Annotated in this window: 57 protein-coding genes, 1 tRNA gene and 3 pseudogenes (1 of these 61 only partly in view); 27 read left to right on the top strand and 34 right to left on the bottom strand. The window is 35.7% G+C overall.

Annotated elements, in window-relative coordinates; all coding sequences use genetic code 11:
• Positions 1-346: 346 nt before the first annotated feature.
• From BW932_RS00810 to glyA, 21 genes are all read right to left on the bottom strand, one after another.
• Positions 347-1,480, bottom strand: a complete 1,134-nt coding sequence (locus BW932_RS00810) for a glycosyltransferase (protein WP_076384394.1) — start codon at positions 1,478-1,480, stop codon at positions 347-349.
• 7 nt (positions 1,481-1,487) lie between these two features.
• Positions 1,488-2,459: a glycosyltransferase family 2 protein gene (locus BW932_RS00805; RefSeq protein ID WP_076384392.1), complete on the bottom strand. Its 972-nt coding sequence runs from the start codon at positions 2,457-2,459 to the stop codon at positions 1,488-1,490.
• Complete coding sequence (locus BW932_RS00800) at positions 2,459-3,553, bottom strand: EpsG family protein (RefSeq protein ID WP_076384390.1); 1,095 nt, start codon at positions 3,551-3,553, stop codon at positions 2,459-2,461. Before BW932_RS00800 ends, BW932_RS00805 begins: the two co-directional genes overlap by 1 nt.
• Before the next feature lie 2 nt (positions 3,554-3,555).
• Positions 3,556-4,464, bottom strand: a complete 909-nt coding sequence (locus tag BW932_RS00795; RefSeq protein ID WP_076384388.1) for a hypothetical protein — start codon at positions 4,462-4,464, stop codon at positions 3,556-3,558.
• Entirely contained in the window at positions 4,464-5,894 is a 1,431-nt protein-coding gene (locus BW932_RS00790) for an MBOAT family O-acyltransferase (RefSeq protein ID WP_076384386.1), read from the bottom strand. Before BW932_RS00790 ends, BW932_RS00795 begins: the two co-directional genes overlap by 1 nt.
• 3 nt (positions 5,895-5,897) lie before the next feature.
• A complete protein-coding gene (locus tag BW932_RS00785; protein WP_076384384.1) occupies positions 5,898-7,004 on the bottom strand; it encodes a glycosyltransferase family 4 protein in 1,107 nt (368 codons plus the stop codon).
• A gap of 219 nt (positions 7,005-7,223) precedes the next feature.
• Complete coding sequence (locus tag BW932_RS00780) at positions 7,224-8,297, bottom strand: glycosyltransferase family 4 protein (protein WP_076384382.1); 1,074 nt, start codon at positions 8,295-8,297, stop codon at positions 7,224-7,226.
• A gap of 43 nt (positions 8,298-8,340) precedes the next feature.
• Entirely contained in the window at positions 8,341-9,378 is a 1,038-nt protein-coding gene (locus BW932_RS00775) for a glycosyltransferase family 2 protein (protein WP_076384380.1), read from the bottom strand.
• A gap of 24 nt (positions 9,379-9,402) precedes the next feature.
• A complete protein-coding gene (locus BW932_RS00770) occupies positions 9,403-10,497 on the bottom strand; it encodes a hypothetical protein (RefSeq protein WP_076384378.1) in 1,095 nt (364 codons plus the stop codon).
• An 84-nt stretch (positions 10,498-10,581) separates the two neighbouring features.
• A complete protein-coding gene (locus BW932_RS00765; protein ID WP_076384376.1) occupies positions 10,582-11,574 on the bottom strand; it encodes a glycosyltransferase family 2 protein in 993 nt (330 codons plus the stop codon).
• Between the two features lie 169 nt (positions 11,575-11,743).
• A complete protein-coding gene (locus BW932_RS00760; RefSeq protein ID WP_076384374.1) occupies positions 11,744-12,514 on the bottom strand; it encodes a hypothetical protein in 771 nt (256 codons plus the stop codon).
• A 93-nt stretch (positions 12,515-12,607) separates the two neighbouring features.
• Entirely contained in the window at positions 12,608-13,255 is a 648-nt protein-coding gene (locus tag BW932_RS00755) for an acyltransferase (protein WP_076384372.1), read from the bottom strand.
• Between the two features lie 35 nt (positions 13,256-13,290).
• On the bottom strand, positions 13,291-14,136 hold the full coding sequence (locus BW932_RS00750) for a glycosyltransferase family 2 protein (protein ID WP_076384370.1): 846 nt from the start codon (positions 14,134-14,136) through the stop codon (positions 13,291-13,293).
• 113 nt (positions 14,137-14,249) lie between these two features.
• The gene (locus BW932_RS00745; protein WP_076384368.1) at positions 14,250-15,254 is read right to left on the bottom strand and encodes a glycosyltransferase family 2 protein; all 1,005 of its coding nucleotides are present in this window, start codon (positions 15,252-15,254) and stop codon (positions 14,250-14,252) included.
• A gap of 126 nt (positions 15,255-15,380) precedes the next feature.
• Positions 15,381-16,532, bottom strand: a complete 1,152-nt coding sequence (locus BW932_RS00740) for a glycosyltransferase family 4 protein (RefSeq protein WP_076384366.1) — start codon at positions 16,530-16,532, stop codon at positions 15,381-15,383.
• 41 nt (positions 16,533-16,573) lie between these two features.
• Complete coding sequence (locus tag BW932_RS00735; protein ID WP_076384364.1) at positions 16,574-17,356, bottom strand: glycosyltransferase family 2 protein; 783 nt, start codon at positions 17,354-17,356, stop codon at positions 16,574-16,576.
• A 333-nt stretch (positions 17,357-17,689) separates the two neighbouring features.
• The gene (locus BW932_RS00730) at positions 17,690-20,005 is read right to left on the bottom strand and encodes a GumC family protein (protein WP_076384363.1); all 2,316 of its coding nucleotides are present in this window, start codon (positions 20,003-20,005) and stop codon (positions 17,690-17,692) included.
• A gap of 6 nt (positions 20,006-20,011) precedes the next feature.
• Positions 20,012-20,815 carry a polysaccharide biosynthesis/export family protein gene (locus BW932_RS00725; RefSeq protein WP_076384361.1) on the bottom strand — a complete coding sequence of 268 codons (804 nt, stop codon included), beginning with the start codon at positions 20,813-20,815 and terminating at the stop codon, positions 20,012-20,014.
• Between the two features lie 66 nt (positions 20,816-20,881).
• Positions 20,882-21,526, bottom strand: coding sequence for an outer membrane beta-barrel protein (locus tag BW932_RS00720; RefSeq protein WP_076384359.1), 645 nt, complete (start codon positions 21,524-21,526; stop codon positions 20,882-20,884).
• A gap of 80 nt (positions 21,527-21,606) precedes the next feature.
• Positions 21,607-22,038: a regulatory protein RecX gene (locus BW932_RS00715; RefSeq protein ID WP_076384847.1), complete on the bottom strand. Its 432-nt coding sequence runs from the start codon at positions 22,036-22,038 to the stop codon at positions 21,607-21,609.
• Between the two features lie 116 nt (positions 22,039-22,154).
• The gene (gene glyA / locus BW932_RS00710; protein ID WP_076384357.1) at positions 22,155-23,420 is read right to left on the bottom strand and encodes a serine hydroxymethyltransferase; all 1,266 of its coding nucleotides are present in this window, start codon (positions 23,418-23,420) and stop codon (positions 22,155-22,157) included.
• Between the two features lie 298 nt (positions 23,421-23,718).
• On the opposite strand from glyA, the gene BW932_RS00705 reads away from it, so the two are divergent.
• The gene (locus BW932_RS00705) at positions 23,719-24,213 is read left to right on the top strand and encodes a Smr/MutS family protein (protein ID WP_076384355.1); all 495 of its coding nucleotides are present in this window, start codon (positions 23,719-23,721) and stop codon (positions 24,211-24,213) included.
• Between the two features lie 64 nt (positions 24,214-24,277).
• Here the strand turns inward: BW932_RS00705 and BW932_RS00700 are convergent, their stop codons facing one another.
• Positions 24,278-24,583 carry a DUF6370 family protein gene (locus BW932_RS00700; protein WP_076384353.1) on the bottom strand — a complete coding sequence of 102 codons (306 nt, stop codon included), beginning with the start codon at positions 24,581-24,583 and terminating at the stop codon, positions 24,278-24,280.
• Positions 24,584-24,742: 159 nt separating this feature from the next.
• On the opposite strand from BW932_RS00700, the gene BW932_RS00695 reads away from it, so the two are divergent.
• From BW932_RS00695 to BW932_RS00685, 3 genes and pseudogenes are all read left to right on the top strand, one after another.
• Complete coding sequence (locus BW932_RS00695) at positions 24,743-25,465, top strand: DUF3822 family protein (RefSeq protein WP_076384351.1); 723 nt, start codon at positions 24,743-24,745, stop codon at positions 25,463-25,465.
• 111 nt (positions 25,466-25,576) lie between these two features.
• A pseudogene (locus tag BW932_RS00690) lies at positions 25,577-25,930 on the top strand (four helix bundle protein).
• A 138-nt stretch (positions 25,931-26,068) separates the two neighbouring features.
• Entirely contained in the window at positions 26,069-26,677 is a 609-nt protein-coding gene (locus BW932_RS00685; protein WP_076384349.1) for an RsmD family RNA methyltransferase, read from the top strand.
• Positions 26,678-26,691: 14 nt separating this feature from the next.
• On the opposite strand, the gene murI is transcribed toward BW932_RS00685, so the two are convergent.
• Positions 26,692-27,522, bottom strand: a complete 831-nt coding sequence (murI, locus tag BW932_RS00680) for a glutamate racemase (RefSeq protein ID WP_076384347.1) — start codon at positions 27,520-27,522, stop codon at positions 26,692-26,694.
• Between the two features lie 146 nt (positions 27,523-27,668).
• The gene (gene hemW / locus BW932_RS00675) at positions 27,669-28,793 is read right to left on the bottom strand and encodes a radical SAM family heme chaperone HemW (protein ID WP_076384345.1); all 1,125 of its coding nucleotides are present in this window, start codon (positions 28,791-28,793) and stop codon (positions 27,669-27,671) included.
• A gap of 235 nt (positions 28,794-29,028) precedes the next feature.
• Between hemW and BW932_RS00670 the strand changes: the two genes are divergently transcribed.
• Both BW932_RS00670 and BW932_RS14280 read left to right on the top strand, forming a co-directional pair.
• Positions 29,029-29,256 carry a hypothetical protein gene (locus BW932_RS00670; RefSeq protein WP_076384343.1) on the top strand — a complete coding sequence of 76 codons (228 nt, stop codon included), beginning with the start codon at positions 29,029-29,031 and terminating at the stop codon, positions 29,254-29,256.
• Positions 29,246-29,410, top strand: coding sequence for a hypothetical protein (locus BW932_RS14280; protein WP_159436408.1), 165 nt, complete (start codon positions 29,246-29,248; stop codon positions 29,408-29,410). The genes BW932_RS00670 and BW932_RS14280 overlap by 11 nt, the downstream gene beginning before the upstream one ends.
• 319 nt (positions 29,411-29,729) lie before the next feature.
• Here the strand turns inward: BW932_RS14280 and BW932_RS00660 are convergent.
• The 3 genes and pseudogenes from BW932_RS00660 to BW932_RS00650 all read right to left on the bottom strand — a co-directional run bounded on the left by BW932_RS00660 (position 29,730) and on the right by BW932_RS00650 (position 32,935).
• Positions 29,730-30,679, bottom strand: a pseudogene (locus BW932_RS00660) (PorP/SprF family type IX secretion system membrane protein).
• A 49-nt stretch (positions 30,680-30,728) separates the two neighbouring features.
• Positions 30,729-31,787: an RluA family pseudouridine synthase gene (locus BW932_RS00655; RefSeq protein WP_076384341.1), complete on the bottom strand. Its 1,059-nt coding sequence runs from the start codon at positions 31,785-31,787 to the stop codon at positions 30,729-30,731.
• A 68-nt stretch (positions 31,788-31,855) separates the two neighbouring features.
• Positions 31,856-32,935 carry a PASTA domain-containing protein gene (locus BW932_RS00650; RefSeq protein WP_076384339.1) on the bottom strand — a complete coding sequence of 360 codons (1,080 nt, stop codon included), beginning with the start codon at positions 32,933-32,935 and terminating at the stop codon, positions 31,856-31,858.
• 130 nt (positions 32,936-33,065) lie between these two features.
• Here BW932_RS00650 and BW932_RS00645 point away from each other — a divergent pair, with 130 nt between their 5' ends.
• The 6 genes from BW932_RS00645 to lnt all read left to right on the top strand — a co-directional run bounded on the left by BW932_RS00645 (position 33,066) and on the right by lnt (position 38,562).
• Positions 33,066-33,923 (top strand): YicC family protein, encoded by an 858-nt coding sequence (locus BW932_RS00645; protein ID WP_076384337.1) that lies wholly within the window; start codon positions 33,066-33,068, stop codon positions 33,921-33,923.
• A gap of 70 nt (positions 33,924-33,993) precedes the next feature.
• Positions 33,994-34,557 (top strand): guanylate kinase, encoded by a 564-nt coding sequence (gmk, locus tag BW932_RS00640; protein ID WP_076384335.1) that lies wholly within the window; start codon positions 33,994-33,996, stop codon positions 34,555-34,557.
• Positions 34,554-35,285, top strand: a complete 732-nt coding sequence (locus BW932_RS00635) for an NAD(P)-binding domain-containing protein (protein ID WP_076384333.1) — start codon at positions 34,554-34,556, stop codon at positions 35,283-35,285. The genes gmk and BW932_RS00635 overlap by 4 nt, the downstream gene beginning before the upstream one ends.
• 3 nt (positions 35,286-35,288) lie before the next feature.
• On the top strand, positions 35,289-36,308 hold the full coding sequence (gene nadA / locus BW932_RS00630) for a quinolinate synthase NadA (RefSeq protein WP_076384331.1): 1,020 nt from the start codon (positions 35,289-35,291) through the stop codon (positions 36,306-36,308).
• A 62-nt stretch (positions 36,309-36,370) separates the two neighbouring features.
• Positions 36,371-36,730 (top strand): dihydroneopterin aldolase, encoded by a 360-nt coding sequence (folB, locus tag BW932_RS00625; protein WP_076384329.1) that lies wholly within the window; start codon positions 36,371-36,373, stop codon positions 36,728-36,730.
• A 194-nt stretch (positions 36,731-36,924) separates the two neighbouring features.
• The gene (gene lnt / locus BW932_RS00620) at positions 36,925-38,562 is read left to right on the top strand and encodes an apolipoprotein N-acyltransferase (protein ID WP_076384327.1); all 1,638 of its coding nucleotides are present in this window, start codon (positions 36,925-36,927) and stop codon (positions 38,560-38,562) included.
• Positions 38,563-38,830: 268 nt separating this feature from the next.
• On the opposite strand, the gene ribB is transcribed toward lnt, so the two are convergent.
• On the bottom strand, positions 38,831-39,952 hold the full coding sequence (gene ribB, locus BW932_RS00615) for a 3,4-dihydroxy-2-butanone-4-phosphate synthase (RefSeq protein WP_076384325.1): 1,122 nt from the start codon (positions 39,950-39,952) through the stop codon (positions 38,831-38,833).
• A gap of 163 nt (positions 39,953-40,115) precedes the next feature.
• A complete protein-coding gene (locus BW932_RS00610) occupies positions 40,116-41,129 on the bottom strand; it encodes an LLM class flavin-dependent oxidoreductase (protein ID WP_076384323.1) in 1,014 nt (337 codons plus the stop codon).
• 153 nt (positions 41,130-41,282) lie between these two features.
• Between BW932_RS00610 and BW932_RS00605 the strand changes: the two genes are divergently transcribed.
• From BW932_RS00605 to BW932_RS00555, 11 genes are all read left to right on the top strand, one after another.
• The gene (locus tag BW932_RS00605) at positions 41,283-42,662 is read left to right on the top strand and encodes a DUF4403 family protein (RefSeq protein WP_245820613.1); all 1,380 of its coding nucleotides are present in this window, start codon (positions 41,283-41,285) and stop codon (positions 42,660-42,662) included.
• 31 nt (positions 42,663-42,693) lie between these two features.
• Positions 42,694-43,203: an RDD family protein gene (locus BW932_RS00600; RefSeq protein WP_076384321.1), complete on the top strand. Its 510-nt coding sequence runs from the start codon at positions 42,694-42,696 to the stop codon at positions 43,201-43,203.
• A 48-nt stretch (positions 43,204-43,251) separates the two neighbouring features.
• Positions 43,252-43,322, top strand: a tRNA-Cys gene (locus BW932_RS00595).
• Positions 43,323-43,462: 140 nt separating this feature from the next.
• Positions 43,463-44,053: a YMGG-like glycine zipper-containing protein gene (locus BW932_RS00590; RefSeq protein WP_076384319.1), complete on the top strand. Its 591-nt coding sequence runs from the start codon at positions 43,463-43,465 to the stop codon at positions 44,051-44,053.
• A gap of 53 nt (positions 44,054-44,106) precedes the next feature.
• Complete coding sequence (locus tag BW932_RS00585) at positions 44,107-45,747, top strand: LIC_10190 family membrane protein (protein ID WP_076384317.1); 1,641 nt, start codon at positions 44,107-44,109, stop codon at positions 45,745-45,747.
• A 47-nt stretch (positions 45,748-45,794) separates the two neighbouring features.
• Positions 45,795-46,856 (top strand): chorismate synthase, encoded by a 1,062-nt coding sequence (aroC, locus tag BW932_RS00580; RefSeq protein ID WP_076384315.1) that lies wholly within the window; start codon positions 45,795-45,797, stop codon positions 46,854-46,856.
• Positions 46,857-46,917: 61 nt separating this feature from the next.
• A complete protein-coding gene (locus tag BW932_RS00575; protein WP_076384313.1) occupies positions 46,918-47,529 on the top strand; it encodes a thioredoxin family protein in 612 nt (203 codons plus the stop codon).
• Complete coding sequence (locus BW932_RS00570; RefSeq protein ID WP_076384311.1) at positions 47,530-48,081, top strand: TlpA family protein disulfide reductase; 552 nt, start codon at positions 47,530-47,532, stop codon at positions 48,079-48,081.
• A gap of 70 nt (positions 48,082-48,151) precedes the next feature.
• Positions 48,152-48,490: a YkvA family protein gene (locus tag BW932_RS00565; RefSeq protein WP_076384309.1), complete on the top strand. Its 339-nt coding sequence runs from the start codon at positions 48,152-48,154 to the stop codon at positions 48,488-48,490.
• A 376-nt stretch (positions 48,491-48,866) separates the two neighbouring features.
• Complete coding sequence (miaA, locus tag BW932_RS00560) at positions 48,867-49,769, top strand: tRNA (adenosine(37)-N6)-dimethylallyltransferase MiaA (protein ID WP_076384307.1); 903 nt, start codon at positions 48,867-48,869, stop codon at positions 49,767-49,769.
• Positions 49,770-49,994: 225 nt separating this feature from the next.
• A complete protein-coding gene (locus BW932_RS00555; protein ID WP_076384305.1) occupies positions 49,995-50,552 on the top strand; it encodes a thioredoxin family protein in 558 nt (185 codons plus the stop codon).
• Positions 50,553-50,609: 57 nt separating this feature from the next.
• On the opposite strand, the gene BW932_RS00550 is transcribed toward BW932_RS00555, so the two are convergent.
• Entirely contained in the window at positions 50,610-51,248 is a 639-nt protein-coding gene (locus BW932_RS00550) for an MBL fold metallo-hydrolase (RefSeq protein WP_076384303.1), read from the bottom strand.
• 136 nt (positions 51,249-51,384) lie between these two features.
• On the opposite strand from BW932_RS00550, the gene BW932_RS00545 reads away from it, so the two are divergent.
• Positions 51,385-52,596: a type IX secretion system plug protein gene (locus BW932_RS00545; protein WP_076384301.1), complete on the top strand. Its 1,212-nt coding sequence runs from the start codon at positions 51,385-51,387 to the stop codon at positions 52,594-52,596.
• Positions 52,597-52,691: 95 nt separating this feature from the next.
• On the opposite strand, the gene hemH is transcribed toward BW932_RS00545, so the two are convergent.
• The 3 genes and pseudogenes from hemH to BW932_RS00530 all read right to left on the bottom strand — a co-directional run bounded on the left by hemH (position 52,692) and on the right by BW932_RS00530 (position 55,172).
• On the bottom strand, positions 52,692-53,720 hold the full coding sequence (gene hemH, locus BW932_RS00540; protein ID WP_076384299.1) for a ferrochelatase: 1,029 nt from the start codon (positions 53,718-53,720) through the stop codon (positions 52,692-52,694).
• 77 nt (positions 53,721-53,797) lie between these two features.
• Positions 53,798-54,205, bottom strand: a pseudogene (locus BW932_RS00535) (GxxExxY protein).
• Positions 54,206-54,293: 88 nt separating this feature from the next.
• Entirely contained in the window at positions 54,294-55,172 is an 879-nt protein-coding gene (locus tag BW932_RS00530; protein ID WP_076384297.1) for a NifU family protein, read from the bottom strand.
• 215 nt (positions 55,173-55,387) lie between these two features.
• Here BW932_RS00530 and BW932_RS00525 point away from each other — a divergent pair, with 215 nt between their 5' ends.
• A complete protein-coding gene (locus BW932_RS00525; RefSeq protein WP_076384295.1) occupies positions 55,388-55,900 on the top strand; it encodes a gamma carbonic anhydrase family protein in 513 nt (170 codons plus the stop codon).
• Positions 55,901-55,913: 13 nt separating this feature from the next.
• Positions 55,914-56,459, top strand: a complete 546-nt coding sequence (locus BW932_RS00520; RefSeq protein ID WP_076384293.1) for a GNAT family N-acetyltransferase — start codon at positions 55,914-55,916, stop codon at positions 56,457-56,459.
• A gap of 18 nt (positions 56,460-56,477) precedes the next feature.
• Here the strand turns inward: BW932_RS00520 and BW932_RS00515 are convergent, their stop codons facing one another.
• On the bottom strand, positions 56,478-56,936 hold the full coding sequence (locus tag BW932_RS00515; protein ID WP_143745475.1) for a hypothetical protein: 459 nt from the start codon (positions 56,934-56,936) through the stop codon (positions 56,478-56,480).
• A 123-nt stretch (positions 56,937-57,059) separates the two neighbouring features.
• On the opposite strand from BW932_RS00515, the gene BW932_RS00510 reads away from it, so the two are divergent.
• Positions 57,060-57,671: the 5' portion of a helix-turn-helix domain-containing protein gene (locus tag BW932_RS00510; protein ID WP_076384289.1), read on the top strand. It continues 1,515 nt past the right edge of the window; 612 of the gene's 2,127 nt are visible here — the first part of the coding sequence; the start codon lies at positions 57,060-57,062; its stop codon lies beyond the right edge, outside the window.

Genomic DNA, 57,671 nt, shown 5'->3' with positions numbered 1-57,671 from the left:
GAAATTTTGAGGTTCTTCAACAGGATTATGGCATAAAGCACGAAACCTAGGGGAAAAGCCAAAACTTTCAGAAACCTGCGTGGTGACTCTGTAATAAAATTACTGTTACTTGATAACTGACTCCAGCATCGTGAATGAAATCAGTAAGACGCTTAATAGGTGATTTAGACAGGATTATACTTTTTTTCAAACCTGTGGCTTAACAGCACGCGAGTGATACCTCTTACCTCTTGTATGAAGTTGCGTTCTTCATAGTAATATCTCCTGTGTCATTTGCATTACCAGATATAACTGTAGATAGGTTGCAAAAAAAAAAGTCCGAAGGCAGATGACATCGGGGCGCAAATCATTGAAGCTCCTGGATATAATAATCCAGCCATTTTTGTGAAATTTCTGCTGCTTTAAAATTTTCTAATACATATTTTCGCCCTGCTTCACCCATTTTTTTACGCTGAATTGGATTTGAAGCGAGCTTTTTCATTGCATGATAAATGGCTTCTATGTCTTTTACTGGGTGGCGTATTCCTGAAACGTCATCAATAATCGTTTCCTTCAAACCGTACGTATCACTGCAAATCACAGGTAAAGTAAGTAGAGAGCCCTCTATTACTGTTGTGCCAAAACCTTCTCTATAACTTGGTAAACATAAAACGTCGCCAACTTGTAAAACCAATTCTGGATGATTGGTTGATCCATAAAATTTAAAATTTATATCTCCTAGAATGTCAATTATTTGCGGAACAAGGTTCTCTTCATCGAAGCCAATAATCAGTAATTTCACATGGTTTGCTTCATTTTGTAATTTTGAAAAAGCATGCGCTAAATCCAAAACGCCTTTGTCCATTTTTAGCCGTCCTAAAAAAAGAAAAACAACATCTTGGTCTTCATATTGAAGTTCATTTCTATATTGTTTCCTCATGTTTTCATCTGGTAAAAAACGGTTCACATCTACTCCACTAATTGAACCTTTTCCTAAAACCTGAGAATTTCTTTCCCGCACAATATGATGGGCTATTAAATATTGCCGCTGCGATTCGCCATCGACCAATACATTTGTGGTTAATGAAACGATCAATCGATCAATTGCCATGAGCATTAATTTTGGTAAACCTCGCTTAGTATGCCAAACTTGCCCAGTAAAAACGTGGGTTCGTAATTTTACTTGGGACAATTTACCCGAAATCATTCCTATTAATCCAGCTTTTGGAGTAACAGAATGTACTGCATCAAAAGACTCTCTTTTTAAAACTTTTGTTAATGATTTTACCGCCTTTAAATCATTCAAAATATTGATTTCACGATATATTTTAACGTCAAAAGTGCCCTTTAAAAAGGGTGAGATATTTTCTTGTTCTTCGTTTTCGAAATTCGCAATTAAATACACATCAAACGTACTAGAAAGCACCTTAAAATGTTCTAAAAGAAAGGCTTTCGCGGTAAGCGGCGAAGAAACGATGAAGCAAATTTTCTTTTTATTCATTCAATGTTTATTTAAAAAATAACTTGATGAGCGGATAAGTCCACAAATTCTTCAAAAGAATAATCCGCAATACATTTTTTCCAAAATCGAAAATCCTGTGATGAATAAAGAAAATTTCTTTTTTTTGTAATTCTTCCTTTAGAGACTTTAGTTCTTTATAGTTCGCTTTGTTTTTTATCAATTGATAAAATAGCGTGGCAACAAGAAAATTTAGCCGTTCTAAATAAAAGAATTCTGACTGTTCAGTTCTTGTTTGGCTTTGGTAAAGGGTTTTCGTTTTTTCTAAGACGAATATAATGTCTGAAACCATTTTCTTTTTTTTTCCCTCGTCTGTATTTCTGGTAATTGAATTTTGCGACTGCAAAAAATGAGCAACCAACAAATCGGTCGCCTGTATTCTTTGAACTTTAGCAAAACAGCGGGTATTGAATTCAAAATCTTCAATGTAAATTTTCTCTAAAAAAAGAAGGTCATTGTCTATTAAAAAATTTCTTTTGTAGAGTTTATTACAGGCTGAATTCATGTACCGAATAGAATTGTAATAGTCGAAACCTGAAAAAAAGACAGGGCTTTTATTGGAAACACGATAAAGAATTTGCTCTTTCTCATTGATTCCTTGAGCAGAAAACTCTAAAATATCTAAATTTTCGTGTTGCGCAATATTCAATAAGTCTTCTATTACCATTGGAAAAAGGCGATCATCAGCATCTAAAAAAAGCAAATAATCACCAGTAGCATTTTTGATCCCCGTATTTCTTGCACCACCAAGACCTTTATTCTGTTGGGATATAATTTTTACATTGCTTTTATTTTTCGAAAGTTCTTCGGCGACTTTTTGGGATTGATCAGTTGAACCATCATTAATGATAAGCACTTCAAAATCTTGCTCCTGCATATTTTGATCAAACACTGAAGCGAGACATTCTGCAATATATTGCTCTACATTATAACACGGAATGATGATGCTTATTTTTTTCATTATCCTCGTAAAAACATAAAGTAAGTGAATAAATAATAAAAAGCCAAAACGAGTCCGACAATCCGGTATTGATTCGGGAATAATTTATAACGCAACATTGGATAAGCAATTACTGGTGCCATCAAAAACCAGGATAAATAGGCGAAACGGTTAGAGAAATTTGCCCGAATAATCAATATCCAAAAAGCATTGGCGATCATGTATGTTCCCCAAAGATGAATGTAAAATTTATCCGTAATTTCTTTCTTGAAAATAAAATACCATCCAGCAAAAGCTGCAAAGGAGGAGTAAAATAAAAAATCCCAGCGAAAACCGGTATAAGCAAATGCATCATTATTTACATTTCCTTTCGTCAAATAATCTGAAGCCCGCGTGTCTTCACCAAAACCGAGGCCACCAAAAAAACTTTCCCAAAATCCACCCCCAATTAAAGAAAGTGGAATGGCAGCCAACCAAATATAAAGATAAACTTTCGGATTTTTATAAATTCCAGATATAAAAAGAGCCACAATTGGAATGACTAAGGAATTGTGCATTCCAAAAGCCAGTCCCATTAATGGATACATTACAATCTTTCGATCATAATAACACAATGCCAAAATAAAAAGAGAGGTTCCTAAACCATTTCGGATTCCATTGGTAGCAAAAGGCCAAAACATATAAGAACCCACAAAAATAAAAAACACATAGTACCAGTAAGACCCCCCATATTTTTTAGAAAAAAGATAACAGGGGGTAATATAAATTAAAGAACAAATAAAGAAAAACCAGCGGTCACTCATTATTTTACTACAAAATACCATGAAATAATTAAAGAGGTAATCGCTCTTAACGATGGGGATTTCGCCCGCTTGAATTCTTAAAAAAATTATACCATAATTTGCCATATCAACAAAAACACCACTAACAGGACGAGTACCAATATATAGTGCAATGAACAGAAGTAGAATAAAACCCATGCTTGCTGAAAACTTTTTAGAAGCAGGTTGGAATAAATCACCCTGATATGAATGGAACAAAGTAATAAGCATGACCATCATCATGATATTATAATAGATCGCAGTATAGCTGTTTATGGGAATCCAGTCGAACATCTTTATTTAACGATTTTTATGGAATCACATAGTTCCTTGGTAAAAACAACGCCGCCATATTTATCAATATGGTTGCCATCATAAGTTTTGTATTTATTATCTTTTGAAAAATTGATATATTTAACGTTCAACTGTTTTGATACGATATTTATTTCTTCATCGAAATTCTGCCAGAAATTGTTCTCAATATTTAAAATTTTAGCATCAACCGGCATCCGTACAAGAATCACTTTCCCATTTTTTTGTAAAAATTCGACCATTTTGATAAAATCATTTTTTCGAATTGTACTTTTTCTCCATTTCTTGGCAAAACTTTTATATAGTAATATTTGGTTATTCTTCCAAGTTTGTAAAGTCTCCTTGTCTTTGGGAAGATTACTTTCTTCCAGCCAGCCATCCTTGTGTAATTCCGCTGTCTGTTTAATGATGGACCGAAAATGAAAATACTTGAAATTTCTGACAAAATATTCAAAGTTAGGACTGATGTTTGTAAAAACCATATTATGAGGTGGGTTACTCCTTTCCGAATATATTCCATTTTTCAGGTCATCTCCTTCTCTTTCCGTAAGAAGCCAAGGATGAACACTTATTATAAATAATCCATTATTGGATGATTGCAGTTTTTTCTTTATGCTTTCGGTGTATGGTTTTCCGTAATTTATTTGAGAGATCGTGAAACTGTAGTTGAACATTGGTAAATGATAGCCATCATTTTTTAATTCCTGATTGATTATTCGCGGTTGAATCCCCTGCATGCTTCTGGAATCGCCTAATATTAAAGAGGTCTGCTTTGGAGTAGTGAATTTTTCGTAAAAATAATCGACAAAATAACCATATTTCAATAACAGGAAAGCCAAACCACCCATCGTTAGAATGAAAAACACAATTGCTTTAGTTAAAAAATCTTTCATTAGAACTGAAAATATATAAAGGAATCAGAATTAGCCCCAAAAATTAAAATAATTAAAATCAAAACTGCATATATTGACCATCTTACAACAACATTCTTAATATCATCAATTTGCAGCCCGTGATCTTTGTTTCGTCGAAACCATTCAACAATCACTAAAACAGCAATAAATATAAAGGGTTTACTATCGGTTTGTGGCCAAGCATAATTATTGAACGTGAAAATCCGTCCCACATAATCGAAGGCATCTGCAACTGTTCTTGACCGAAAAAAAACCCACGCAATTACTGTTATGGCAAAAGTAAAGATAATTTGGCAGAACTCTTTCAAATTGGGTAAAAGGCGGCCTTCCGCAACGGTATTGGTGTTTTTTCGATTTAAATTAAAGATCACTAAAGGCATAATATACAACGCATTAAGAAAACCCCAGATTATAAAAGTCCAGTTTGCACCATGCCAAAAACCACTCACTACAAATATGATCAGCGTATTTCTTATCTGCATCCATTTACCGTCTTTGCTGCCGCCTAATGGAATGTACAAATAATCCTTGAACCAACTTGAAAGTGAAATATGCCATCTTCGCCAAAATTCTGCAATATCACGCGAAAAATAAGGAAATGCAAAATTCTTTAATAAATCAATTCCAAACAATTTGGCACTTCCCAATGCAATATTGGAATACCCTGAAAAATCACCATAAATTTGAAAAGCAAATAAAACCGCTCCAATAATAAGCGAAGGCGCATTATAATGACTTTGGTCTTTGAATACTTCATTTACGACAATTGCACAATTATCGGCCACGACAATTTTCATAAATAATCCCCACAAAATTTGCCGTAAACCATCCACCGCTTTCGAATAATTAAAAGTTCTTTTAGATTTAATCTGGGGCAAAAGATGGGTGGCTCTTTCGATAGGACCGGCAACAAGAAGTGGAAAAAAACAAACAAAAACGGCGTAATCTAAAAAGTTTTTCTCGGGCTCAATTCTGTTTTTATAAATATCAATAACGTATGACAAGCCGTGAAAAGTGTAAAAGGAAATACCGACAGGTAAAATAATCTGGAGGGTGGAAAGATGCGCTTCTAAACCAAAGCGTCCCAATGCTTCTGAAAAAGAAGTGATAAAAAAGTTATAGTATTTAAAAATTCCAAGGAAACCTAAATTTACCAATATACTCAGCCAGAACCAAAACCGTTTATTTTGATGCGTCCTTGATTTTGCCATTTTAAGTCCGGTGAAATAATCAAGTAAAGTAGAAAAGATGAGCAAGAACAGAAACTTCCAGTTCCACGTTGCATAGAACAAATAACTGGAAAGCAGTAATAAAATATTTTGAAGTTTAATATTTTTCCTGGTAAAAAACCAGTACAAGACAAAAACTACGGGCAGAAAAAAGAGATAGGCAAAGGAATTAAAAATCATGTTTTATGATGTCAAATTTTTAAACAAATCTTTCCATTGTTGCATCACTACAGAAATTTCAAAGCGCGCTGCATTCTTTTTAGCTTGTAAACCCATGGTTTTTCTTAACTGTTCATCACCCATCAATCGTTTTAGTTGTTCAGTAAAATTAATCGGATTTTTATTAGGAATTATAAAACCATCTTCATTATTTTGAATTATCCTACTAGGTCCCGTGGGACAATCATAAGAAATAATTGGTAAACCAACCGATAAGGCTTCTAATAAAACCATTGGGAAAGTTTCGTGAATTGAGGTCATCGCATAAATACTGTAATTCAAAAATGTATTTTTCAAATCTGAAGTAACTCCTTTGAAGATGAAATTTTTCTCTAATGAAAGTTCTTTTATTCTTTTTTCAATTTCAACTCTTCTTCCCAAATAATCATCACCATAGATATGAACTTCCCAACCCGGAAAATCCTGTATTACGTTGTTGAAAATCTCCAGTAATTCCTCAAAATTCTTCTGCCTTGAAATTCGACCCGCTGCAATGATTTTATTCGTAGACAATTCACAAGATCGTTCATGCACTTCTGTAGGATTAGGGATGATTATATAATTATTCGATTTATAAAAAGGTATTTCATCATCATTTAAAAGAACCAATGCTTTATAGCTCCTTTCTATTTTTTCAGTAAAGGTTTTTAAAATTTTATCTTTGATCGAAATCGGCTTATTTGAAAAATGTCTTGTTGCATGAAACTCCTTGATTTTTGGAATCTGTTTTTCTACAGAAGGAATAAAATAAAAATCCGGTCCGAAACTGCTGCTAATTACAACGTCGGGCTGAAGGTCACGAAGAACATTTTGTAAAGCGAATCGGTGCTGTGGAATTTTTCTAAGATTAAAAGGATGAAAATAACTTCTGCTAATCTCGTAGTTAATGCCTAAGTCAATCATCCTTATTTTTTCACTGAAAGGATAAACAGGAATTTTACCTTGCTGATTATATGTTACAATGGTTACCTCATCACCGGAAATATCAGCAAAATAATTGGCTTTTTGGGAAAGCACTTTTTCGATGCCGCCGTGAAGATAAGTTTGATCGGTGAGGTAGAGGATTTTCAATGGATGTTGGATGCTTGATGTTAGATGTTAGATGTTAGATGTTAGATGTTAGATGTTAGACAGCAAAAATAAAGATTTTTTAATTACTAAAATTGCCATTTAAGCAGTCAGTCAGATTTACCTAAACCAACGTGAAAAGGTGAGAATTTCCTGAGCAAAAGATGGTGAATCTACATCGCTCGATCTGGGACTGGTATATTAATACAGACTTCATTTATCTTATAGAGATTTAAACAACTCATCCCATTCTTTGACAATACGCCCGGCAGAAAAACGCTGTACATTTTGTTTGGCTTTTTCACCCATCTCTTGTCGTAAACTTTCGCTCAATAATAGAGATTTCAGTTTCTCTCCGAATTCCTGAATATTTCCATTTTCGATAAGGAAGCCATCCTCATTATTGGAAATGATATCTTTCGGACTATTAGGACAATCAAAACTTATCACGGGAAGTCCAAAAGACATGGCTTCAATGAGCACCATGCCGAACCCTTCGGAACGGGAGGGCAATACCATAATCGAGGAATCCAAATACTTTGCTCCGATATCGGTCACTGGCTCATGAAAATGGATATTTTTCAAATTCAAATTTTCTGCACACTGCTTTAAATTTTTTTTAGTGTCCCTCCCATAAATATTGAGTTCCCACTCAGGGAAATCTTTTTCTATACTCTCCCAAATCCTGAGCAATAAATCATATCCTTTATTAAAACTGTAGCTTCCTACCGCAATTATTTTTCGATTTTTAAGAGAAGAATACTGGTTTGTTTCAAAAGGTACAGGATTTGGAATGACGACCAAATTATTCAATTCCCATTCTTTTCGGTTTCCTTCGGTGAGGAGCACTATTTTTGAGAATCGCTTTCCTAAAAACTGTTTTAACTCATGTTGGACTTTTTTATGGAATGGAAGACCTTTATCTGTGCTACCAAGCAACACGGAAGCGTGACTTTCATAAATCCATTTCGCCTTTGTAGAAATAATCCAGGGCAGAAAAAAACCCTTTATCGCATCATCGCAAACTGAAATTACATCGGGTTGGATTTCTTCCACCAGTATTTGGACTCCCTTTTTATATTGTGAAAAATAGGACATGGGATTACCCGATACTACGATGGAACGTTTCCGAACCTTATCTGAAAAAGAAAAGAAAGCTTCTTTTCCGATTTCATTTAAACTTACGATATGAACTTCATAGCCAAACAGTTCGGTCAATAACGAAGCTTTTACAGACAAGACTCTTTCGAGGCCACCCGCACCGGTAATGCCGTTCGTAATGTAGAGTAGTTTCATTTTTTTCTATGTTGATTTTTATAATAAATGGAAATCTATTATTTTATTTCGAATGTCCCAACTTTTTAATTTTTGAAATAACATTTCTATATATCAAGTAACCGCTACCCATCCCGTGTTTTATCATATAAAGGATAATCTGCGATGGAAAAGATTGCTTATTGAATCTCAGGTTCGCAAAGACGGCTTTTAATTCCTTTTCATTAAATATTTCTTTCAGAAGCGCTGCCTTTTGTCTGTGGGGAATGTTTTGATTGTAAAATATAGTGGTACTTAAGAAAAGGGCAGAATGAATGAGCTGTAATTTTAACTGTCGGGTAAAATCAAATTCGGGAGAGTTTCCAAGAAGTTGTTTCAGTCTCTTATTTAAAGTTTTCAAAGTACTCCACCATTCGGGCTGGTATTTTTTTGAGCGGGATTCTTCACACTGCCGGTAGTTGTATCCATAGCAATCTTTAAGGTAATAGTAGGATTCGGATTTTGTCATCACCTCAGCCATAAACAGATAATCCTCCGAATAGCGAAGACTAACATCGAAGTGAATATCATAATTTACAAAAAGGGATTTTTTGAAAAGACACGTGCAGGCAGAGATTATAGGCAACCTTCCGAAATCTTCAGTAACCAGAAGCGTAGGATAAATATCGCGGATGATGTCTTTTTTTGAGTATAATCCCGCCGCAAGATAGGAGGAAACATTAACCTCAACCACATTAGTTACTGTAGTAAAATCACACATGACTACCTCTACGTTGGGGTTCGATTGAATAGCTTCTGCCATCAATTGGTATATGTCTATGTTTAGCCAGTCGTCGCTGTCCACAAAAGTAATATAATCGCCCGAGGAAATTTTAATTCCTGTATTTCGTGCAGCTGATACGCCCGCATTTTCCTGTGTGATCGCGATAATCCGTGAATCGTTGTCTGATGCTTCCTTACAGATCTGAAACGAGTTATCCGTAGATCCATCATCCACTAAAATTATTTCCAGGTCGGCGTACGATTGATTAACAATCGAATTGATACACTGTCGCAGGTATCTTTCAACATTAAAAATGGGGACAATGACCGAAATTTTCATAAGCGGAATTTAAGACTTTATTTTTTAAAGACTTACAAACAGACACTGAAGTTCTTTAGCTGTTTTTTGGGTTACCGTTACAAACATATCCCCTTCTCCCGCAAAAAATAATATAGCATCGTTCACCTTCAGAATGGAGGAAATATATCGGATTCCGGGCGTTCTGCCTCTTGCACCCATCCCGGAAAAAAGAGGTTTGGACGTGATTTTAACAGGTAAAAAAGTAGTTCTATCTAATAATACCGCCCAATGAAAATAACACCTTCCTGCAAATTGATGTTTAATCTGATGAATCATAATCAACCAGTGTTTTTCATCAAAATCAATCGGATTAGTGCTGAAAGAAACCCTGGTCCCATATCCTCCCGGATCATTAATTTTGGAGGACGTTTGGTGATTAATTATCGTTTTAAAATAAAAACTTTTTTCATCATCCAAAGCCAAAACTTTAAAAGGACTTACCGAATAAAACAAAAGGAGTTGGTTTTCGGTTTCTTTGTACACCCAATTTTTTTCGAAATCCTGCAAAGGAAAATCTACTTGAGGGATTGCACAAAAAGTAAAGGTCTTTTCTATTTCATCTAAAATGGACAAAGCCGAAAATGATCCGGACTGATTGATAAAGCCATCTATTTTATTTCGGATGACCAAGCTGTGATTGATCATTTTTTGATCTTTCCACTGGAAAAGCCGGAAATCTTCAATCGCGTAATCCTGATCCTGCGGAAGATCTATAATTTTTGTAATGATATTCTGATCAATTATTTTTTGCGATTTTTGATTCAGGCGCATCAGTAGTGGATTTCCCTGCATATACAAATCTTTATTTTTGCCTTTTGCCTTAAACCAGGGAACTTTTTGCGCATTTGCCAGCAGTAGTATTTCACCATTCGCCAGTAATGCACCAGGATTAAAAATGGCGCCATAAGAAAAGAGACCGGGTTTTGCAATGACTTTGGAATTGAGTACATGCTTTATGTAAGCAGGATTCCTCCTAAAATACCCCACAAAAACTGGAGCATATTGGTAAAAAAGATCCATCAACTGCAACAGCTTATTTTTTAAAGTTGCACTTTTGTTGAGTCGGAAAATTAACGCATTTTGAATTTTTTTTAACATGTAACCTGTTGCAATTAAAAAGAAGGATTCTTCCAAAAGTATTGTAAATAAATAATACGAGTGATCATCAAGCAGCTGATTATTTTAAACCTTTTTATTTTTAAATTTAATTCTGATTTCATTCAAATTTCTGAGTTTTGCATAAATACCAGGAGTCTTTATAAATAGTTGATACCAAAAAACGGCTTTCCAGTCAGAATTTTCTAGGATAAAAGTTTGATCATACTTCTTAACGCTTGCTACTACTTTTTCACGAAAGATTTTCTGCGGATCAATCTCTGGATGCTGCCCAATCTTTATATAGTGGTCCATAGAAGCCATACAAAAAATCTGTACTGCTAAATGTTCCAATTTTGGAAAATTTTCCCTCATGTACCCTATTCTCTCTTCCAATGCCTGCAAACCATCCAGTCGTTTTAGGGAATATTGTTTTCCCATAATACTTGCTGCTTGCTGTCGATAAAAGTACAAAACATCTGTGATTTTAACCAGTTTTTTTGAATTTCCAAAAACTTTGTAGGTCCAGAATTCATCTTCATTTATTTTCCCGACGGGGAATTCAAAATGTCCTAGAACTTCCCGACGATACAATTTGTTCCACACGGTTTGTTTAAAATACTCTTTCATCAACAATTCCACAGCTGCTTCTGTTTCAAAAACTTCGATTTTTTCTTTGGTATCAGTTGAAAACTTTTCTAAGTCTTGATCATTATCAAAAGCAAGAAAATCACATTCTGCAACGTCTGCAGTATTTTCTAATAAAGCTTTTAATAACTTTTCACAAAAATCAACGGCAACAAAATCATCACTGTCTATGAATGAAATAAAATCACCGGTGGCTCTTTTCAATCCTGCATTTCTGGCATCAGATAAACCGCCGTTTTTTTTATGAATCAGTTTTATTCTGTTATCTTTCAAAGCAAAATCCTCACAAATTTGCGGACAGAAATCAGAAGAACCATCATTGACCAAAATGATCTCTAAATTCTGGTAGGTTTGATTTATGACACTGTCCAAACATTGCGGAAGAAATTGCGCTACATTGTAAATGGGAAGGATGATGCTTATTTTGTTCATTGAATAGAGGAAAATTCAAATAATGAAATCTTGCTAAAGTTATTGATTTCAAATACGGTAGGTTCTGCAAAGACTGATTTTCAAATATACTATTAAAATTAATTAGCGACACTTTGGAAACTACTGAAACGTCGATCTTAAAAAATAATTTAAATTTCACAATTTATAATTAAATCCGCAATTTGGTCATAATTCTTGATTTCAAAGGATGAAATTTAGTTCCAAACTGATCATTTTTTTCTATTATTTTATCCAAGAACGTCCAATGCGTGGGTACTTCCTGATCTGTTGCTTCCCTATACAAATTATTAATTCTTTCGGTATGAAAAATGTCTTTTGAATAAAATCGGCTGTACCATGAATGCAATAAAAAAGAATTTCCATTTTGATCAAGAACTTTGTTGGACAGACCATCTTCATGTTCCACTGCATCTAAATAGAGCGTTTTAAAATTGGTTGCAAGCCAAAGAAAAAATGGAACATAGGGCTCAAAAAAATCATACTCATATTTACTTTTAAGAAGATGATTAGGAGTGAAATTTTCGTATTGGGGATGGTGCACTGTATAATTTTTATTTATATTTTCAATGCTAAATTGTTCCCTGATTTTCTTCACATTCATTATATTAAAAAAAGGATTTGTAACAAGAGGATTGTGTTTTCTAATATCCATTACGCCTCCATCCGGAACCCCACAATTTACATAGTCATTATCAATAAAGAATTCCAAAAGATCTTTAAGTCTTTTATTATCAGTTACAAATGCATCCTCATCTATATTCAAGATGATATCTGCAGAACTTTTCATTATATTTTGATAAAAATATCCATCAGCACTTGTAAATCTGCACCTATTTTTTTTAAAAGGAAGCGTAACTGTTTTCGAGGAAAGTTTATAAAGTTTCCAATTCATTGAACGGGTATAAATTTCAATTTTCATATTATATATTTAAACAATGCGGAAATTAATAATTTTGGAGATCTTTCAAGAAAAGAAACTCTGATCTTCCATTATAAGGAGTACAATTTCTTATCACTTCCATTCAATTTTTTCTTTGATAACTTTTGCAGGTACACCACCTGCTAAAACTCCGGCAGGAATGTTTCGGGTAACAACTGCGCCGGCTGCAATCATGGCTCCATCACCTATTGTGACACCTTTAAGAACAGTTACATTAATACCGATCCAAACGTTATTTCCAATTACGGTTGTTTGGGTAGTTTCATTTTCTTTTCCTTTAATAATATGAGAATCTGAATCCCAGATTGTAAAATCTTCCCCGATCGCAACGTTATTGCCTATATTAATTTCTTTAAGACATCTGATTTTCGCATTTCTATTGATGTATCCACTGCCTAATTTCAGGTGGGCGTTATGATTGATTACAATGTGAAATGGAGCATGGATAACAAAGCCATTTTCTACATTCAATTCAGAGTTATCATACATCTTCAAAACACCCATAAAAGGATTTGGTTTACTAAAATCCGAATTTAGAATTAAGGAACCTTTATGGATATTGATTGCGCTCGAACTCTTTAATCCATAGAAAAAGTTTCCATAAGTTAAAATCACACTCTCTTTACTCCTTTTGCCGGGCGCAAAAAGCATAAAATAAATATTCCTAAATTTTATTTTTTGAATATTCGCAATAATTGTTTTTACCTGCAAAAGATTCATGAAGTGTTTTTTTTTGATTTCAAACTTGATTATCGTTATTGATTTTTTACCTTGAATATTCCAAATTTTCGCAAAATCTTAAAAATTACAGATCTATTATAAGAATCAATTTCCTTTTGCAGGGAAATCTCTTTTCTGCTTTTCGATTTTTCAATATAAATATTTTCTACGTTGACATTTCTTCTTTTGGCCGCATCGATGATCGCAACCCAGAACCAAAAATAAGCCTTATCGTGATTAGTATTGGTGGAAATACCAGTGTTGTGCAACCTGTATTTATACATGGCTTTATCCACTAACAAACAAGGCCCTGTTTCATAAAGTTTTAGCACCAGATCTTTGTCTATCGCGCGCTGCAAATAAGTGCTGATTCCTTCGGTGCTATTATAGGATTCCTTTTTATAGGAAAGAAAAGCAAAAATTTTTCCTTCAAAATCAAAAAAGTAGGGATTGCTATTTTCAATTTGGTAAGAAGTTGATTCAGATTGAATTTTTAAAAATTCATCACAAATGTAGGGTTTAGAATAAATTGCAGAAGCTTCCGGATGTTTTTCATGTTCTGCAATCATTACAGAAATTGCTTCTTCTGTGATCGCATCATCTGGATCTAAAAAAGCGCAGATTTCACCAGAAGCTAGTTCTGCACATCTTCTTTTGGTAAAACCGCACCCTCTATTTTTATCGTTTATTTCGATTTTAAAACGGGAATCACCTCCAATAATCCTTTTCATTACTGCCACCGAATCATCTGTAGAGCAATCATCAACAATGATGACTTCCCAATTTTGGTAGGTTTGCGCCATGATGCTGTTATAACAGTCTTCGAAATATTTTCCGTTGTTATACTGGGCGATGAGGAGGGAAAAAAGCGGCGTATTCATTTGATGATGTGGTGATGTGATAATTTGATGATGTGGTAATGTGGTGATGTGGTGATGTGGTGATGTGGTGATGTGGTAATGTGGTGATTTTAAAATAGATGGTTTTGATCAAATTATTTTTGCATCAATAAAATTCTGTAATAAATACCTTTCAGAATTTTTGATTTGAGATCAACTCTTTTAAATAAAAACAAATTAAACCAAACCAACTGATAAAAACGAGTCCGGATCTCCTTTCTTTCTTTCAATTTTCTCAGCAACGTTATATTATCCTGATATTCTCCGTAATGAATGAAAGACAAATAATTGGTTTTATAAAATGCAACGATGTTTTCTCTATTGGAAGTGTAATTATCCATATCGTTAAAATAATAATTTAAAACCCGCAATCGGTCTTTGTGAATATTGCCGTTTTCAAAACTCTTTTTAGTGGTGTTATGTTCATGAGAACGCATAAAGTTCAAAGCTTTTGGTATATATCTAACTTGAGCGTTTAAGGCGATTCCTACATAAGCAAAGCGATCACCTGTATTGATGTATTTTTCAAGTTCTAAAAAATTAAGGGACAAAAGACTTTTTTTTCGAAAGAGAACGCATCCCGCATTTTCGATGATCATTTCTGAAATCAGAAACGAAGAAACATTATGTCGATCAATGATATTCCCATCAGTTGCCAATTTTGCGTATGTTCCATTCTTAGATTCCGCGGTCGTGGTGAGAAAAGCTCCCTTGTTGGTGACTGTATTAGAATTGGTAAAAACCATTCCAAGCGCTGGATCATTTTTGAGTACTTTCAGCGTTTCCTCTAAAAAAGTGTCGGCAGAATAATCGTCACTTTCAGCAATCCAGACATATTCTCCTTTTGCCTTTTCTATGCCTTTGATCCATTGCTTAAAGACCCCACCGGAGTTTTTTTTATTGTATATGATCTGGAGGATCTTTGGATTTCCGCGGTACAATTCAATAATTTCCCGGCTGGAATCTGTGGAACAATCGTCTAAAATAATCAGTTCAAAATCTTGAAAAGTTTGATTAAGCACAGAATCGATCCTCTGCTTTAGATATAAAGCGTGGTTGTAGTTTGGGATGATGATGGAAATTAATGGAGTACTGTGCATTATTTTTAATCTACAATTAAGAAGTAAATTGGTTACCAAATACTTTATGCATTTTTAATAAGATAGAAAGCAAAAGTCTGTCTAAAATGATCTGCAAAAAATAAACAATCAGAATCACTTTTCGCATCAAATTTTATCAGATAAAGTAATTTCCATCAATTTTTGACACGAAAGTAGAGCATTGAATTTATTAGAAACCTGAATCTTCGCAAGACTAGTTTTTAATTTGGTTATTTCAGGATTTTTCAGAATGTAATCAATATTAAAAACAATGTCCTCAATGCTTAGGTAATCTGCAAAAAAGGCGGCATCTTCTGTCACTATTTCTGTAGGACCACCACAATCTCGAAAACATACAATAGGAATTTCCAATTCTGCTGCGTTTAGAGTTGCCAATGAGAACGATTCTTCTCTTGATAAAGATAGAAAAATATCAAAAATATTATAATAATCTTGAGGTGTCTTCGTGTTTTCAATAAACATCAATTTATCACTAATCCCTAATTTATATGAATCCATTTCAGCCATTATACGAAAATAATTTTTTCGTGTCCCACCTATTATTAGTATTTTAAAATTAAATTCAGGTTTTTTTTCCACAATATTTTTACATAATTGTGGCAACATATCAGTGCCCTTTATTAAACTAGGATACCCTACACAACCAATAATTGTTGCGTTCTCTAAGCCAAGAGAACGCTTTAACATTAATTTATCAATAGTAGGATGTACTCTATCAACAACAAATGGAAAAATTTTTTCTATTTTTCCCTCTTGTACATTATGGTCCATTGTAAGAGTGTCTACAACATTATCAGAAACCGCAATAAAATGATCGATATCATCTAACTTTACGGTTTCATCACTATTACGAAGAGTAAGAAGGTATTTTGACTCATGAACGTGCAATACTGTTTTCAAGTTATTCTTTTTAAAAAGCAGTAGAAAACTTGAAGTAAGTATGGTATTTCCATAAACCACATTGTAATTATTTTTAATTAGCGTGTTCACAATCGATTCTTTTATATCAAACCTAAGCAAACCAAGTTTAATTTTAATACGGTTTACTAAATCTTTCTTCACTAAAGAATTGAATAAAAAACACTCGCAATACTGCCCAAATTCTGATAGTAAGACACCTCCATCTAAGAATAAAACATGAATTTGAATTTCGGGATGCTCCAATTTTATAAATTTTATCAGTGCTAATAATAACTTAGGAGCGCCAGTGTTAGAAGCGTCATGCGATATAAAAAGAATCTTTTTCTCTGTCTTCATTTAAAAATTATTGTAAAGTTTACTCTAATAATAGCATCATCTTATAAACCCTTTAAAAAGCCAATTTTCTTTAAAAAGGAAACTGCCCTCGAAGACTCGTAACCTTCTATTTTATTCTCTGCTTTTATTCTGTTTTCATATTCGAAAAGTAAAAATGGCACTGAATTTTCTAAAATTTCCCGTCTTTCTTTTTTTATAATCGGACGTGATTTTTCATCTGCACTTATTCCATCTAGATAATAAATCGATATAATTTCTTCAACGTTTCTAAATTTTAAATTATAGTTACAAACTGCTACTAAAAACCATTTCCAATCTGCAACAATTGATATTTTCTCATCGTACTTCCCTACTATTTTAAATGTCTCAGTTTTCATGAAAGTACTTTGATGGGGCAGAGTACCTTTATATAAGAATTCAAAATCTAATTGTTGTGGGCATTTCTTCACAAATTCTCTGTTTTCACCGACAACTTGTATATTAAAATAAATAATATCTTCTGTATGCAATTCTTTAGATACAGTTTCTAAAGAGTTTGAATTGAGAAAAATATCTCCTGAGTTTAAAAAAAAGACATAATCACCATTTACTTGATCAATTCCTTTATTCATCGCGTTGTAAATTCCCTTATCGGGTTCGCTTACCCAAAATGTAATTTTATCTGAGAATTGGTCAATCAGTTCCTTGCTCCCATCATTGGATGCTCCATCAATGACGATGTATTCAAAATTGGTATAATTTTGAGAAAAAACACTGTCAAAGGTTCTTTCTAAACCTTCTCTGTTGTTATAATTAATGGTAATGATTGATATTTTTGGACTCATTAAAAAGGTATTACAAATATATTCAATAGTAAAGTCAAAAATCTATTTCTAAAATGTCAAAAATTCAATATTTTAAGAGGAAAGACTGCCTTTAATCATGGGGCATCATCATTTTCTAAATTTCTTTTACATCGTAAATAATTCCTTTCTTTCCAAGTAGGTAGCAAATAATCCTGTTATAGGAAGACCTGCATAACTAAGAATGGATGATGCCTATTTTTTGTTTCATATTGGGTGAATCTGTGAATTTATTAAGTTATCAAGGCCTATTACCATTTTTAATATTTATTGAATCGTTGTATTCCCTTCTTTCTTACCTTCTCACTTGTTCTCTTAAACAAATCTCTTCCACCAAACCGGTTTTTCATCATGGGTATAAGAATAGTAACCATATCCGTATTTTTTACCGTAGCGGGTGTTTTCTGGTTTTACACTGTTGAGCACGAAAGCCATATTTTTGATTCCGTTTTCACGTTGAAAGCCCGCTGCAAAATCAATCATTTCTTTCTCTGTAAAATCAGATTTTACGACATATAAGACGACATCAGAATTTTCTACAAGATGCAAAGTATCACTTACAAGCATTACTGGTGCAGAATCTAAGACTACAAAATCATATTTAGATTTCAGATCTATGATTAGATCATCGAATTTTTGCATATCAAGCAAATCATTCGGATTCGGTGCAATTTGTCCGCTGAAGAGAACATCTAAGTTTTCATTGACCAAAGAATTGATGATATAAGAATCTGCATTGGTCTTATCAGAAACCAAATAATCGGTTAAGCCTATATTTTTTCCTTTTACAAAACGATGGATTTGTGGATTACGAATATCTGCACCAACAATAATCACTTTGCTTTTTCCAGCCAAAGTTAATGCTGTATTCATTGAAATCGTGGTTTTACCTTCCCCTTTGATAGAGGAAGTTACCAAAATAACTCCACCATTTATCACATTTTTGGCTTTGAGCAGGTATTTTAAATTGGATCCCAGAATTCTGAAAGATTCGGCAAAAACAGAAAAATCATTGGGATGAACCATGTCATTTTCCAGAACATTTACAGGAATCTCTGCGATAACAGAAGCTTCGGGGATTTCGGATAGAATTTGCTGTTTTGTATGAACTTTGGTATCTAAAGTTTCCCAGCCAATAAAAAAGATAAGAGGCAATAAAAAACCGACGGCTAAAGCGCCATACATGATTTGATCTTTGTTGGGTTTTACAATCCCTATGGTATACGCGGGATTTACTACTTTAGCTTTGGGCGCAGTTACCGCCAAAGTAATGGCATTTTCTTCCCTTTTTTGCAACAAATAAAGGTAAAGCTGTTCTTTCAGAGTTTGTTGACGATCGATGCTTCGGAACATTTTTTCCTGTGTAGGATATTTGCTGATATTTCCTTTTGCCAGATTGAGTTGTGCATTGGCTTGTGCAATCTGAAGCTCTAAAGTTTCCCGAGATTCTATTAAGTTCTTACGAAGTAAATTTTTAATGGCCGAAATCTGCTTATTCATTTCAATTACTGCCGGATTTTCCCCCGTTGCTTGTTTTAGAACTCGATTTCGAGTTAATAAGAGCTTGTTATATTCGGCGATATTGCTTTCTGCACCAGAAGACAAACCCATTCCGGAAGGCAACAACTGTTCGCTTGCGCTGGCTGAAAGAACCGAATTAATGAGATCTAACTGCATAGACTGCGACAGAATGATTTTGGTGTTTTCGTCGGCTTTGCTTAAAGCCATGCTTCCTTGCGCTTCGAGATTGGTGATTTGGTTGGTCTGTTTGAAGCGTTCTTTTTCGCCCTCGATGCCAGAAAGATCATCCGTAATTACAGCCAATCGTTCATTGATAAAATCCCGAGTATTATTTGCTTCTTGATTTTTATCATTCACCCCATCAATAATATATTGCCGGGAAAGTTCATTTAGAATATCTTCTGATTTTTTCGGAACTGGACCAACCATAAAAACTTCCATGAGAAGCCCTTTATTTTCGGGCAAAGTTACGTTGATACTTCCTTCCATAGAAGCTACAGCAGCATTCACACTTCTGAAGACGACTTTTATAGGATAAGCTAAAGCGCCACCTTCCGCATTGATCACCACGACTCCAAAAGGAAATTTCGCACGTGAACCAAAGCGGTATTCGGTATTAGAACCTTCAATTTTATATGAATTTTTACCAACAGGATTAATGGTATACGTAGCAGAAGAAAATAGTTCAGGTTGATCTATGCTAATGATTTTTGCACTTAAAGGCGAGTCTTGATAAAGTTCGACTTCTTTGATGGTGCCTAAACTAAAAAAACTGACTTCTAAATTAAGGTTTTTTGCCACTGCCGCCAAAATAGGTTTAGACACAATAATGGTGGTTTCTCCTTGTAGTTCATTATCGCCACTCACTCCCATTCCCAAATTTTTCAGATCACTCAATGTGCTGCTGTTTCCTTTGGATTCTCGAAGTTTAAGTGAGGTTTTAGAACTGTATTGCGGCTGCGTGTAGCGAAGATAAATTCTGGCAGTAGTATAAAAAAGCGCAAGACTCAGTAAAAACCAAGGCCACTTTTTAAGGTATTTACCAATCTCTTTTTTAAGATTAACCTTCTTTGTCCGTTTCGGAGAGGCAGAATTTTCCAGCAGTTCCATGAATACTTATTTTCGGGTTAAGGTAAAGATTAAAGTAAGAATACCCAATCCTACTCCACCATATTTAATCCATTGGTCTACACTGGAATTATTATTGACACTGACTTGTTTATTGCGGTCGGGTTCCACATAGATGATATCATTTTGCTGCAGATAATAGTAAGGCGAATTGACAATAGAAGCTTCTGAAAGATCGAGAGAAATTACTTTATCTTTCGCTTCTTCCTCGGAATAACGAATTAATTTTACATTGGTTTTGTTCCCTTCATATTTAATGTCTCCAGACAAAGCCATGGCTTGTAAAATATTGATTTTCTCGGTAGGACTGGATTTTTGACCTGGACTTCCCACTTCTCCTAAAACGCTGAAATTGAAATTTGCCAGGGTCACATTAACCATCGGATCGGTTAAATATCTTTTCAGGCGACTTTCTAAATCAGCTTTCAGTTGCTGTTTGGTCATGCCTTTGCAGTAAATCGCTCCTAAAACGGGGAAAATAATTTGACCTTCTGAAGTAACAACATATTCTGATGGTGCGGCGGAAGAACCTCCGGAATCCTTTCCCGAAGCTGAACTTGCAGTACTTGGCATGGATGATAAATTAAAGGGACGAACCGCAATATCATCAAACGCAGAAACAAGAATCTGCAGTTTATCGCCTTCTTGAATGTGCAGCCCTGAATATTTGGCCTGAGAAATTTCCTGTTCAAAATTATTATTCGACAGGTAAACAATATTTTTCTTCGGCTTACAGGAACTCAGGAAAAAGAAGGTAAGGATCACCGTAAATACCGGAAAGTATTTTTTCATTGATTAATTTTAAGACTACAAAAGTAAAGATAATGGAGGTGGCGTAATCTTAACTCTATTTCATTTTTACCACCAGTTTTCGTTCAGATAATAATTAATACCCACCGCTAAAAGTCGGTTGTAGGTGAAATTATTGTTATTGTTCGGATACACTTTGCTAAAACCATGGTCGTAACGGATAAAGGTTTCCATTTTTAGATTCAGTTTTAAACCTACTCCGACGGAGACGCCGTAGCCAAACTTATTTAGTTGATCATCTTGGTTAAATTTATAATACACAAGATCATACGCAGGATCTACTTTTCTTTTCTCTCTTACCAAATATTCAATTCTGGGTCCAGCGAAAAGATAGACATCTCTTTTCATATTTCCTTGGTGGAAAAAGTATCTGAGGTAAACCTGCATGGCCACATAATCGTGATCAAACTGCTGAATTCCAAATTTGTCTTCCTCTGCTTTTGCAATTTCGCCCTGCATGCTGTACTCGATTTGCGGCATCAGGTAAAGCCACGCGGAGTCATACACATCATTTTCTACGAGAGACCATTGTGCGAAAATCCCTAAACTTCCACCAAAAGCTCCTTTCGAAACATCATGTACTCCAACAATAGAGCCTTTGTGGAAATTGCCAGTAATTCCGTACTTAAAAGTTTCCTGGCCGTTCACCATCATCATTAGAAAAACGGCAATGATCATATTAAGTTTCTTCATCGATTAATCGGTATGTTTATTAGTTGGATAAAATATCGGTGCAAATTAATTAAAATTATTCAATTAAAAGTCTACTAATTTTAATCAAAACTCACATTTTCGAGAATTTGAATAATAGATTCATACTCAAACCCTCTTCCGAGCATATATTTTATAGTACGCGACTTTTTTTCATAAGGTTTAAAACCATTCTGTTTGGCATAATAATTTTCATAAATTTTTTGCAAAACATGATCATAGGCTGCCTCCTCAATTTCATCAAAGCAACTGTTGATTAGCTTCTCTGATATTCCTTTAAATTTAAGATGGTTTCGAATTTTATTGCGTCCCCAGGATTTGATATAAAATTTTCCGCGGATATAACTTCGTGTAAACCGTTCCTCATTCAGATAATTTTCCTTCATCAAATACAGAAGAATTTCTTCTTTCGCTTCGGGAATGAGGAGAAAGTCCCTCATCTTCTGTTCCACTTCCTGATGACAACGATCCTGGTAAACGCAGTAGTTCGCCATTTTCTGTTTGATTTCGAGGAAGGTGTAGGATTTGTGGTTCAAGGTGCAGGTTGAGGTTCAGGTTGAGATTGAGGTTGAGGTTGAGCAATTGGACTCAACCTGAACCTTATTCCTTTTTAGTAATTAAACAAGGCTTTACCTTCCATCATCTGATTGACTTTTTTGCGGACTTCGCCAATTTTGTGGTCATCATTGATGTTCATCACTACCTCATTGATGAAGCCAGCAAGAACTTCCATATCGGCTTCTGTTAAACCTCTGGTAGTGATTGCAGCCGTTCCGAGACGAATTCCCGAGGTGGTAAAGGCAGATTTATCATCAAACGGCACCATGTTTTTGTTGCAGGTGATATCGGCTTTTACAAGGGCTTTTTCAGTTTCTTTACCATTCACATTTTTATTGCGCAAATCGACGAGCATGAGGTGGTTATCTGTTCCACCACTTACAATATCAAATCCGTTTGCGATCATGGCTTTTACTAAAGCGCGCGCGTTGGCAACGACTTGTTTCGCATAGATCATAAATTTTTCATCGATGGCTTCAGCAAATGCAATGGCTTTTCCAGCGATAACGTGTTCTAATGGACCGCCTTGAATTCCCGGGAATACAGAACTGTCGAGTACCTGACTCATCATTTTTGTTTCTCCTTTTGGCGTTTTATGTCCGTAAGTATTTTCAAAATCTTTCCCCATCATGATCATTCCTCCTCGTGGTCCACGCAATGTTTTATGCGTCGTGGTGGTCACAACATGGCAATGTTCAAAAGGGGAACTCAATAATCCTTTCGCAATTAATCCCGCAGGATGCGCGATATCGGCCCAAAGCGTAGCTCCTACTTCATCGGCAACTTCACGGAATTTTTTAAAATCTATATCTCGGGAATAGGCAGAATACCCCGCGATCAGCATTTTTGGCTGTACTTCTAAAGCTTTTTGTCGCATCGCCTCGTAATCAATCAAACCACTTTCGCGGTTTACCCCATAAAAATTGGCATGATACTGAATTCCAGAAAAATTCACAAATGAACCATGAGTGAGATGACCACCCATGGATAAATCGAGTCCTAAAATTTTGTCACCTGGTTTCAGAATGGAAAGATAGATCGCTGCATTGGCTTGTGAACCGGAATGAGGCTGAACATTTGCATAATCAACACCAAAGAGTTGCTTTGCTCTTTCTATGGCTAAAGTTTCTACTTCATCCACCACTTCGCAACCACCATAGTATCTTTTCCCAGGATATCCTTCAGCATATTTATTGGTCAAAACACTTCCGACTGCTTTCATCACGTTTTCCGAAACAAAATTTTCGGAGGCGATTAATTCGATGCCGTGAGTTTGTCTTTGTCTTTCCTGTTCGATAAGGTCAAAAATTGGATCCATATTTTTTAATTGATGTTTTTTTTATACTGTTTGATAAGGATTCAAATTTATGGAATTTTTTGAGAAGATTTTCAGTCAGGTGAAAAATTGTGGTTTTGGAGGAGCGTCTATCGATAAAAGATGATAGAAGATGAGGAGCGATCATCATTTAAAGAAGCAGATTAAAGAAATCCGGTTTAACGAAATAGAAAAGTATAAGAAATTTAGAAGATCTGAAAGAAGCAGAAGTTAAAAAGCTTTTGTGCAGTATAACGAAAACGTCTCTCAAATTTCTTACTTTCGCCAAATAAGTCAGATTATGAAAACAGGCGATTTAGTTTCTGTTATCGATGATAACCTCCGCGGAACCATCACCAATATCAAAGAAAAAAAAGTGACCATTGTTGATGAGCACGGGTTTGAATATGTGTACAACGCCTCGGAACTGGTGGTGCAAGAAGCAACAATTTACGACGAGATGCAAACTGTTATGAAAAAAGAGCGGTCTAAACCGACCTCTAAAAAACATGATAAGAAACCATTTATTCTCGATCTGCATTTTGAAACGCTCGTCAAAAAAACAACGGATTACGATTCTTTTGAAAGACTTTTCCTCCAAAAACAAAAACTTCTGCAAACCCTAGATTACTGCCGCAAAAACAATTTGAAAAAACTCGAAATCATTCACGGAATTGGTGACGGCGTTTTGCAGAGCATGGTCTTTGAAGTTTTAGAAAGCCAAACTCACTTGGAGTTCCATAACAAAGAAATACTGCACCATCAATCAGGTACAGTATTGGTTTATTTACGGTAAATTAAGGTTAAGGTTGAGGTTGAGATTTAGTATCTTCAAAACCTCGCTTCAGACTTTTAATGTTCTAGCTTTCTACAAATTTAAAAGCTGTTGCATAGAATTTTCCTCTTTTAATTTCGCCGCTTACGACTGCTTTTCTAATCATTTTGCAATAACCGTCCTCGGCGTGAGCATCGCCAAAAACTTTTTTGTCCATTCCTTCGACCGGATAAAGATTTCCAGAGATTTTTACAAAAACTGCGCAACCTTTTTCAGATTTCACTTTAAACTGACACATTCCACAAGCAGCATCAACTGTTTGATTATTGATTTTCTGCCCAAAAACAGTCATCGAGAACAAGAGTACAAAAACAAAAAATATTTTTTTCATCTTCAATAATTTTTAGATTAATTTAAAATAACAATTTCTTTTAATTCATGGTAAAGGTACTCAATACTCCGTAAAACTCATGATATTTTTGCTCCTATTTGCTAAAAATAAGAAAATTTCAAAAGCCGATTAATTTTAATAAATTTGCGCTTGTAAAGCATGGAACAACTCAAATTACTTTTTACCAAAGACGGTATTCAAATTCAAATTTCAAGAAACAAAACGGTTTCTGCGGAAAAGTCATTTTTTCGTGAGGAAGATTCGCCTCTTCATTTCCTGACTGAAAAGCTGGAGGAAGTTTTGGCGCAACAAAATTTCAAAGAAATCAGCGTGATTTCTGCCCTCAATCATTTTACGTTGATGCCCGAAGGTTTTTCAAATCATGATTTAGGTTTCGATTTGATCGCTCTCAATGCGCCAGTTGATCGGGAAAAAGAAGAATTAATGCTTTCGGTAAATAAAAAATTTGGCGTACAGTTTTACTATACTTTACCGAAATCTTTTTATGATCAAATTAAAAGTCGGGCGATTCCTACGAAGTTTAATTTTTCAGGCGAACAGTTTCTCAATACCATTTCGGTAAAAAACAAAAAGGAAATCCATATTAATCTCTACCATCATCAGTGTGAGTTTTTTGCTTTTGACCAGAAAAAAGTGATTCTTTATAATAACCTAGACGTGACTTCAGAAGTTGATTTTCTCTATTTCATCATGTTTACCTTAAGTAAAATCGGTTTCGGAATTGAAGAAACGCAGTTTTTTGTTTATGGTGAAACTACAGAAAATGAAACTTTTATTTCAGAATTAAAGAAATTCGTGAAGCATCTGAAAATCGTATATGATAATATTCCGACGAAGAATTTTGTATTGAATGCTGGGTGATGGATGTGGGGTGATGGATGTGGGATGTGGGATGTGGGATGTGGGATGATGGATGTGGGATGATGGAGATTAGTAGATTTGATTTCCTGATCGTATTTTAAAATTTAAAAGATGAGTTTCAAATTTGAAAAATTAATTATTTGGCAAGATTCCATGACTTTTGCAGAAAAGATTTATAAATACTCTTCCCAATTTCCAAAAGACGAAATCTACAATCTTACCTCCCAAATTAGAAGAGCCTCCGACTCTATTGCTTTGAATATTGCAGAAGGAAGCATATTACAAAGTAATCCTGAGTATAGACGATTTTTAGGATAGTCAATCCGCTCCATCGCAGAAGTAGTAACCTGTCTTTACAAAGCAAAATACAGAAATTATATCACAGAAGAAACATTTACAGAACTGTATAATGAATCATATAAAATTATCAATCATATCATCTCCTTTAGAAATAAATTGATTTAAATTTGCTTCCTCTAACATCCAATATCACGCACCAAACATCCAACACCAAACACCAAACACCAAACATCCAGCACCAAACATCCAACACCAAACACCAAACATCCAGCACCAAACATCTAACACCCAGCATTAAAACCCATGTACAGAATCATCAGTGGCCAATGGAAAGCCAAAAGAATTTCCGCTCCGAAAAATTTCGACGTACGACCAACCACCGATTTTGCGAAAGAAGCTTTGTTCAGTATTATTGAAAACCGGTACCGTCTGGATTTTGCGTCTATTTCCGTGCTCGATTTATTCGCCGGAATCGGTTCTATTTCTTTAGAATTTGGTTCGAGAGCGTGTACCGATGTGACTTCCGTAGAGATGAATCCGAGACATTCTGCATTTATCCATACAACAGCGGCGGAACTTGAAATGGGATCTCAAATCAATGTTCAAAGAGCCGATGTTTTCGACTATTTGAAGAAAAACAGAAAACGCAAATCTTACGAAATCGTTGTTGCAGATCCTCCGTTTGAAATGGAGATTGAAAAATACAATGAATTGATTTCTCTTGTTTTAAACAATAATTACGTGAAAGAAAACGGCGTATTTATCTTGGAACATCAAAGCCGAACAAAACTGGAGCATCCTAATTTGACCGATACCCGAAAATATGGAAATGTAAGTTTTTCGTTCTTTAAACCTAATGAAATGGAGGTTTTAGAATTGACAGACATTCCGGATGAAACTCCAGTTTCCTAATTTTTTTGAAGAAATTAAAGCACCTTCAATTCTAAATCAATCGTTTTCCCGAAGAATTTTTTTGAAATTTTCTCGAAGTTTTTGGTGAGATCCGAAAGATAAAAATGATATTTAGGTTTGAGGTTATTCTCATTTAAGAGATTATTTTTCTCCAAAATCATTTTCAACTGATTGGCTACAATACTTGGCGAATCGATGACACGAACGCGGTTTCCGTAATACTGTTTGATTTCATTGATCAAAAGCGGATAATGCGTGCAACCCAAAATCAGCGTTTCGATATTCTTTAACTTATTGTTGCTTAAATAATTATAGATAATAGAATGCGTAATCGGATGATTTCTGAACCCTTCTTCGATGGCGGGAACCAAAAGTGGCGTCGCGAGTTCATCAACTTTAATAAACTTATTGTGTTTGCGAATCGATTTTTTATAGAGACCTGAATTCACCGTAGCTTTCGTCGCGATGACTCCTACATTGTTGTGGATTTCATAGGACACTTTTTCCGCTACAGGATTGATGACATCGATGACGGGAACTTTGTCGTTCACCAGTTCTAAGACTTCTTTCAACGCATTTGCGGTCGCCGAATTACAGGCTATAACGATTGCTTTACAATTTTTTTCGAGCAGAAATTGTGTAATTTTTGTGGAATATCCTACAATTGCTTCCCGGGATTTTTCTCCATACGGAAGATGTTTCGTGTCGCCGAAATAAATTAAATTTTCCTGGGGTAATAATCTTTTAATCTCTTTTGCCACGGTTAATCCGCCCACTCCGGAATCAAAAATCCCAATGGGTTGTTTCGCGGAAAGATGGCTGAAATCTTGTTTTTTAGTTTTCAAAGGAAGAAATTTTATGCAAAAATAGGTATTTTGGTTGGAAGTCTGAAGTTGAGTGCGAGAAGTCTGAATAAAAGATTTTTTACTTTAAATATCTAATTTCGATTGATGAATTGGGTTCTACAATTTCAATATTCTGACTTCCACATTTATACCATAAATAAATCCGACGCAATTCCATCGGCGAGAAACCAATGTTTTTCGGGGATTTTCAAATGATTATTTTCAATGGAAAGTATTCCGTCTTCTAATTTATTTTTTATTTCGTTTTGAAAATACTCCAAAAGTTCGGTGCTGAATTTTTCTTTTAATGAAGATAAATCTACTCCCCAAATGGTTCGCAAACCAATCATCAGCATTTCATTAAACTGATCTTTTTCGGATAAAATTTCGGTTTCTTTGGCTAATTTATTTTGATGTAAAGAATTGATGTACAATTGATTATTCGCAACATTCCAACTCCTTTCATTTCTCCCGTTATAGGAATGTGCGGAAGGTCCGATTCCCAAATATTCCTGATATTTCCAGTAAGAAGAATTATGTTTCGAGTGAAAACCAGGTTTTCCAAAGTTGGAGATTTCGTAATGATCGAATCCGTGATCTTTTAGAAAATCGGTCATGTAAAAAAACTCTTCATGCTGTTCGGCTTCTTTTGGCGCAGCGATTTTTCCCTGAGAAATCCAAGTATTTAAGGCTGTTTTCGGTTCGATGGTTAAAGCGTAAGAAGAAACGTGGGGAACTTCCAATTCGATTGTTTTGCGTAAATTTTTCTTCCAGATTTCGAAATTCGAAGTTGGGGAACCATAAATTAAATCGATGCTGATGTTTTCAAATCCAAAATCTTGGGCACGTTTGATGGAAGATTCTGCTTCGCCGGAATTGTGCGCACGGTTCATCATTTTTAAATCTTCATCAAAGAAACTTTGGGTTCCGATAGAAAGTCTGTTGATCGGTGTTTGTGAAAGTTCTTTCAGGAAAGTTTGATCCAGATCATCGGGATTGGCTTCGAGCGTAATTTCTATTTCTGAATCAAAAGAAAAATGCTTTAAAACCTCGTCGATAAGGGATTTCAGTTCATCAACATGCAACAAAGAAGGCGTTCCGCCACCGAAATACAGGGATTTGAGGGTTTTATTTTCTAACTCGTCTTTTCTTAAAGAAATTTCTTTTTTCAGTGCAGAAATCATCTCTTCTTTATATTTGATAGAAGTAGAAAAATGAAAGTTGCAATAGCTGCATTTCTGTTTGCAGAAAGGAATGTGGAGGTAGATCATTATTTAAGAATTAAGAAAAAAGGGTAAAGAAAAAAGAGTAAAGTCCCGAAATTAGAAGGTCAACAATATCTCTGATTTGTTCGATTTTCAAAGGTAAAAAATTATTCAGTTGAATATCTCTTTTTTCTTTTTATTGAATTAAATTTCTGATGCATTAAATTTGAACACTCTAATTTTCTGCTTACCTTTATTTTTTTAAATGAGAACATTCACTAATCTTTATAATTGAAATACAATGAACTTACAATATATCAACGATTCGCAAGGAAACCCAACTGGAGTTTTCATTCCAATTGAAGAATGGAGAGCATTGGAAAAAAAGTATCATTTTAAAGATAATGAGGAGTTTGAGCTTTCTGATCAACAGAAAAACATTCTAGATGAACGACTAAAATCGGATAAAAAAGATTTTATTCCGGCAAGAAAAGCTTTAGACAAAATCCGGCAAAAACATGAGCTATAGTCTTGTTATTCTCGAACGTGCGCAGGAAGAAATCGATGAAGCATACGAATATTATTCGGAGATTTCTTACGGTGTAATGAAGTCTTTTAATCATCAATTAGAGCAGGTGTATCAATCCCTGGAAACAAATCCTTTTTTTTCAGTTTCGATATAAAAACTTGAGAGCGCTTCCTTTTAAATCATTTCCTTATCTGATATTTTTCAGCGTCGATGAACAAGAAAAAATCGTTTACATTTATTCTATTTTTAACACGAACCAAGATCCACATAAATATCCTAATCTTTAAAAAAACAAAAAGCCAACTGAGATTGGCTTTGTTTTTTATTTTGGCTTAAAGTCGCAAACTTTGCAGCTGGTAAATTATTATTTGAGAATTAAGAGAAAAGAACAAAGAACAAAGAAAAAAAGAGTTAAGATAAAGGGGTAGAAAATTCAATATTCTTCATTCACCTTTCACCTTTCACCAAAAAAATTAATACCGATATCCTCTCGTATTGATAAAATTCTCGAATTTATAGCCTACACTCAACATAAAACTGCTTCCGGCGTATTGTTGAATATCCGATAAACCGAAATTATAACTTGCCCCAAAAAAGAAATTACTCACGGTCGCTTTGATGATCGGAGAAATACCCAAGTTTTGGCTGCCGAATTGATTGCTGGAAGTTCTCATACTTGCGCCAGCTGAAAATGAATTTTGATCGGATAAAACGGTCGCCATTAAATTCAAATCCATGATTCGGGATGAATTGGTATTGAAATTCATTAAAACGGATGGTGTCACAAACAAATCTTCATTCAAATGTAAATCATAACCTGTATTGATAATAAATTTAGTGGGTTCCGGCTCAATACCATTGACAATAGGAATATCATTGGTTAAGGCAATATCATTTACAGAAACGCCCGCAAAAAAGTTTCGGTAAGTAATCGCCAATCCTAGATTTGCATAGACCAAAAACAAAGAATTAGTGTCCGAAGCCAAGGTAGGATCTCCCTGATCTTTGGGATTCAGCAATGCGAGATCGATATTCATATTATAAAAATTCACATTCGTACCAAAAGAAAACTGGCTTTTTCTTTCGCCGTCGTCATCAATAGGAATAAAATAAGAAGCTCCTGCAGAAATTCCATTAGAAGAAATAGGACCGTTTTGATCCCGGAAAAAAGACAAACCTGCTCCTACCCGATCGAAAACATTCGCGTGCAAGCCGATCGACTGTACATTGGGGACTGATCGAACTGGGAGAATTGCTTCTGATAGTTCATGTTCAACACCACATTGTCGGTTTTACCATACAGCGCAGGATTGAAAAGAAAGTCGCCTTCAATCAAATATTGTTGGTAGTAGGGAAGAGTTTCCTGGCTTTTGTAGCTTCCTAAAAAAACAACCACGAAAAATAACACATATATTTTTCTCATAATTAATGTTGCGTGAATTTCAGCAAATATAAAAAAAGTTTTAATGGAATTAAGATTCTAAATAATTTCTCCATTTTTTTAAGGCTTCATTCATATCTTCTGGCATTGGACTTTCGAAATACATTTCTTTTTTGGTCACGGGATGAATAAATCCTAAAGTGTGTGCATGAAGTGCATGTCGCGGTAAAACTTCGAACACATTTTTGATGAACTGCTTGTATTTGGGCAAATTCACCCCTTTTAAAATTTGATTTCCTTCGTACCTTTCATCATTAAACAACGTGTGACCGATATGCTTAAAGTGGGCTCGAATTTGGTGCGTTCGTCCTGTTTCGAGCTTACATTCTACCCAGGTAATATATCGGAAACGCTCGATCACCTCATAATGAGTCACCGCATGTTTCCCAAAATCACCGTCGGGAAAAACCGCCATTTGCATTCTGTTTTTCAAATGCCTCCCAATATTTCCAGTGATCGTTCCCTTGTTTTCTGCAATATTTCCCCAAACAAAAGCCCAGTATAATCTTTTCGTTGTTCGGTCAAAAAACTGTTTCGCCAGAAAACTTAAGGCAAATTCATTTTTGGCAATGACCAATAAACCCGAAGTATCTTTATCAATCCGATGAACCAGACCGACGCGATCGAGATCAGATTTCTCTCCGTTTTTTTCAAAATGGAAAGCCAATGCGTTGATTAAAGTTCCATCGTAATTCCCATGACCGGGATGAACAACCATTCCGGCTGCTTTGTCAACCACCACTACATCATCATCCTCATAAACGATATTTATTGGAATATCTTGTGGAATGATAATATTTTCACGTGGCGGACTCGTCAACAAAACCGAAATTCTATCGCCTGGTTTTACACGGTAGTTCTGTTTTACGGGATGTCCATTGACGATAACATTTCCAGCACGACACGTTTGGGAAATTTTATTTCTGGAAGAATTCTGGCGGAAATTGAAGAGAAATTTATCAATGCGCAGTTTATCCTGACCGGGATCTACGGTGATAGACAAATGCTCATACAAACCTTCAGATTCAGCATCATTCGATTCCTGATCATTCAATTCTTCTTCGGACAAATTTTCACTTTCTTCGGTCATTGTATTTTTTAAAGATAAAGCTCCAACATGTCAGTTGAAGCTTTAAGATTTTTATCTAGATGAAAAAACTACTCCACAATTACCTTTTTGGCTTTGGGCTTTTCTACAGGTTTCGTCGGCGTTGTTTTCACTGACGGTGAAGCAGTAGTTGTAGTTTTTGGTTTTGTATCTACCGTTTTCGGTTTTTCAGTTGTTGTTTTTGGAGTTTCCTGCTTTTTAACTTCTGGCTGTACGACTTCTTTTTTCGGAGCAACCGGAGCTGGTGCTTCTACAGTCGGTTGTGAGCTGCTTGGAACTGGTGCTCGGTAAACTGGCTCTTCATAAGTTCGGTACGCCGCTGAAGTATCTATTTTGATCCTGTAAATGGAATTGAGCTGCGAAATTTTCGCGCCCATTTCAGCGGGTGTTTTTTTACTCGCCCAAATATCGATCTGCATTCCCTGATCCCGAACATCAAACGGTGCCGGATCTTGGTAATATACAATATCGGATTCATCATTTTTTTGGTCATCAAACTCCACTAAACCAACTTCAAATAAATTCTGAGTGATAAGCGCTTTGGCTTGTTGTACGGTTAAACCGACCAAATTTGGAACAGAAATGTTGCGTTTCGGTCCTGAACCAATAACCAAATCAATGGTAGAAAACCGCGGCAAAAGTGTGGCAGGTTTCAAAACCGAACCATTATACATCATTCTGATCACCGCATCTCTTTGAATACTTGGCTCGAAAATCGTATCTCCGACTTTCAGACCCACTTGCTCCAACTGTCGGAATGCCAAACCTTTGTAGCGGTCCAGAATATCTGGTACGGAAACCTGTGCGTAGGTTTTCGGATTTACTTTTAGAATAATGGTACGACCATCTTTCACGCGGGAACCTGGTGAAGGATAAATCTGCAAAACCTGAAAAGGACGATATTTAGGATCATATTTGAAACTGTCAACTTCATATTCCAACCCGGAATCGTCGAGAATTTTGATGGCATCATGCACCGATTTGTTGATTACATTGGGTACAGCGATTTCCTTGCCGTGATTCGTATGAATCTCTAACCATCGGAAGGTTAACCAAACCAGTCCGGTAAAAACCAAAGCGGCTACCAAGACATTTACCAAGACCTTCCAGTGGAAAAGCGATTTAAGCATATTTCTAAATCTTTATTATAAGTGCAAATATATAAAATAATCTTTTCTGAAATCATGCTTAAATTTTTCATCTTAACTTTTTAAGGCTAAAAGTTTTGAAATATTTACCTTTGTCTCCTAAAGAAAATCCATGATTCTATCCATGACCGGCTTCGGAAGAAGCGAAGGTGTATTTGAAGGTAAAAAATTGACCATCGATGTAAAATCACTCAACAGCAAATCTTTTGACCTCAACATCAAGATGCCTTTTCGGTACAAAGAAAAAGAATTTGAAATCCGAAAAATGCTCAACGATCGAATTTTGCGTGGAAAAGTAGATTGCTATATCAATATTGAAAGCCTAGATCATTCTAGCGACGTCAACATCAATCATGATTTGGTGACTTCTTATATCGATGAATTAAAGAAAATTGCTGGCGATGGTCCTGATTTCGAATATTTGAAAATGGCCATCAGAATGCCCGATGTTATTTCCTCTAAAGCCGATGTACTGAGCGAAGACGAGTGGATCTTCCTGATCGAAATCCTGAATGAATCCTTGACGAAATTTGAAAACTTCCGTACAACAGAAGGCCTGATTCTACAAGATGAACTCGAAAGAAACATTAGAAAAATCGAAACCTTTCTCTCTCAGGTGGAACCTTACGAAGACGTAAGAATGGACAGTGTGAAAGAACGATACCGAAAATCACTCAACGAATTTGATCAGATCGATGAAACCCGTTTTTATCAGGAAATGGCTTATTATACAGAAAAATTAGACATCGCAGAGGAAAAAGTAAGACTAACGCAGCATTTAAAATATTACCAGGAAGTCATGATCAACGAAAATTTCAATGGAAAAAAACTCGGTTTTATTTCCCAGGAAATTGGCCGAGAAATCAATACTTTAGGTTCAAAAGCCAATCACGCAGAAATTCAGAAACTCGTTGTCATGATGAAAGACGATTTGGAAAAAATCAAGGAACAAACATTAAACGTTTTATAATTGTTGTCAGTTCTCAGCGAATAGTGGTCTGCTTTAACTATCAATCAAAAACCAACAACCATCAATTTTAATGAATAAAGTAATTATTTTCTCAGCACCTTCCGGAAGTGGAAAAACAACCTTGGTAAAATACTGCCTGGAAACATTTCCGCAACTGCAGTTTTCAATTTCATGCACGACAAGAGCTTTGCGGGGAACGGAAATTAATGGAACCGATTACTATTTTATTTCGCCCGAGGAATTTCGCCAAAAAATCTCCGAAGATCTTTTTGTAGAATTTGAAGAAGTTTATGAAGATAAGTACTACGGAACTTTGAAATCTGAAGTAGAAAGAATTTGGGAAAGTGGTAAAACTGTCATTTTCGACGTGGATGTGAAAGGCGGAATTTCGCTTAAAAAATATTTTGGCGATCAGGCGCTTTCAGTTTTCATCATGCCACCTTCTGTTGCGGAACTGGAATTAAGATTAATTGCGCGCGGAACCGACGATCTGGAAACCATTCAAACAAGGGTTCAGAAAGCATCGCAGGAAATCGCTTTTAAAGATGAATTTGATGAAATTGTGGTCAATAATGAGTTGGATCACGCAAAAATCACCATCAAAACAATGGTAGAAAACTTTTTAAAGTCATGAAAATCGCCATCATCGGTTGCGGTTGGGTCGGAAAAAGAGTAGCAAAATACCTGACTGCTAAAAATCACTTCGTTATTGCCACCACTACTTCTTCCGAAAAAATTCCTGCTTTAAAGGAAGTGGCTTCAGAAGTTCATGTACTCGACTTTAATTCGACCGAAAATTTCGATTTTCTCAATACGATTGATGTTGCCATTTTCAGCATGCCGATTTCCCGCAACACCTGGATACAAGGTTTTAAAAAATTAAATAAAACATTTCCGAAAACCCTGCTTTTCAGTTCCACGGGAATTTATCCCACAGAAAACAGAACTTTTACCGAAAAAGATACCGATCATTTGAGAACCGATATTCTTGCGGCGGAACGTGCCGTTACTGAGAAATTTGCACAAACCACGATTTTGCGTTTTGGAGGTTTAATGGGCGATGAACGGGCGCTGAAAAACATGTTTAAACATAAAAGTCCGGAAAACCCTCAAAAAAAAGCGAATTATATCCATTTCGAAGATATTCTCCGGATCGTAGAACTCCTCATTAACTCCGATACGCCCTCTGAAATTTACAATATCGTGGCTCCGGAACATCCTTCCATCGGCGAAATTCTTCAGTTGAATACCGCAGAAAACACGAATTTGCCTAGCGAAAATAAACACAGAATTATTTCCTCGGCACATTTCATTCAAAATTTTAATTATACATTTATACATCCGAATCCTAAATATTTTTAAACAATGAGCACCGAAAATTTAAATAACGCAAAAGCCAATCTTCCGGTAAGAGGATTTTTAAATATTAAAGACCTAGTTATTCCGCAAGGCGATGACTTGGTAAAAGCGATCCTCGACTTGAAAAAGGAAAAAAACGCGGTGATTTTAGCGCATTATTACCAACCTGCCGAAATTCAGGATATCGCTGATTATTTGGGAGATTCTCTTCAGTTAGCGAGAGCTGCGAAAGATACCGATGCAGATATGATCGCTTTTTGCGGCGTTCATTTTATGGCAGAAGCAGCGAAAATTTTAAATCCTACCAAAAAAGTAGTCCTTCCCGACACACAAGCGGGATGTTCACTTGCAGACGGTTGTAGTGGTGAAGGTTTGCGTGCCATGCGCGAAAATCATCCAAATGCTTTGATCGCGACTTACATCAATTGTAACGCCGAAACCAAGGCAGAATCTGATATTATTGTAACGAGTTCAAACGCGGAAACCATCATTGAAGCATTGCCAAAAGATCGCCCGATTATTTTTGCGCCCGATAAAAATTTAGGGAAATATTTAGCCAAAAAAACCGGCCGCGACATGATTCTCTGGGATGGAAGTTGCATCGTTCACGAAGCTTTTTCGATGGAAAGAATTGCAAAACAACTGGCTGTAAATCCGAACGCCAAACTCATTGCTCATCCTGAAAGCGAAACGCCTGTTCTGGATTTAGCGAGCTTCGTTGGATCCACTTCTGCCCTGCTCAATTTTGTGGAAAAAGATGCTGCTCAAGAATTTATTGTGGCGACAGAAGAAGGGATTTTGCACGAAATGAAAAAACGTGCACCCCATAAAAAGCTCATGCCTGCTTTGGTTTTCGATGAAAGCTGCAATTGCTCCGAATGTTTCTACATGAAAAGAAATACTTTGGAAAAACTCTATCTCTGCATGAAATACGAATTGCCAGAAATCACCATGGATGAAGAACTGCGATTGAAAGCTTTGAAACCAATTGAAGCGATGCTCGAACTCTCGACTGCGGTAAAATAATTCTAAAGGACTTACAACCCTGTCAAGATTTAAAACTTAGGCAGGGTTTTTAACAAAAAGATATGACCTCAAAAATCCTCCTCGAAAACCTGAAAATCTACGCTTATCACGGTGTGCTTCCCGAAGAAACCCTCATCGGAACGTATTACATTCTCAATGTTGAAGTTCACGCCGATTTGTGGAAAGCTGTCGGAACTGATGATCTAAATGACACCATTAATTACGCGGAAATCAACGATATCATTCACGAAGAAATGAAAATTCCTTCAAACCTCATGGAACACGTTGCTGGGAGAATTTTAAAAAAGATCACCAAGAAATTTCCACAGGTTTCTTTCCTCAAAATAAAAATCACGAAAACCAATCCACCAATGCCCGGTGAAATGGATGGTGTAAGTGTGCAGATTGAATTTCAGTCCTAGAAAAAAATCCATCCCGAAAAATTAAACGGAGTCCTATTCCCCTTCCTTGAAGGGGTGGCAAAATTTAAAAAATTTTGACGGGGTAGTTCAACCATGATGATCAACATCTTGGTTTCGCAAATTCTTCTGTGGATCTCGCCAAATCATCTTTGCAAATTCCGTAACTTTGAGAACAATTTAAGTGCAAAATTTCTATGAAATATATCATCCTTTCTTTACTCTCCGCTGTTTTATTAAGCATTTCTTGGCCCACTTACGGCATTCCGTTTTTCATATTTTTCGCCCTCGTTCCGCTGCTTATCATCGAACACGACATTTCGAAATTTTCTACAATCAAAAATAAAGGCCGCGTAATTTTCGGTTTAACTTTTCTCTGCTTTGTGATTTGGAATATCGTAACGACGGGTTGGTTATACGGCGCAAAAAATCCCGATGGAACGCATTCTATGATGGCGGTTGTTTTTCCGGTTCTGTTTAATGCTTTTTTCTATGCGCTCATTTTCCAATGTTATCATCTTTACAAAAAAGCACAGGGAACGTATTTCGGACTCGTTTTTTTTGTCGCGATTTGGATGGTTTTTGAAAAAATTCACTTGACTTGGGAATTTTCCTGGCCTTGGTTGAACTTAGGAAATGCCTTTGCTGATTATCCAAAATTAATTCAGTGGTACGACACTTTGGGCGCGACTGGTGGAAGTTTCTGGATTTTAATCGTGAATGTTTATGCTTTTTATACTTTAAGAATTTGGGAAGCGGGAAGAAAACAAAAATCATTAATCATTAATTCTTCCGTATTAATAGGCTTTATAGCTTTACCCATGATTATTTCTGCGGTGAAATATGAAAATTTCAATGAAAAACCAATTGGTTTCGTCAATGTTTTACTCTTGCAACCCGAACTCAATCCTTACACGGAAAAATACTCCAAAGACAGTCTCACCATCGTCAATGATTTGCTTAAATTAGCAGAGGACAACTCAAGAGGACAGATTGATTATTACATCGGTCCGGAAACTTCACTTCCCGGTTTTGGATCTATTTCTGAAAGTGGCTTTGAAAAAAGTGAACTCTTAAATACCGTAAAAGGATTTTTAGCAAAACACCCGAAATCTATTTTTGCGACGGGGATTTCTTCGCATCGTTTTTACCCAAATGAAAAAGATAAAACGCCCACTTCTTATCCAACTTCGCAAGGAATTTATGTGGACAGTTATAATTCGGCGGTTCAAATTATTCCGAACCAAAAAGTAGAAGTTTATCACAAAGGAAAGCTCGTTCCGGGCGTTGAAATTTTTCCTTACATCAATGTTCTCAAACCAATTTTGGGCGACGCGATGATTAATTTGGGTGGAACCACCGCTTCTTTGGCAGGAGATCCTGAAAGAAAAGTTTTTAGCAACCCTTTTAACAAAGGAAAATTGGCACCCATCGTTTGTTATGAGAGTATTTACGGGGAATTTGTTACCGAATATGTAAAAAAAGGCGCTAATTTTCTTGGCATCATGACGAATGATTCTTGGTGGGGCGAAACGCAGGGTCACAAACAACTTATGTCGTATGCAAAATTGCGCGCCATAGAAACCCGCCGAGAAATTGCAAGGTCTGCAAACAGTGGTATTTCTGCGCATATCGATGCGAAAGGTGATGTGGTTGCAGATACTTTTTACGGCGATCAAACCACGCTTTTCGCCAAAGTAAATCTTTATGATCAAATCACTTTTTACACCAAAGCCGGCGATTTATTGTCGCGATTTTCCATATTTGTTTTTGGATTTTTGGTATTTTATACTTTGATTAAAAAGTTCCAAAACCGCAAAAAGGCTGCGAAATAAATTGGTTTTACCACAAAAGAAACAAAAGTTTTGACAACTATTTAATATTTTCAAAAGTTGGCAAAATAAGCAATTTACGTTTTGCAAACTTTTGTGTTTTTTTTCAATGATTTTTTTTGTCACTTTTGCGGTTAAAGAAGCAACATTTTTTTGTTGTATTAAAGTTTTAAATAATAAAAAAATCCCGATTCAAGCAAATGAATCGGGATTTTTCTTTATTTTTCAAAGTCAGATTTAACTTGGCTCTTTTACCTTCTTACTTGACTCTTTACAATTCAACCATTTCCGTTACCTCCACATCGTATCCTCCAACAAGTGGTTTTTGTGCGGTGTTTTGGGTAATTACTCGAAATTTATTGATGCCTAAATTCTTCAAAATCTGCGTTCCAATTCCGTAATCGTGGAAGTTTGAAGCTAAGGTCGGTCGTTTTTCCTGCCCATCTTGAAAATCGAGAAACTGCTGTAATTTTCGCATCGTATTTTCAGAATTCGAAACATTATTAATAAAAATAATGGCGCCTTTTCCTTCGTCGTTAATCATTTTCGTTACTTTTTCAAGCAACGGTTTTTCTCCTGCAGTTAATCTGCTCAAAACATCAAAATAAGAATTGGAAGCTTGAACTCTCACCAAAATCGGTTCGTTTTCTGACCACTTTCCTTTCGTTAAAGCAAAATGTATTTGATCGGTGCTCGTTTCTTTAAATGCGAAAAAGTCGAAATCACCATAATGGGTTTTTACAGGGCGTTCCTCCAAACGCTCGATCAAATCGCCTTTTCTGAGTTGGTACTGAATAAGATCTTCAATCGAAACAATTTTCAGATCGTGTTTTTTTGCCAGTTCCACCAATTCCGGAAGTCTCGACATGGATCCATCGTCATTCATGATTTCACAGATAACACCGCCTTCTTGCAGACCTGCCAATTTGGTTAAATCGATCGCAGCTTCGGTATGACCGGCTCTTTTTAAAACGCCTCCTTTTTTTGCACGCAACGGAAAAATATGTCCGGGACGCATAAAATCGGCTGGTTTCGTATTGGGATCCATCAAAGCCAAAATGGTTTTGCTTCGGTCGCTTGCTGAAATTCCGGTTGAAACACCTTCTCCCAAAAGATCTACGGAGACGGTAAATGCAGTTTCTTTCGGATCACTGCTGCGTGTCACCATAATATCAAGTCCGAGTTCGTCGCACCGTTTTTCTGGTAGTGGCGTACAAATTAATCCACGACCGTGAATCGTCATAAAATTAATGATTTCTGGTGTTGTTAATTCAGCTGCAGAAAGAAAATCTCCTTCATTTTCCCGATTTTCATCATCAACTACGATGATTATTTTCCCATTTTTTAGATCCTCAATCGCTTCAGGAATGGTATTAAGTTGAATATCTGACATTTTACTTTTAGATTTTTGCAAAGATACTGAGATTTAGCGCAACCGACAATTCTAATTTGAACGTCTGTCCTTGCGCGTAACGTGAAGCGATCTGTCGTGGAATTTCAGGACCAAATTGCTGATTTCCCAAACTGACAAAAGAAATATTGCTTTAAACTAGGTTTTAAGTTATTGCACTGAGATTCATTTCATCCACAACATTTCTGAAAATTTCATAGGATTTCAATTTCGCTTCGTGATCAAAAATATGTGCGGTGATCATGAATTCATCTACATTAAAATAGTCCTGAAATTCCTGCAATTTAGTTTTAATGGTAGATGGACCGCCAATAAAACTGTAGCGCAACATTTTTAGAACATGGGCTTTTTCCATCGGATTCCAAACGGCATCTATATCATCAACAGGTGGCGAAAATGGTTTTCGATCGTCTCGAATAATGTTGATAAACGCCTGATAAAGCGTGTTGGATAATTGTTTAGCTTCCTCATCAGTTTCGGCGGCAATACCATTAACACAGGCAATGATATAAGGTTCCGGAAATTGTGCACTCGGTTCATAATTGCTTCGATAAATTTCGAAAGCTGTTGCCATCATATCGGGCGCAAAATGACCGGCGAAAGCATAAGGTAAACCCATTTTCGCAGCGAGCCACGCAGAATCGGTACTCGATCCCAGAATATAGATAGGAATATCGCAACCTTCCCCCGGAATCGCTCTCACTGCACTTTTGGAATTTTCGGGAGAAAAATATTGCTGCAATTCCTGAATCTGGTGTGGGAAATGTTGGTTGATATTCATGGGATTTCTTCCCAAAGCTTTAGCGGTGATTCCGTCGGTTCCGGGCGCTCTTCCAACGCCGAGATCAATTCTTCCGGGAAATAAACTTTCCAGCGTTCCAAACTGTTCTGCAATGACGAGGGAACTGTGATTGGGAAGCATAATTCCACCCGATCCCACTCGGATTTTATCTGTTCCATTGGCAATATATCCTATTAAAACAGAAGTTGCGGAACTTGCAATACTTGCCATATTATGATGTTCGGCGAGCCAAAATCTTTTATAATTGAGCTTTTCGGCGTTTCTTGCCAAACTTAAACTATCAATAAAAGTATCGTGAATGGTTTTATTTTTTTTGACGGGTGCTAAATCGAGCACCGAGATTTCAAAATTTTTCATGGGTGTTGGAAATAAAAATCGTTATTTAATAATGCAAAATTAAGCCTTTAGGCAGGATCAGAGAATTATAGAGCCCCCTAAAAAGACATGATGCAAATAATTAATATCTATTATCCAAATTTTATGCAAATTTGCGTTTGAATCAAAATTATTATGATGCGAAATTTTTTAACACTGCTTTTTTTACTTCTCTTATCGAAGTTTTTTTCTCAGCAAACTCCGACGATGACTTCAGAAGCGGCTTATAATTTCCCAAAAATAAAGTCTTCTATTTCGATGCCGGTGAAAATTCCTTTGGTAGAAATTGGAAATATCATCAATGCTTCGGTCGGAAATTTAATTTTTGAAGACAATTCCTACACCGATAACAATAATGATCAGTTCAAGGTAAAAGTCTGGAAAACACGACCAATCAGACTTGTCGGAGGAACGAAACAGAATTTACTGATAGAAGTTCCTTTAAAAATATGGGCAGAAAAAGGAATCGGAAGCTTTGGACTTTATACGTATCAAAATACCACTTTTGAAACGGTGATGTATTTTAATATGCAAGTCAGTTTCAATAATAATTGGACGATGGTGACAAAAACTTCGCCGATGGGTTTTAAATGGATTACTAAACCTGTTTTAGATTTTGGTAAGATTAAAGTTCCCATAAGTTCTCTCGTAGAATCGAGTTTGCAGCAACAACAAAAAGATTTTTGCAAAACCATGGATGAAATGATGCTTACTCAGCTCAATTTTCAAAAATATGCAGTGATGGCGTGGAATCAGTTTTCACAACCTTTCAATATTTCTGAGGATTACAATACTTGGTTAAAAATAACACCGATAAGCATCAACATTACTCCATTGGTATTTTACGGAAATCAAATTGAAGCGCAGATTGGAATTGATACTTTTTCCGAAACATTCTCCGGACAAAAACCATCTGCATCTCCTTTAATAAAAACAATTGCCAATTTCAATTCGGTTCAGAATTTACCACCCAAATTTCTTTTGCAAACGACGGCCAATATTCCTTTTACAGAAGCTACAGCGATTGCAGAGAAAACTTTTTTAGGCAAAGAATTTGATTTTCGAGAAGGAAAGTCGAAGATTAAAATTACGGGCATCAAAGTGTATAGCGAAAACGAAAAAATCATGATTGCGGCAAGTACGGAAGGAGCGATCGAAGGGGTTTCCTATATTTCTGGAATACCTTTATATGATGGCGTAAAAAGAAAAATTGTTTTGCGCGACACGCATTTCAAACTAAAAACAAAGAATTTTTTGCATAAAGCAGCTACCCTTCTGTTTCAGGGAAAAATTGTAAAAATGATCGAAGAGGAATATGGAATTCCAACAGCTGAACTGGAAGATTCATCTAAAAAAAGCATCGAAGAAACCTTTAATAAAGAATATTACAAAGGACTGAAAATGCTAGGTAAAGTTTTTAAACTCACGCCTTCAAAAATCTTGCTTAATCCATCGGGAATCACTGCTGTTATTGATACTGAAGCACAATTAAAGCTTCTTGTTCAGGGAATTTAATCTCAAATAAAGTACTTGATTCAAAAAAAATATGGCAAGAACTTTACAAATTGTAGAACGCAATAAAGCAGAAAAAATCTACCGATTGATCAATTACATCATTGATCTTGTAGTTTGTGCATTTATGATGTGGTTTTTCTTTCTCGGGTTTTTACTTTACCAATATTTTGTTTTGGGAACAACTATAGAAGAATCGTATGATCAAGCAAATATTAATAATCCCTTGTTCGAAAGAATTTTGATTCTACTATTGTATGGTTTACTCATGTTCGTAATGGAAGCGGCGACAAAAGGAAGAAGTTTAGGGAAATTGATTACGGGAACCAAGGTAATAAAAACGGATGGTAGCGAACTCATTATCACCGACTTACTAAAAAGAAATTTCATAAGAGCAGTTCCGTTTGATCAACTCTCTTTTGTGGGAAATAAAGGATGGCATGATCACTTCTCTGACACTGCTGTTGTAAGAATAAAGAATTTCGAAAAGGCAAAAAACTTGGAAATTGACATGGAAATGATTGGAGTGAAAGAAAATCTTTAAATAAATTTTTCTCCGAAAATTAAAATTCCTATATTTGCAAACCAAAATGGTTCTTTGGCCGAGTGGTTAGGCAGTGGTCTGCAACACCATCTACAGCGGTTCGAATCCGCTAGGAACCTCAGGAAAGCAAGTCTCCAACTCGGAGACTTGCTTCTTTTTTTAAGAAGTATTATTTTTTTAACATTTCGTTAACGCTAGATTGGTTCTGTTTTTGGCTACTTCCAATTTAAATGTATAAACCTTACTAAATATTGTAGTTATGAAAAATCCAGATCAAATCTTATCGATTCAAAATAGGAAATCCCTCGTAAAAACAATTTTCTTATCCGGCGCGATCTCTTTAATTTCGCTAACTGCCTGTACAAAAGACAATTCAATTGCAGAAAAATCATTAGACGAACAAAAAATAGAATTTCAAACCAGACAATTGGAGATTGAAAAACAAAAATTAGCGATTGAAAAAGAAAAGCTGGCTTATGAAACTCAGAAAAAAGCCGATAGTGTTGCATTGGTTTCTGAAAAGAAAGCAAAAATTGCAGCACAACCTAAGGTGATCAGAGAAACGAAAACTGTTTATGTAAATAATACGCCTCGAAATAATTCAAACTCTGGCTCTAATAATGGCAGTTCTGAGGGAACATCTCAAGGAACAACCCAGAAAAAAGGCATGAGTAAAGCGGCAAAAGGAACCATAATCGGAACCGTTGGTGGTGCTGCTGCAGGTGCGATTATCAGTAAAAACAATCGTGGTTTAGGCGCAGTAATTGGTGGTGTTGTAGGTGGAGCAACTGGCTATACCATTGGTAGAGCAGGTGACAGAAAGGATGGTCGCGTAATACCTAAAAATTAATATTCGAGAATGATATAATAAAAAGATTGTTTATTTTTAAGCAATCTTTTTTTATGGTCTATATTGTCTTCATGCTGATTTTGTTGTTACCAACCATTGCGGGGTTAGGTGCAATCTTTCAAAAACTCTTTGGAAATGTATTCTTGGGACTATCGGCTCTGCTTTTATCGGGAGTTTTTTTTATTTCGATGCTTTTTACGACCATTGCCTTTTTTTTTCCGCTGAATATTTTCATTGAAACCGGAACACTTGCGATTGGAATTGCCTCCTTTTTTTATTTAAAAATACACCTTCTATTTTGGGATTTCTTTTCCAAAGTTTCTCGCTTTTTTTTTGAAATTGCGTTGGTCATCGTCCTACTCGCTTCCTACTATCCTTTTATTTTAGACCACTTCGGTTATTATGTTCCCACCATTCAATGGATCACGGAATTTGGTTTGGTTCAAGGAATTTCGAATTTAGATTTACTTTTGGGACAAATGTCAGTTTGGCATCTATTTGAAGCCGGATTTTCAAATTTTGCAGATCCTTTTTTACGAATAAATGCAGTAGTTCTCCTTATTTATCTGATCTATATTTTCGAAAAAAAATCCTGGATCCATCTCCTTTTCCTGCCCGTTCTTTTTCTATTTTCGCAATCACCAAGTCCAGATTTACCTGTAATTGCAATCGCTTTGATTGTACTTAATGAGTATTTGAACCACAACAAAAACGCCTCCTTGTTGTTTGCATTTTCTGTTTTTGTATTTGCTTTGAAACCGACGATGATTTGGCTTCCACTTTTCGGAGCTTTATACAGTTTGGTGATCTTAAAAACAAATTTAAAATTTATAATTCCCGGAGTTTTAGTACTCCTTGTCTTTTTTATTAAAAACATCTGGACTTTCGGTTTTCCTGTATTTCCGGTGCAGTTAATCGATCTTGGATTTTCCTGGAAACCAAATCCCAACTTGCTGAAAAACTCCTCGGAGATGGCGATCATGAAAACATACGACATGCAGTTCACCATCGCGCAAATAAAGCAATTTACAACATTTGATTATGTTAAAAATTGGTTTTTTCTTAGCGGAATCAAGAAAATCATTCACCTCTTATTGATACTAAGTCTGGTTGTTTTTTTCTTTTTTTCATTAAAGGTAAAATCAAAAATCATCTGGCTTCTCTTTATTTCTATTCTGATAAAAACGATATTAATTCTTTCATTTTCTGCACAATACCGCTTTTTTTTAGAGATCTTTTTTGTCATTTTCTTTGTGATTTTTTATCAATCATTCCCTCAAAAAAGAGCGAAACAAGTATTCACTGGACTCTCCATAATAGTTATCATGGTAATTTCTTATCCCACCATTTTACAGGAAGGATTGCCAAGTTTCAAACTCGGTAATTTCATGACTGGTTTTACCAAAAATCAAATTTACAAACCCGCTCATTTTGGATATAATCACTACAAAACCCATCAAATAGGGAACTTAAAATTTAATGTTGTTGAAAATTATCCTTTTAGTTTTGATACGCCACTTCCCGCCATTTCGCCTCAATTTATTCAAGAAGATCTCAACTCCGGGATATTTCCACAACTCAAAGGAAAAACTTTAAAAGAAGGTTTGATATGGCGGAAAATAAATCATGAAGAAAAGCAAAAACTCCAGTCAATTGTAAAGGGTTTTAATCGAAAAAATGGATCGATACAATAAATCAACACCTCACCACAATTACCAAATTATCTCATTAACTTTGTCACATGTTTAACCTAGGAAACTTTCTCTCTCTCTCAACTTTTGGCGAAAGCCACGGAATCGCTTATGGCGGAATCATCACCAATTTTCCAGCAGGATTAGAAATCGATTCAGATAAAGTTCAACACCAACTTGATCGCAGAAAACCGGGACAATCCGCCATAGTTACGCAAAGAAAAGAAAGCGATACCGTAAAATTTCTTTCCGGAATTTTTGAAGGAAAATCGACCGGAACACCAATCGGTTTCCTCATCGAAAATGAAAATCAGAAGTCAAAAGATTACGACCATATCGCAAAATCCTATCGACCAAGTCATGCCGATTTCACCTACGACCAAAAATTCGGAATCCGCGACTACCGCGGTGGTGGAAAATCTTCTGCCCGCGAAACCGTCAATTGGGTCGTTGCCGGAAGTTTAGCCAAACAATTGCTGCCCAAAAATGTAGAAATCAATGCTTATGTTTCTTCCGTGGGAGAAATTTTCTGCGAAAAACCGTATCAGGATCTAGACTTTACCAAAATCGATTCCAACGAAATTCGTTGTCCGGATGCTGAAACAGCCGAAAAAATGATTTCAAAAATTAAAGAAATCAAAAAAGAAGGAAATACCATCGGTGGAACAATTACTTGCGTCATCAAAAATCTTCCCATCGGAATCGGCGAACCGGTTTTCGGAAAATTACAAGCCGAATTGGGAAAAGCCATGCTCAACATCAACGCCTGCAAAGGTTTTGAATATGGAAGCGGATTTTGTGGCGCAAAAATGACAGGGAAAGACCACAACGATTTGTTTAATAAAAATTTTACAACAAAAACCAATCTTTCTGGTGGAATTCAAGGAGGAATATCCAACGGAATGGATATCTATTTTCGCGTCGCTTTTAAACCAATCGCTACGATTCTGCAACCTCAGCAAAGTTTTGACACCGAGGAAAATCCCATTATTGTTGAAGGAAGAGGACGACACGATCCTTGTGTTTTACCACGAGCTGTTCCTATTGTAGAAAATTTGGCAGCTTTCGTTCTCGCTGATCTTTTTTTGATTAATCAGCTAAGAAAATTCTAATTGTGATCAATGTTACTTTCTGTATAAAGCTTTTTCCCGAAATTTGAATAAAATTTAAAGAATGAAATCAACGATTCACGAACCCCAAAATCTAAATAAAAAAGAAGTGAGTAATAATTACTGGCAAAACGCAATTACTTTCGAAGAATACATGAAAATTGCAGAAGAACGTTTTCACAATAATCCCAATCCCAATGATGAGTTTCAGGAATATTATGAACTCGGACTGCACCGAATGGAACGAACTTTAAAAAAATATAAAGTTGATGCTGATCAACTTTCAAAATTAAAAGAAAAAAACTTTACCGGTAAAATTCTAATCATTAGCGAACCATGGTGTGGCGATGCAAGTGCGACTGTTCCCGCTGTTTCTAAATTCTTCGAAGCAGCCGGAAATGAGGTAAGAATATTCCTGCGAGATTCTGACCCCACATTAATCGACCAATTTTTGACCAACGGAACCCGATCGATCCCAAAAGTCCTTATTTTAGACGAAGAATTAAACGTTAAAAATAATTGGGGACCAAGACCGGAATACGGAAATGGCTTGCTGAAAAAATTCAAAGAAAACGAAGATACTTATCCGAGAGAAGAATTTTACAATGATTTACAAGTTTATTACGCAAAAAATCGCGGCAAAGATGCCATCGAAGAAATTATAAATTTAATCTAAATGAATTTTCTGAAAAAAAACCTTCTCAACATGATTGTCATCGCATTTATTGCGGTACTTTTTATTTTTCCCGAAGTTAAACTGAAATTAAAAGACCTTTTCTTTCCAATTGCAGCGGTTGAAAACGCAGTTACCCTTCAAGATTCAGATATGGATATTCAGTTACAAGGAATCAATGTTCCCGATACCAATCTGAAAAGCCTCAAAGGAAATAAACTGATTTTCCTCAATTTTTGGGGAACTTGGTGTCCTCCGTGTCGCGAAGAGTGGCCGACTGTGCAGAAATTATACGACGCTAAAAAAGGTAAAGTAGATTTTGTACTCATCGCAATGCAGGATGAAGAAAGCAAAGTACGCGCGTTTTTGAAAGAGCATCAATACACCGTTCCCGTTTACATTGCGCAAAGTCCCATCTCAAATAATGTTCTTCCAAAAGTTTTCCCAACCTCTTTTCTCCTCGATAAAACAGGTCGGATTCTATTGAAAGAAGATGCCTCTAAAGATTGGAATAGCAAATCTGTTCACGACTTCATCGATAATTTCACCAAATAATTTAACTACATTTAAGAAATCTTGGTACAGAATTTGCGAATTACCTGACTTAAAATACACAAACTCAAAAATGAAAATTTCAAAAATCGCACTTGCTAAAGAAGCATTCAAACACAAAGGATTTATCCGAAAAATTCCCGTAATAATCCGCATGGTAAAATCCATCATGTCGAAAAATGGGTACAAACCAGAATTCAAAAACGTTATTTTACCTGCATTGGTAATCGTTTATCTAATATCACCGCTGGATATTATTCCAGATTGGATCCCATTGATCGGAGTTCTAGACGATTTGGCACTTCTCGCATTGGCAATGCCAATGTTGATTTCAGAAGCCGAAAAATTTGTCGCTTGGGAAGAATCCTTAAAATCTGACCCAAAAATCCTGGAAGCTGAAATTGTAAGATAAATTTAAAAAACCAAAAACCGTTCAAGAAATTGAGCGGTTTTTTTTAGGAGCAACCTCATTTTGGTTTCTTAGAAAAAAAGGTCGCGCTGTCCGTTTTATCTTTTTCTGTTCTTGCGAAGAAAAGAAGAAACTTTAATTACGATTCGGAATCGCAATAACAGAAAAAGGATACCACTTCCATCACGGCTAGAAAATCAGGCGGTTTGTCTTTCCCAATGAGGTAAATCTTGCAATATCAAAACCTAATTCAGCATTTTCAATCAATATTTTTCCCGGTTTGGTTGCATTTTGTTCCTTTCAATAACCATCATTACTGAAAATTAAATTTTGCACGTTCATTTCCTCGCATATCAAAAAAAATGAGGAAATTTGCACCGTGAAAAAACTCATCTCCATCATCGGAACCACGGGAATTGGTAAAACCAAACTCGCCATCGAAATCGCCAAACATTTCGAAACCGAAATTATTTCCTGTGATTCCCGACAGTTTTTCGCAGAGATGAAAATCGGGACCGCTACTCCATCAGAAGAGGAATTAGCCGCAGTTCCGCACCATTTTATTGGACATCTTTCGGTAGAAAATTATTACTCCATCGGTCAGTTCGAAAAAGAAGCCCTTCAAAAAATAGAGGACCTTTTTCAAAAACATGAGGTCGTAATCATGGTCGGAGGAAGCATGATGTATGAAAAAGCAGTTCTCGAAGGACTCAATGATTTGCCAGAAGCTGACGAAAAAAACCAGAAAGAATTAGAAAGAATTTTTGCGGAAGAAGGAATTGAAAATTTACAAAAAATCCTTCATGATTTAGATCCAGACTATTTTGAAACGGTAGACAAAGACAATCCGCGCCGACTTTTCCGCGCGATCGATATCATCTGGCAAACAGGGAAAACCTATACCGAAAATATAAAAAGCCAAGTAAAAAAACGCGATTTCCAGGTCATTAGAATTGGGATTCAGGCTCCACGAGAAATCATTTATCATCGAATTAACCAACGCGTAGATTTAATGGTACAAAATGGTTTGGTACAAGAAGCGGAATCATTAATTCCCTTTAAAAAAAATGTAGCCTTACAAACTGTTGGCTACTCCGAACTCTTCAAATATTTCGATCAAGAATGGGATTTGGCTTTTGCCCTCGAAGAAATTAAAAAAAATTCCCGCAGGTTTGCAAAACGACAGTTAACGTGGTACCGAAAAGAAGAAAACATCAATTGGGTCAATTTTGAAAACTCAGTTGAAGAATCGTTAACTTTTCTCGATACGGTGATTTGGTGATGTGATGATTTGTAGATTCGGAGATTCGGTGATGTGATGATTCGGTGATTCGGTGATTCGGTGATTTGTCGATTCGGTGATTTGTTAATCAGGTATTTTGCTCATCGGTTGATGAAATGATTTAAAATTTTCCAGAAGATTATCATTATATTTGTAGCTTCATATTATCACATCATCTCATTTTCAAATTATCACTTTATCAATTTAACTCATCAAAAAAAAATCATGGCAAATACTCCTTCAAATATGCTCGAACTTGGAACAAAAGCACCGTTCTTTGAACTACCAAATCCTTCTCAAAGCAATGAAATGCAATCCCTGGAAGATCTGAAAGGCGAAAAAGCCACTTTGGTCATTTTCATGTGCAATCATTGTCCATTTGTACTTCATGTTATCGATAAATTGGCAGAATTATATGAAGATTATCAAGATAGTGGAATTGAATTTATTGCCATTAATGCAAATGATGCAGATAAATATCCAGCCGATGCTCCAAGTAAAATGGCAGAATTTCAAGTAGAAAGAAAATTTGATTTCCCTTATTTGTACGACGAAAGTCAGGCAATCGCAAAAGCTTATAACGCAGCTTGCACTCCCGACTTTTTCCTTTTCGATGAAAAATTAGATTTAATTTATCGCGGACAAATGGATGATTCGCGACCAGGAAATACCAAAGAAATTACCGGCGAAGATTTAATCATCGCCTTCGAAAATTTGCTAGCAGGTGAACCTCAAGAAGAAATGCAACTTCCGAGTATGGGTTGTAATATCAAATGGAAATAATTTCCGGATCATCGATTTTAAAGTAAAAAGACAGAAGCGAAACTTCTGTCTTTTCTTTTACTTAAAAAAAGGATTGTAACTCTTTTCAAAACCCACCGTTGTAGGATTTCCATGACCGTTGTACACTTTGGTTTCATCCTCTAAAACAAAAAGTTTTTCTCGGATGCTTTTAAGGAGTTCTTGAGCATCACCTTTGTAAAGATCAGTTCTTCCAATGCTTCCTTCAAATAATACATCGCCGGAAATGATGAATTTCTGTGCTTCACTATAAAATGCAATATGTCCTGGAGAATGTCCCGGAACGTGAAGAATTTTAAAATCATCTTCGTCTACACTAATAATTTCGTTTTCATTTAGATAAGAAATTTCACCTTCAAAAGGTTTAAAGAAAAAACCAAATCGATTTGCATCCATAGGATTTCTATCGAGAATTTCTTTTTCCATTTCGTGCATCAAAATTGGAACTTTGTATTTGTCGAAGGCTTTTTGCAATCCTAAAACATGATCGATATGTGCGTGAGTCAACAGAATATTCTGAACTTTCAATTCATTATCAATAATAAACTGATTTAAAATATTGTTCTCGACCTCGGAGAAATCGCCGGGATCGATGATGAATGCATTTTTATTTTCGTTAAAAACGATATAGGTATTTTCTGAAAAAGGATTGAAAGCGAAAGATTTAATATGATGCATTTTCTTGTTTTCAGCAAAGTTAAATTCTAATTTTTAATTAAAAAAGTTTCGCGCAAAAACAATATCACTAATAATTTGAAGTTACATTCATAGTTCATAATCTTACGCCTCACCAAAATTCATTATCTTCGTCTCAATGAAAAATTTACAATTTTTACTGCTCTTTTTTAGCGCCATTTTCTTCGGGCAAGATATTCGAAGCATACAGCTTTTTAATCCACAAACCAATGATGAAACTGCGGTAATCCGTTTTAATGACCAGCTTATTCTAAAATTTGATGACCTTTCGAATTCAAATACACTTTACCGATACACCTTGAAACATTTCGACAGAAATTGGCAAGATGATGGCTTATTTTTCACGGAATTTGCGAATGGAAGTTTGAATGCTTTGATTGATCAATACCAATATTCCTTCAATACTTTGCAAGCCTACACGAATTATACGCTTACTTTTCCTAACAATAAAATTCAACCCAAAATTTCAGGAAACTTTGAAATCGTAGTTTATTTGGATTCTCCCAGCAAACCCCTTTTTACAAAAAGATTTTGTGTGGTTGAAGAAGGTTCAAACTTAGGGCTGAATATTACCCGAACTTCCGATGCAAAAAACCCAAACATTAATCAAAGAGTTGAAGTTCAGGCAATTGGTAGCAATTCTTTACTTATTCAAAATGCCAATTCAACGACCTTAAATGTGGTTCAAAATAACAATTGGAATATGGGTGTTTTTAACCAGAAACCAAGCGCAACACTCGGAAATAAATTGATTTTCCAACAGATGAATTTGGCTTTCCCCGGAAATAATGAGTTTTACTATTTCGATAACAAAAATATGAATCAACCTTTTGATATGGTTGCACAAGCAGAAACCTCAGAAGGAGTAAATTACACTTATCTGTATCCGGTTTGGGCTTATCCGTTAAATTATCAATATCAACCTGATGTAAATGGCGCATTTTATTTCCGCAGAAATGATTTGGGAATTGAACGAATTGCAGATAAAGAAGCTGATTATTCTTGGGTTTATTTCTCTTTAGAGTCAGAAAAAAGCGAGGAAGAAATTCATGTTTTAGGCGGTTTTAATGATTTTATTCCAAGCAAAGAAAATCAAATGATTTATGATGACAAAACCAAAAGATTCATCGCAAAAATTTATTTAAAACAAGGATTTTACAATTACATTCTTGCGACCAAAAACACAGACGAAACCTTAAATTTCGGGGCAATCAACGGGAGTTTCTGGCAAACTGAAAACTTGTACCAAGCTTTTCTTTACTACCGTCCTTTCGGTAGAAATTACGATGGATTGATTGGTTATGGAGAATATCGAACATCACGAAATTAACAACACAACTAAAAGTAAGCTTAAAAAGAGAGTGTAAATTTACAGTCTCTTTTGCTTTTGTATGAACGTTGATTGTAACAAAACTTGATTGATTTCTAAACCAAATAAAACTCTTCTAACTTTTCTTCACACAAGGTTTTCACCACTTCAATCCAACGGTCTTCATCATTTAAACACGGAATATAATGGAAGTTTTCGCCTCCTCCATGTTCAAATTGTTCTTTACCTTCCACAGAGATTTCCTCCAAAGTTTCCAAGCAATCCGACACAAAAGCCGGACAAACAATTGCTAGATTTTTGATGCCTTTTTTGCCTAAACTTTCCAAAGTCTCATCGGTATAAGGTTCCATCCATTTATCGTTTCCTAATCTGGATTGAAAAGTCACCATCACTTTCTCTTTCGGTAAATTGAGTTTTTTGATGACTTCTTCAGTGACTTTAAAACATTGATGGCGATAACAAAACTGATGACTCGGATTGCTTTCACGTGAGCAACAATCATTTAAATTACAGGTTTTGGTAGGATCGGTTTTGTAAATATGTCTTTCTGGAACACCGTGATAAGAAAACTGCAGCGCATCGAAATTCTCCGGCAATTTCTCCCGAATACTTTCTGCCAAACAATCAATATAAATTTCGCGGTTGTAAAAAGGCTGAATATAATTCACTTTAACCTCTGGAAAATGTTTTTTACGAACTTCTTCCGCTTTTTCAACCACCGTTTCTGTTGTACTCATCGCGTATTGCGGATAAAGTGGAAACAAAACAATTTCGGTAACGCCTTGTTCAGTTAATTTTCGCATTCCGGTTTCGATGCTTGGTTCTGCGTATCGCATTCCAATTTCTACGGGAACATCAACGATTTTCTGCAACTTTTTCTTGATTCGTTCTGTAATGAAAATCAAAGGCGAACCTTCATCGGTCCAAACCGTTTGGTAAGCTGCCGCCGATTTTTTCGGACGCGTATTCAAAATGATTCCACGAACCAATAAAGCCCGGAAAAACCACCGAAAATCGATTACTTTTTCATCCATTAAAAACTCATCCAGATATTCCTTAACATCTGCAACTTTCGTTGATCGCGGTGAACCAAGATTCACTAATAATATTCCTTTTTTTGCCATTGTTTATTTTTAAACCACAAAAGTCACAAAAGTTTCTTGTTTTAAGTTGAACTCAATACTGGTTAAAGTTCAAATAATTACATCAACTTACTATAATATTGATTTACAAGAGTTTCTTGTCCTTCATGGTATATATTTTTTACATTAAAATTAATTAAAATTCCTTTCAGAACTTTTAGAATAGCCATGTAGTTTAAGAGTTTTGCTCGATGTATGTCATCAAAGCTTTTTACCGATTTTATCTCTAACACGATACTGTCCTCAATTAAAAAATCACATTTATAGTCGCAATTTAATTTCTTGCTTTTATAGAAAATTTCTGTTTGAAGTTCTGATTTAAAATTGATTCCTCTTTAAGCAAATTCTTCTTTCAAAGCTTCATGATAAACTTTTTCTAACAATCCAGGTCCCAAAATTTTATGGACTTCTATGCATGCTCCATTTATTTTATAAGTTAAATCCGTAAGATAAGATTGGGTAATCATCATTTTATTGAACTTATTTTAACTTTAAAACGTTATAATATCCACTAATAAAAATTAAAACTTTTGTGACTTATGTGGTTGAATTATTTTAGCCATTCACGGCTTCTACTTTTTCCACCAATTCTGGAACGAACTGTTTCAACAGATTTTCAATTCCTCCTTTCAATGTTGCAGTAGAACTTGGACAACCTGAACACGCTCCTTGCAATAACATTTTTGCGGTTTTTGTTTCTGGAACATATTCCATTAATGAAATTTTTCCACCATCACTTTCAACAGCTGGAGCAACATATTCTTTTAAAATATCAGAAATTTTCTGTTCCGTTTCCGTATATTCTCTGTTCATTAAATTCTCCACCGGACTTTCATGTTTTTGCGGCGTTGCATTCGATATTTCACCCCCATTTTGAAGATATTCTGTGATAAAAGTTCTCACCGCAACCATCACTTCATGCCATTCTACAGACACATTTTTGGTCACTGCCACGAAATTATCCGAGATGAAAACTTCCTTGGTAAAATCAAATTCATTAAAAATCGCTTTTGCCAAAGGAACTTCCGCTGCATCGTCTTTGCTTTTAACTTCTACAAAACCATCGAGCAATACTTTGGTCGAAACAAACTTCATCACCATTGGATTTGGAGTCATTTCTGCAAAAATTTGCTGCACTTCTTTTTCCTTTTGAAGATAAACTCTTGGATTCGCTTCTAATTCGGCTTCAATAATTTCTTTCAATGGTTCTACAACATTTTCCCACTCTACTCCTTCTTGTTTTGCAACCGCAATAAAATTAGCCGTAATAAAAATTCTTTCCACAAAAGGAAAAACGAAAAGTTTCTTTGCCAAAGGAAGTTCTGAGATATCTGAAGTTCGATCGAGTTCCAAAGAACCCGGCATCAAGTTGTAATCGGCGACAAACTTCATGACTTTTGAATTTTCTGTAGGCTCTATAATAATTGTTCTCATTTTATTTCCTTAAATTTGAGTACAAAAATAGGGATTAGAACTTAGATGATAGAAGTTAGACGTTAGATTTTTTCTATGTTCGTAGTATGTACAATGGAGCATCTAGAACGTATTTTTTAAATCACCTTTTTTGATTCTATAAATTTGGAAATAGAAAACATTAACTAAAAATAAATTACTGTGTACATTTTACTGTGTACATTTTACAAAAAATTATGGCATTAATAAAAGAACTTTTAGGAAAAACACCACAAATCGGCGCAGATACTTTTTTAGCAGAAACCGCAGCAATTATCGGCGATGTATCGATGGGAACAGAATGCAGCATTTGGTACAACGCAGTCATTCGTGGCGATGTCAATTTTATTAAAATGGGCAACAAAGTAAATGTACAGGACAATGCAATGTTGCACTGCACTTTCGAAAAATTCCCGCTTGTTATTGGCAATAATGTTTCTATCGGTCATAATGCAATTGTTCATGGCTGCACGATTCACGATAATGTTTTGATCGGAATGGGCTCTATTGTGATGGATGATTGTCTGGTAGAAAGCAATTCCATCGTTGGAGCTGGTTCTGTGGTAACGCAAGGAACCCACATTAAATCCGGAGAAGTTTGGGGCGGAATTCCCGCGCGAAAAATTAAAGATATTTCTACAGAACTCTTGGAAGGCGAAGTGAACAGAATTGCGAATAATTATGTGAAATATTCAAGTTGGTATAAATAAGACCACAAAAAAAATGCAGACCTTCGAAATCAAAACTTCGCAACTCCTCCTGAACCTGCCCACAGAAAAGGATCTGGTCGATTTTCTGGCGCAAATTAATTCAACTGACGAATATTCTAAAAATCTTTTTAATATTCCCTACCCTTTCCCCAAAGAAAATGCTGAAAAATGGCTCCAAAACTGCGCGCAGGGAATCGAATCAGGCGAAACGATCCGGTTTGCAATTCGGGAAAAAGAAGTGGGAAAATTGATTGGTACAATTGGGCTTCATCTCAACAAAGAACATCAGAAAGCTGAACTCGGTTATTGGCTTGGGAAAAACTTCTGGCGGAAAGGTTATCTCACAGAAGCTTTAAAAGCAGTTCTCGAATTTGGTTTCAAAGAACTGAACCTCAACAAAATTTACGCAACCCATTTTCTCTTTAATCCTAATTCAGGCAAGGTCATGCTCAAAGCTGGGATGAAATTCGAAGGCTTACAAAAACAAGAATACCTGCAACACGGAGAATTTTTAGATGTGAACAGATATTCCGTCCTCAAACAGGATTTCAAATTGTAACTGGTGAACTATTTAAAATTACTGAACCTGCGAAACACCAGAATTTTTATTCACCAAAACCGCCTTTCCGTTTTCACATGCAATTCCTGTAGGTTCCGGAACCAGCGCACAATCAGACATTAAATTGTATTTTTTATTAAAGGCAGATTGCATCATTGTAAATTTCTGAATTTGAGGCAGAATTTCTGCTTCCACTTTTTTAGGATACGCAATATAAGAACTTGGTCCGCCACAAGGTTTTGCGCCAATCGCGGTGAATGCAAAATCTGCAACATTGCTGCAAGTTTCCGACTGAGCCAATGAATCTATTTTCTTGATGGCGACCGTCAACTCGTCTTTATCCTGCTGTTGAGAAAGGTTATTTTCAGGCTTTAAGGCAATATCTTTTGGAAGATCATCCCTGTTTTCAACCTTTTTTTTAGCATTGCACGCAAACAAAGAAAAAGCTGCAAGCGTGAAGATCAGAATATTTTTCATTTTTACCATTTTTAAAAATACCTCGCAAAAATAAGACCTTTCCCTCACATTTCACCATACAAAACCGTAAGGTTGCGCGAAATCCCTGCAAAAACTCAAACCAATTTTTCTTAAATTTGACCGATGAATGAATCTCTCTTCAACTTAACCGAACATACCAACCGCAGTATTTTTCTCACCGGAAAAGCAGGCACAGGAAAGACCACCTTTCTGAACGATTTTGTGAGCAAAACACAAAAAAAATACATCGTCGTCGCACCCACCGGAATTGCTGCAATTAATGCAGGTGGCGTCACCATTCATTCCATGTTTGGGCTTCCTTTAAGAACTTTTCTTCCCACTACAGACAGAGTTGACAGCAATACGGCGAATAACATTGCCGATTTGATGCACCATTTCAAATACCGAAAAGACAAACTGAAACTGCTTCGAGAACTCGAACTGATCATCATCGATGAAGTTTCTATGCTGCGTGCCGATGTTTTGGATATGATGGATTTTTCTTTGCGGTCGGTTCGCCGAAACCAGCAGAAATTTGGCGGTGTTCAGATGTTGTTTATCGGCGATCTTTATCAGTTACCGCCCGTTGTTCGCGACGAATATATTTTGAAACAATACTACAATTCACCCTTCTTTTTCGACAGTTATGCTTTGAAGGAACTGCCTTTGATCACCCTCGAATTAACCACCGTTTATCGGCAAAAAGACGAAAAATTCTTAGAAATTTTAAATGAA

The organism is Kaistella chaponensis (assembly GCF_900156725.1).
GTDB lineage: Bacteria > Bacteroidota > Bacteroidia > Flavobacteriales > Weeksellaceae > Kaistella > Kaistella chaponensis.
This window is presented reverse-complemented; position numbering and strand designations above follow the sequence as displayed.

Coding starts and splice junctions, on each gene's coding strand:
- BW932_RS00775 (WP_076384380.1), bottom strand. CDS start 9,378: ATGAAAATTTCGGTCATTGTCCCCATTTTTAATGTTGAAAGATACCTG.
- BW932_RS00570 (WP_076384311.1), top strand. CDS start 47,530: ATGAATTTTCTGAAAAAAAACCTTCTCAACATGATTGTCATCGCATTT.
- BW932_RS00655 (WP_076384341.1), bottom strand. CDS start 31,787: ATGACCGAAGAAAGTGAAAATTTGTCCGAAGAAGAATTGAATGATCAG.
- ribB (WP_076384325.1), bottom strand. CDS start 39,952: ATGTCAGATATTCAACTTAATACCATTCCTGAAGCGATTGAGGATCTA.
- BW932_RS00725 (WP_076384361.1), bottom strand. CDS start 20,815: ATGAAAAAATACTTTCCGGTATTTACGGTGATCCTTACCTTCTTTTTC.
- BW932_RS00565 (WP_076384309.1), top strand. CDS start 48,152: ATGAAAATTTCAAAAATCGCACTTGCTAAAGAAGCATTCAAACACAAA.
- BW932_RS00720 (WP_076384359.1), bottom strand. CDS start 21,526: ATGAAGAAACTTAATATGATCATTGCCGTTTTTCTAATGATGATGGTG.
- BW932_RS00805 (WP_076384392.1), bottom strand. CDS start 2,459: ATGAAAAAAATAAGCATCATCATTCCGTGTTATAATGTAGAGCAATAT.
- BW932_RS00765 (WP_076384376.1), bottom strand. CDS start 11,574: ATGAACAAAATAAGCATCATCCTTCCCATTTACAATGTAGCGCAATTT.
- BW932_RS00780 (WP_076384382.1), bottom strand. CDS start 8,297: ATGAAACTACTCTACATTACGAACGGCATTACCGGTGCGGGTGGCCTC.
- BW932_RS00685 (WP_076384349.1), top strand. CDS start 26,069: ATGTACAGAATCATCAGTGGCCAATGGAAAGCCAAAAGAATTTCCGCT.
- nadA (WP_076384331.1), top strand. CDS start 35,289: ATGAGCACCGAAAATTTAAATAACGCAAAAGCCAATCTTCCGGTAAGA.
- lnt (WP_076384327.1), top strand. CDS start 36,925: ATGAAATATATCATCCTTTCTTTACTCTCCGCTGTTTTATTAAGCATT.
- BW932_RS00645 (WP_076384337.1), top strand. CDS start 33,066: ATGATTCTATCCATGACCGGCTTCGGAAGAAGCGAAGGTGTATTTGAA.
- BW932_RS00520 (WP_076384293.1), top strand. CDS start 55,914: ATGCAGACCTTCGAAATCAAAACTTCGCAACTCCTCCTGAACCTGCCC.
- hemH (WP_076384299.1), bottom strand. CDS start 53,720: ATGGCAAAAAAAGGAATATTATTAGTGAATCTTGGTTCACCGCGATCA.
- glyA (WP_076384357.1), bottom strand. CDS start 23,420: ATGGATCCAATTTTTGACCTTATCGAACAGGAAAGACAAAGACAAACT.
- folB (WP_076384329.1), top strand. CDS start 36,371: ATGACCTCAAAAATCCTCCTCGAAAACCTGAAAATCTACGCTTATCAC.
- BW932_RS00545 (WP_076384301.1), top strand. CDS start 51,385: ATGAAAAATTTACAATTTTTACTGCTCTTTTTTAGCGCCATTTTCTTC.
- BW932_RS00715 (WP_076384847.1), bottom strand. CDS start 22,038: ATGGCGAACTACTGCGTTTACCAGGATCGTTGTCATCAGGAAGTGGAA.
- hemW (WP_076384345.1), bottom strand. CDS start 28,793: ATGATCTACCTCCACATTCCTTTCTGCAAACAGAAATGCAGCTATTGC.
- BW932_RS00650 (WP_076384339.1), bottom strand. CDS start 32,935: ATGCTTAAATCGCTTTTCCACTGGAAGGTCTTGGTAAATGTCTTGGTA.
- BW932_RS14280 (WP_159436408.1), top strand. CDS start 29,246: ATGAGCTATAGTCTTGTTATTCTCGAACGTGCGCAGGAAGAAATCGAT.
- BW932_RS00745 (WP_076384368.1), bottom strand. CDS start 15,254: ATGCACAGTACTCCATTAATTTCCATCATCATCCCAAACTACAACCAC.
- BW932_RS00755 (WP_076384372.1), bottom strand. CDS start 13,255: ATGAATCTTTTGCAGGTAAAAACAATTATTGCGAATATTCAAAAAATA.
- BW932_RS00610 (WP_076384323.1), bottom strand. CDS start 41,129: ATGAAAAATTTTGAAATCTCGGTGCTCGATTTAGCACCCGTCAAAAAA.
- BW932_RS00740 (WP_076384366.1), bottom strand. CDS start 16,532: ATGAAGACAGAGAAAAAGATTCTTTTTATATCGCATGACGCTTCTAAC.
- BW932_RS00770 (WP_076384378.1), bottom strand. CDS start 10,497: ATGTTAAAAAAAATTCAAAATGCGTTAATTTTCCGACTCAACAAAAGT.
- aroC (WP_076384315.1), top strand. CDS start 45,795: ATGTTTAACCTAGGAAACTTTCTCTCTCTCTCAACTTTTGGCGAAAGC.
- BW932_RS00550 (WP_076384303.1), bottom strand. CDS start 51,248: ATGCATCATATTAAATCTTTCGCTTTCAATCCTTTTTCAGAAAATACC.
- BW932_RS00705 (WP_076384355.1), top strand. CDS start 23,719: ATGAAAACAGGCGATTTAGTTTCTGTTATCGATGATAACCTCCGCGGA.
- BW932_RS00590 (WP_076384319.1), top strand. CDS start 43,463: ATGAAAAATCCAGATCAAATCTTATCGATTCAAAATAGGAAATCCCTC.
- BW932_RS00730 (WP_076384363.1), bottom strand. CDS start 20,005: ATGGAACTGCTGGAAAATTCTGCCTCTCCGAAACGGACAAAGAAGGTT.
- BW932_RS00605 (WP_245820613.1), top strand. CDS start 41,283: ATGATGCGAAATTTTTTAACACTGCTTTTTTTACTTCTCTTATCGAAG.
- BW932_RS00530 (WP_076384297.1), bottom strand. CDS start 55,172: ATGAGAACAATTATTATAGAGCCTACAGAAAATTCAAAAGTCATGAAG.
- BW932_RS00735 (WP_076384364.1), bottom strand. CDS start 17,356: ATGAGTCCAAAAATATCAATCATTACCATTAATTATAACAACAGAGAA.
- BW932_RS00525 (WP_076384295.1), top strand. CDS start 55,388: ATGGCATTAATAAAAGAACTTTTAGGAAAAACACCACAAATCGGCGCA.
- BW932_RS00600 (WP_076384321.1), top strand. CDS start 42,694: ATGGCAAGAACTTTACAAATTGTAGAACGCAATAAAGCAGAAAAAATC.
- BW932_RS00635 (WP_076384333.1), top strand. CDS start 34,554: ATGAAAATCGCCATCATCGGTTGCGGTTGGGTCGGAAAAAGAGTAGCA.
- BW932_RS00515 (WP_143745475.1), bottom strand. CDS start 56,936: ATGAAAAATATTCTGATCTTCACGCTTGCAGCTTTTTCTTTGTTTGCG.
- BW932_RS00575 (WP_076384313.1), top strand. CDS start 46,918: ATGAAATCAACGATTCACGAACCCCAAAATCTAAATAAAAAAGAAGTG.
- gmk (WP_076384335.1), top strand. CDS start 33,994: ATGAATAAAGTAATTATTTTCTCAGCACCTTCCGGAAGTGGAAAAACA.
- BW932_RS00670 (WP_076384343.1), top strand. CDS start 29,029: ATGAACTTACAATATATCAACGATTCGCAAGGAAACCCAACTGGAGTT.
- BW932_RS00800 (WP_076384390.1), bottom strand. CDS start 3,553: ATGTTCGACTGGATTCCCATAAACAGCTATACTGCGATCTATTATAAT.
- BW932_RS00795 (WP_076384388.1), bottom strand. CDS start 4,464: ATGAAAGATTTTTTAACTAAAGCAATTGTGTTTTTCATTCTAACGATG.
- BW932_RS00750 (WP_076384370.1), bottom strand. CDS start 14,136: ATGAATACGCCGCTTTTTTCCCTCCTCATCGCCCAGTATAACAACGGA.
- BW932_RS00760 (WP_076384374.1), bottom strand. CDS start 12,514: ATGAAAATTGAAATTTATACCCGTTCAATGAATTGGAAACTTTATAAA.
- BW932_RS00585 (WP_076384317.1), top strand. CDS start 44,107: ATGGTCTATATTGTCTTCATGCTGATTTTGTTGTTACCAACCATTGCG.
- BW932_RS00695 (WP_076384351.1), top strand. CDS start 24,743: ATGGAACAACTCAAATTACTTTTTACCAAAGACGGTATTCAAATTCAA.
- BW932_RS00810 (WP_076384394.1), bottom strand. CDS start 1,480: ATGAATAAAAAGAAAATTTGCTTCATCGTTTCTTCGCCGCTTACCGCG.
- BW932_RS00555 (WP_076384305.1), top strand. CDS start 49,995: ATGGCAAATACTCCTTCAAATATGCTCGAACTTGGAACAAAAGCACCG.
- BW932_RS00790 (WP_076384386.1), bottom strand. CDS start 5,894: ATGATTTTTAATTCCTTTGCCTATCTCTTTTTTCTGCCCGTAGTTTTT.
- BW932_RS00700 (WP_076384353.1), bottom strand. CDS start 24,583: ATGAAAAAAATATTTTTTGTTTTTGTACTCTTGTTCTCGATGACTGTT.